Genomic DNA, 57671 nt, shown 5'->3' with positions numbered 1-57671 from the left:
AAAACCTCGCGGCTGATGGGCGAGACCTTCAAGGTGTTCCGCGACGACCCGGAACTGCGGGTCGCCATCGTCAAGACCGCCGGCGACAAGTTCTTCTGCGCCGGTTGGGACCTGAAGGCCGCGGCCAGCGGCGACGCGGTCGACGGCGACTATGGCGTCGGCGGTTTTGCCGGGCTGCAGGAGCTGCGTGACCTCAACAAACCGGTCATTGCCTGCGTCAACGGCATGGCGGTCGGCGGCGGCTTCGAGCTGGCGCTGTCCTGCGACCTCATCTACGCCTCGGACCATTCCTCCTTCGCACTGCCCGAAATCCGTGCCGGCACGCTGGCCGACGCGGCGACGATCAAGCTGCCGAAGCGCATCCCTTATCATGTCGCCATGGACCTTCTGCTCACCGGCCGCTGGATGGATGTCGCCGAGGCGCATCGCTGGGGCCTGGTCAACGAGGTGCTGCCCAAGGAAAAGCTCGAGGACCGCGTTTGGGAGATCGCCCGCCTGCTCGCCAGCGGCCCGCCGCTGGTCTTCGCCGCGATTAAGGAGACGGCGCGGGTGGCCGAGGCGCTGACCTTCCAGGATGCGATGAACAAGGTGACGCGCCGGCAGTTGCCGACCGTCGACGCGCTCTATGGGTCGGAGGACGGTATGGAAGGGTTCCGTGCCTTCGCCGAAAAGCGCGAGCCTGTGTGGAAGGGGAAGTGACACTGGAGATGATGGCGCCAGGCACCCCCCTCTGCCCTGCCGGACCCGTTAGGCCAGAGGGCGGCCCCTGGGCGCATTCGTTGCTGTCCGGTCTCCCTTCATGACCGACTACGCAAAACTCATCGATGCCGAGACCTGGGCCTTTATCGAGCGGACCAATTCCTATTATCCGCCCGACACGATCGACTACACGGTCGCGCGGCAGCGCGCGATCTATGACCGGATGTGCCGCGAGTTCTTTGCCGGCTATCCCGAGGGCGTGACGGCCGAAACCACGGTTATCGCCACGCCCGCGCGAGACGTCCCGATCCGCATCTACCGCAACGCGACGCCGGACGATGCGGCGATGGTGGTCTACATCCATGGCGGCGGCTTCATTCTCGGCGGGCTGGACAGCCATGACGATGTCTGTGCCGAACTTTGCGGCCGCACCGGTCATGAAGTGGTTTCGGTCGATTACCGGCTGGCGCCTGAACATCTGCATCCGGCCGCTTTCGATGATGCGATGAGCGCCTTCGAATGGGCGGCCCGTACCTACGATCGCCCGGTCGTGCTGTGCGGCGACAGCGCCGGCGGCAACCTTTGCGCCGCCGTTGCACACGCGACGCGTGGCCATGTGAAAAAGCCGATCGGCCAGGTGCTGATTTATCCCGGTCTCGGCGGCGATCGCTTGCGCGGCTCCTATGTAAGGCACGCCGAAGCGCCGATGCTGACGGTACGCGATCTCGAATTCTACAAGCACATCCGAACCGGGGGCGTGGATCAAACCGGCGACATCACGCTGTCGCCGCTGGCCGATGCCGATTTCGCCAATTTGCCGCCGACCGTGCTGATCACCGCCGAATGCGACCCCTTGTCATCCGACGGCGAGGCTTATCGCGACCGCATCGTCGCGGCCGGCGGGCGCGCCACCTGGTTCGAGGAGCCCGGCCTGGTGCACGGCTATCTCAGGGCCCGGCACAGCGTCGGCCGCGCCCGCGCGAGCTTCACCCGGATCGTCGATGCGGTGGCGACGCTCGGAAAGGGCGGCTGGACCTGGTAGGGCCGGGGGCCATCCCGCTCAGGAGGCCTTGGCCAGGAAACTCTGATAGTCCGATTTCGCCTGCAGCAGGCGCAGCACGTTCTCGCGCGATCCCCGCACATGGGCGCGCGCCAGGGCGCCGGCCTTAGCGGCATCGCCGGCGCAGATCGCCTCGACGATCCGGGCATGCTCGTCGCGGGCGATCTTCCATTCATCGAGCCACAAGAGTTCGGTCCAGACATAATGCTGGCACTTGTCGAGGATGCCGCACAGCATGCCGTGCAGCATCGCGTTGCCGCTGATTTCGGCGATGACACGGTGCAGGTCGATGCCGACTTCCAGTTCCTGGAATTTCTCGCGCGTGGTGCGATCCGGGATGGCGGCCAGCCGTTCGCATTCGGCCAGCATGGCGCGCAGCCGCGCCTTGTCCTTGTCGGTCGCCGCGGTGGCCGCGAGTTCGGTCGCATGGCCGTCGAGCAGTTCGCGGATGTCGAAGGCCTCGCGGAACATGTTGATGTCGAACTCGGTGACGGCATAGCCCTGGCGCGGCCGGCCGGTGACCAGCCCGTCGCGCTCCAGCCGATTGAAGGCTTCGCGCACCGGCGTGCGGCTGACATTGAGTTTCGCCGCGATGTCGCTTTCGGTGACGCGCGAGCCCGGCGGAATCTGGCCGGTCACGATCATCGCCTTGAGCGCGGAATAGACCGAGTCGCGCAGTGTGTTTTTGGTTTCCTTGGCCAAGTTCCGTTCCCAGTTCTCCAGCCGCTTTAGCCGGACATTGCCTCGTTTGTAGTCGCAGTCGGCGCAATTTGCCACGCCTGCGGCATCGTCCCATCGCGTCGAACTGATCGTGCCTGTCGCAGTTGACAACATCGATCTCTCGGCTACATTCTAAATTGTATACAAAATCGCATGCCAAATCAAAAACAAATGGGAACACCGGTCGGAGAACCGAAATGAACAGGATCAGAAACGTTAGCGTTGTGGCGATCGCGGGCCTCGTGGCGGCGTTCGCAGTGCCCGCCGTCGCCGCCGACACGATCACCGTCGCCTCGTGGGGCGGCACCTATCAGGAGGCGCAGACCAAGGCCTTCTTCAAGCCGACCGCCGATGCGCTCGGCATCACCATCAAGGAAGACACCACCAACGGCCTCGACGACGTGCGGCTGCAGGTGACCGGAAATGCAGTGAAGTGGGACATCACCGAGCTCGGCGCCGACGAATGCGCGCGCGGCTCGAAGGAAGGCCTGTTCGAAAAGCTGGATTACGGCATTATCGACAAGAGCGGCATCAACCCGAAATTGGTGCATGACGACTGGGTCGGCATTTCCTACACCTCCGTCGTGTTGATCTACCGGACCGATGTCTTCGGCGACAAGGGCCCGAAGACCTGGGCCGACTTCTGGAACGTGGAAAAATTCCCGGGACGGCGCGCGTTGAGCAGCAGCCAGGCGACGGAGACGCTGAGCGTTGCCGCACTCGCCTCGGGCCTGCCGATCGACAAGTCTATCCGGTCGATGTCGATAGCGCCTTGAAATCGGTCGACAAGATCCGCGGCCATGTCGATGCCTGGTGGACCTCCGGTGCCCAGGCCATGCAACTGGTGAAGGACGGCGAAGTCGACATGGCGAGCATCTGGAACGGACGCGCCGGCACCCTGAAGAAGGCAGGCGCGCCGGTCAGCTTCTCCTTCGACCAGGGCGTGCTCACCGCCGACTGCATGGTCATCCCCAAGGGCGCCAAGAACAAGGAAGCGGCGATGAAAGCGCTGGCGATGTTCGTCAGCCCGCAATTGCAGGCCAATCTGCCGCTCTATGTCGACAATGGGCCGGTCAACGAGAAGGCCTTCGAGACCGGCAAGATCCCGCCCGAGCGGATCAAGGACATCAATTCGGCGCCCGAAAACGTCAAGAAGCAGGTGCTGCAGGATGCCGAGTTCTGGCGCGACAACCTTGTCGAGGCGACGGAGAAGTTCAACAATCTGATCCAGCAATAGGCCGGAACCCTGACATTGCGGGGCGGCGCGAACGCCGCCCTGCTCCTTCAGCCTTCTGCCCAGGAGAGAAGAACCTTGTCCATTGCACCATCCGCGCTGCCGATCAGCATGCGCCGGATCGAGAAGAGATTTGGCAGCGTGCCGGTGCTGCGCGACCTGAACCTCGATGTCGAGGCCGGCGAGTTCCTGACCCTGCTTGGCCCCTCCGGCTCGGGAAAGACGACGCTGCTGATGATCCTGGCCGGTTTCGTCAGGGCCAATGCCGGGAGCATCAAGGTCGGCGGCGACGAGATCATCACCACGCCGCCGCACAGGCGCAATATCGGCATGGTGTTCCAGAACTATGCGCTGTTTCCGCATATGAACGTCTTCCACAACATCGCCTTCCCGCTGAAACAGCGCGGCGTCGCGGCCGGCGAGACGGCGCAGCGGGTGGAGAAGGCGCTGGAGCTGGTGAAATTGCAGGGACTGGGCGAGCGCCGCGTCGACCAGCTCTCCGGCGGCCAGCGCCAGCGTGTGGCCCTGGCGCGCGCCATCGTCTTCGAGCCGCGCATCGTCTTGATGGACGAACCGCTGTCGGCGCTCGACAAGGGCCTGCGCGAGCACATGCAGATCGAGTTGCGCGCGCTTCATCGCCGTCTTGGCATGACGACGGTCTATGTCACGCACGACCAGCGCGAAGCCATCACCATGTCTGACCGCATCGCCGTGATGAACGGCGGCCGCATTGAACAGCTCGATCGGCCCGAAACGCTTTACGCCGCGCCGAAGACACAGTTCGTGGCCGGCTTCATAGGCGAATCGAACTTCATCCCGGTCGAAAGCCGCAACGGATCGGTCTGGTATGGGGACAGGCGGATCCAGACCGGGGCACCGACACCGCCGGCTGGCCCGCATCTGATGGTGGTGCGACCGGAGAAGCTCAGGCTGGTCACGGCAGCTGACCCGTCGGCCGGCATCAATGTGCTCGAAGCGACGGTCAGCGACATCATTTACCAGGGCGACAGTTTCGTTTGCTACGCCAGCCTGCGCGACGGCCGGCAGCTGACGTTGCGCGACTATTGCCGCAGCGATGTGCTGGCCAGGATGCCGGCGCCCGGCCAGCCGATCATGCTCGGCCTCGACGCGAAGGACACGATCCTGGTGGCGGCCGAGGGATGAGCGCGCAATCCGCCCTGCTGAAGGAGATCGCCGGCCCGGCAGGGCAGGATCTCAACGCGCAGGCGCTGCGCGCCGACGCGCGGCGTGAGTCGCTGCGGCTGCTGGCGCTGCTGGCGCCGAGCCTGTTCCTCGTCTGCGCCATCATCATCGTGCCGATCGGCTGGCTGTTCTGGCTGTCGCTGTTCGACGAGACCGGCGCCTTCAGCGCCGCCAATTATGCGCGTTTCTTCGAACAGGCCTCCTACATCAAGACCTTCATCAGCACCTTCAAGGTCGCCTTCATCGTCACCGGCGCCTGTGTGCTGCTCGGCTATCCCCTGGCCTATATGCTGTCGCAACTGCCGCGCCGGGCCGCGTCGATCTGCCTGATCTTCGTCATCCTGCCGTTCTGGACCTCGGTGCTGGTGCGCACCTATGCCTGGCTGGTGATCCTGCAGCGCAAGGGCCTGATCAACAGCTGGCTGATCGATCTGGGCGTGATCAGCCAACCGCTGTCGCTCGCCAACAATTTCTCCGGCGTGGTCATCGGCATGACGCACATATTGCTGCCATTTCTCGTTTTGCCGCTCTATGCCTCGATGAAGACCATCGACACCGACTGCCTGCGCGCCGGCATGAATCTCGGCGCCGGCCCGGCCGCGACGTTCCGGCAGGTCTTCTTTCCGCTGTCGCTGCCCGGCCTCGCCTCGGGCGTGGTCATCGTCTTCGTGCTGTGCCTCGGCTTCTTCGTCACCCCGGCGCTGATGGGGGGCGGCAAGGTGGTGATGTGGGCGATGCGCATGGAACAGACCACCAGCCTCTATTCCAACTGGGGCGCCGGTGCGGCACTCGGCGTCGTGCTGCTGGTGGTCACGCTGGCGCTGCTCGGCCTGTTCCAGTGGCTGCTCGGCGCGCGCGCCACCGGCGTATGGAGCTCGCGATGAGCGACGGTATCGGCCTGCCGATCTCGCACCGGCAACGCCTGTGGCTCTACGGCTTCGGCGGCCTCGTGCTGTTGTTCCTGATCGCGCCGTCGGTCATCATCGTCATCATGTCGTTTTCGGATTCGACGCTGCTGCAATTCCCGCCGCAGCAATGGTCGCTGCGCTGGTACCAGAGCTATTTCCAGTCGCTGGAATGGCGCGATGCGACCATCGTGTCGGTCAAGGTAGCTATCATGACCGCGCTGGTGGCGACGCCGCTCGGCACCACTGCCGCCTATGCGATCAACCGGGGCACGCTGCGCTTCAACGGCACCATCAACGCGCTGCTCACGGCGTCGCTGATCATCCCGGTGATCCTGGTCGGTATCGGCACCTTCTTCCTCTACGCGCGCATCGGCCTCAACAACACGCTGACCGGCCTCGTTATCGCGCATACGGTGCAGGCGCTGCCGCTGGTGGTGCTGACGGTGCTTTCGGGCCTGCGCTCCTACGACATGAACCAGGAGCGGGTGGCGCGCAGCCTGGGTGCGGGACGCATCGCGGCCTTCTGGCAGGTAACGATGCCGCAGATCCGCTTCTCGATCGTCTCGGGCGCGCTATTTGCCTTCATCACCTCCTTCGACGAAGTTGTCGTCTCGCTGTTCATCTCGGGCGGCGAGACCACCACCCTGACGCGCCGCATGTTCAACGCGCTGCGCGACCAGATCGACCCGACCATCGCTGCCATCTCGACCTGCCTGATCGTGCTGTCGGTGCTGCTTTTGTCGCTGGCACAGATTTTCGGCCGGCGGCATTGATTTCATCGGACCAATTCGCAGAAATGACCTAGGGATATCCAGACAGAATGCGTGATTTCCAGTTTCCCGGCCGCTCGCCGGTTCGTGCCACCGAAGCGATCGCCGCGACATCGCATCCGCTTTCGACGCTTGCGGCCATCGAGATGCTGCGCGTCGGCGGCAATGCGATGGATGCCGCCATCTGCGCCGCCGCCGTGCAGGGCGTGGTCGAGCCGCAATCGACCGGCATCGGCGGCGATTGCTTTGTCCTTTACTGCCCCAGGGGACAGAGCGAGGTGCTGGCCTTCAACGGCTCTGGCCGGGCGCCGGCGGCCGCGACCGTCGACTGGTATCGCGACAAGGGCTTTAGCGAACTTCCCAAACAGGGGCCGCATGCGGTGACCGTGCCGGGCGCCATCGACGCCTGGTGCCGGCTGCTGGAAGACCATGGCAGCAAGAGCCTGGCCGAGGTGCTGGCGCCGGCGATCCACTATGCCGAGAACGGCTATGTCGTACACGACCGCGTCGCCTTCGACTGGGCCGAACCCGAAACCGACCTTTCCGCCGACGAGCATGCCGCCCGCATCTTCCTGCCGGGTGGCGTGGCGCCCAAGGCCGGCGACGTGCACCGGCAGCCGGAGCTTGCCGCCACCCTGCGCATCATCGCCAAACAGGGCCGCGCCGGTTTCTACGAAGGCGCGATGGCCGACGACATGGTGCGCCGGCTCAAGGAACTGGGCGGGCTGCATTCGCATGAGGATTTTGCCGCGACCCGGGGCGACTATGTGGCGCCGGTGAGCATCAGCTATGGCGGCCACGAGATCCACCAGATGCCGCCGAACAACCAGGGCCTGACGGCGCTGTTGATGCTGAACGTGCTGTCGGGCTTCAAGCTTGGCGAGCTCGATCCCAACGGCGCCGAGCGCCTGCATCTGGAGATCGAGGCCGGGCGGCTGGCCTATCGCGACCGAGACCGTTTCGTCGGCGACCAGGACCGTGTCCAGGTGCCGGTGCGAGAGCTCCTGTCGACCGCCTATGCCGAGCGGCTGCGCGCCCAGATCGACCGCGAGCGCGCCATGACCCACCTGCCGGATGTGCAACTGCCCGGCAGCGACACGGTCTATATCTCGATTGTCGACCGCGACCGCAACGCGGTCTCGTTCATCAACTCGACCTATTATTCCTTCGGCAGCGGCGTGGTCGGCCCGAAGAGCGGCGTGGTCCTGCAGAACCGCGGCTCAAGCTTCCGCCTCGATCCGGCGCACCCCAACGCGATCGCGCCCGGCAAGCGGCCGATGCACACGATCATGCCGGGCATGGCGACAAGGAACGGCCGCGTGGTGATGCCGTTCGGCGTGATGGGCGGCGGCTACCAGCCCTTCGGCCATGTCCACCTTCTGACCAACATGATCGATTTCGGCATGGACCCGCAGCAGGCGCTGGACGCGCCGCGCGTGTTCTACAATGACGGCATGGTGGAGGCGGAGCGCAACGTGCCCACCGAGGCGATCGAAGGCCTGCGCCGGCGCGGCCACGCCATCGCCGAGCCGCACCATCCGCTCGGCGGCGGACAGGCGGTGCTGATCGACTGGGAGAAGGGAACGCTGACCGGGGCGTCGGACCCGCGCAAGGACGGGATGGCGCTGGGATATTGAGGTATGGGTACCGGTAGAGCGTACTGATGGGATTCAGTTCAAGGTTGCTCGCTACTTCTCCAGGCGCTGGCGCTGCCCCTCACCTGCCTGCCGGCATCCTCTCCCCGTATAGTGACGGGGGAGAGGGACGCTCCGCTCCCTCGGCGCTTTTCTGCAACGCTGGCAGTTGGCGAAACCATCGGCGAACAGCCCTTTCCCCCGTCGCTATACGGGGAGAAATGCCCGGCAGGGCAATGAGGGGCGGCGCGAACCTCCGCTGGACTTTCACAAGCTTTGAAACATAGTCGGTGATCATGACCCAAACCCACCCAGACCTCTCCCGCCGCCTCGCCGCCGGAGACGACAACGCCCCCGCCATCCTGGCGCCCGACAGGCCCACGCTGACCCATGGCGGTCTGCGCGCGCTGATCGCCGCCACCGCCACTCAGCTGCACGCCCTCGGCATCGGCCAGGGCGACCGGGTGGCGATCGTGCTGCCGAACGGACCGGAGATGGCGACGGCCTTCATCGCGGTGGCGGCCACAGCCTCGACGGCGCCGCTCAATCCGGCCTACCGGGCCGACGAACTCGATTTCTATCTCACCGACATCGGCGCCAAGGCTATCCTCGTCGCGGAGACCGAGACCGGTCCGGCCGTGACGGTGGCCGAGCGTCTCGGCATCGGCGTGCTGCGGCTCATCGTGCAGCCAGATGCTCCGGCCGGCAGCTTCATCATCGAGGGCAAGGCGGTCGGCCCGCAGGCGGCGCCCGCCATGGCGGGGGACGACGACATCGCGCTGTTGCTGCACACCTCCGGCACGACGTCGCGGCCCAAGCTGGTGCCGCTCAGCCATGCCAATGTCGCGGCCTCCGCCCGCCATATCGGCGCGACGCTCGGCCTGACGGCCAGCGATCGCTGCCTCAACATCATGCCGCTGTTCCACATCCATGGGCTGATCGCGGCGGTGCTGTCGTCGCTCGCCGCCGGCGGCAGCATCTACTGCACGCCGGGCTTCAACGCGCTGCGCTTCTTCCAATGGCTGAGTGACGCGAAACCAAGCTGGTACACGGCCGTGCCGACCATGCACCAGGCGATCCTGGCGCGCGCGGCGCGCAATGAAGGCGTGCTGGCAGCAGCTAAGCCGCGCTTCATCCGCTCGTCCTCGGCATCGCTGCCGGCGCAGGTCATGGCCGAACTCGAAGCGACCTTCGGCTGCCCGGTCATCGAATCCTATGGGATGACCGAGGCCGCGCACCAGATGGCCTCGAACCGGCTGCCGCCGGGCTTGCGCAAACCGGGCAGCGTCGGTGCGGCGGGCGGACCCGAAGTGGCGGTCATGGCGCCGGACGGACGGCTGATGCAGGCCGGCGAAACCGGCGAGATCGTCATTCGCGGACCCAATGTCACGTCAGGCTACGAGAAGAACCCGGACGCCAACGCCACGGCCTTTGCGCATGGCTGGTTCCACACCGGCGACCAGGGCGTGCTCGACGGCGACGGCTATCTCAAGGTTACCGGCCGGCTGAAGGAGATCATCAACCGCGGCGGCGAAAAGATCTCGCCGCTCGAGGTCGACGACGTGCTGATGGACCATCCGGCGGTGGCGCAGGTCGTCACCTTCGCCATGCCGCATGACAAGCTTGGCGAGGAGGTGGCGGCGGCCGTGGTGCTGCGCGAAGGCATGAGCGCCACCGAGGGCGATATCCGCGCCCACGCCGCGACCCGGCTCGCCGATTTCAAGGTGCCGCGCAAGGTGCTGATCCTGGACGAGATCCCCAAGGGCGCCACCGGCAAGCTGCAGCGCATCGGGCTCGCCGCCAAGCTCGGGCTCTGACGATGAAGATCACCATCTTCGGCGCCGGCGCCATCGGCGGCTATCTCGCGGCCAAGCTGGCCATCGCCGGCCGCACCGATCTGTCGATCGTCGCCCGCGGCGCGCATCTCGAAGCGATCAAGGCAGATGGCCTGCGCCTGATCGAGGACGGACAGGAAACGACCGCCCCGGTCAGGGCCGCCGCCAAGGCGGAAGAGCTTGGCGCGCAGGATTATGTCGTGCTGGCGCTGAAGGCGCATTCCGTCGCGCCCGCGCTCGACCAGATCGCACCGCTGCTTGGGGACCACACATCCGTCGTCACCATGCAGAACGGCGTGCCGTGGTGGTATTTCTACAAGGCCGGCGGCGCGCTCGAAGGCACCAGGCTGCAGCAGGTCGATCCCGGCGGCACGGTCTGGGAACGGCTCGGCCCGCAGCGTGTCATCGGCTCGGTCGTCTATCCCGCCGTCGAGGTCGACGCGCCCGGCCTCATCCGCCATGTCGAGGGCAGGCGCTTCTCGCTCGGCGAGCCCTCGGGCGAGAAGAGCGAACGGACCATGCTTCTGGCCGGGGAGTTGGTCAAGGCCGGGCTGCAGGCGCCGGTCCGCGACGACATACGCGGCGAAATCTGGATAAAGCTGTGGGGCAACCTCTCCTTCAATCCGATCTCGGCGCTGACCGGCAGCACGCTGGCGGGAATCGTCGCCGACGAGGGCACCCGCACGCTCGCCCGCGCCATGATGCTGGAAGCGCAGGCGATCGGCGAAAGCCTCGGCGTGCGCTTCCCCATAGACGTCGACCGCCGCATCAAGGGCGCCGGCGATGTCGGCGAACACAAGACCTCGATGCTGCAAGACCTGGAACGCGGCCGCCCTATGGAGATCGACGCGCTGGTGGGCGCGGTGCAGGAACTGGGGCGGCTGACGGGGCAGCCGACGCCGGCGATCGACGGGGTGCTGGCGCTGGTGCGGCGGCTGGCGGTGGAGCGCGGGTGTTACGGGTGAGGAGGCGGGCTGAGCCTGCGCTTGCGCGCCATCCCTCTCGACAAGAGCTGAACGCGATCGAAAGCAGGCGTGCTCAGTTGGTGCTGGTTGTTGCGGTAAACCCGCACTGCTTCTGTTCCATCTCGATCTGTTTCGTGATGCGGACGGCGTTCTGTGCGTAGGCCTCCGTCACCGAGCCACTATTCACGGTCTTGTCCTTCAGTGGGCTGACGCCCGCGCAGAGATGGAAAACATGCGGCTCCGTGGACTTCGCGGCTCCGTTTTCGGGCGCGATCCAGTAGACGACATCCTGACCGGCGGGATTTGCCGCGTCCTTCGTCGCCGCAGCCACCGCGGCCGAGTCGGTGGCTATCGCCTGCGCCTGGGCGGCGACGTCGGGCGAACAGGCGGTGGTGGGCTGCCCCGACTTGATCTGGGCTGCGCAGGCGTTCATATCCTGGGTGTATTGTTCGACCGACGGGGGTTTGAAACTGATCCCCATGACAGTCGCGAGCACGGCCAGCGCAGCGCCGAGGCCGCCGGCAACCTTCTTGGTCTGCGGATCCATGTTTTTGTCGGTGAGGATCAGGAAAACCAGCGGGAGGAAGGCTATCAGCGTGATGATTGCGCCGAGCTGGTTTTGGAAGAAGAACCTGGCTGTGTCGGATGCACGGGCCGGATCGTGCCTGTTGGCCGCCTTCCACAGCAAATTGCCGGCGATTGCGAAAATCGCAATGCCGACCAGAAGGCCGATGATCAGCGGCAGGTGTCCCTGGTCGAACCTGTTCTGGCGAAGCAGAATAATCCCGTAGATCTCGCCGCCAATGGCGACGATCCACGACAGTGCGGCGAAAAGGCGAAGACGCGTGGCGGAGGACTTCTGGCCCTGCGTCGCTTGCCAATCCTTGGTAACGTCTGGCTTGTTGTCGGTCATTGACCAGATCCCCTGATATCGACACTTATGCGAGCGGCATTGGACCAGAAGGCCAACCCGCCCTGCGCTGCGTCATTCAACAAACGTCACCTGCCTTAGCGACGCGGCGAAAACGCGAATACCATAGCAGGCTTCATCCCCATCCATATTGCGCATGATTGGATCCGTCCATACCCACGGAGGCGGACGCCTATGCGGCGATGGCTCCGTTCTTCTTCATCTCCGGCTCGAACTTGACGCTGCCTTCTCGCTTGCCTCGCCGATCAAGACGTTCCCACTCTGGGCAAAGCGCCCCTTGCGGCAGCCCGCTCAATCGCGGTTAGTCGATCTGGAGCTGATCAGCCCCTGCCCGGCCGTTTGAGAAGCCGCGCGTAAAGTTCGCCGACGATGCCGCGTCGGAAAATGGGCACGCACACCATGAAGATCAGCCCCGTCGCGATGGTCACCGGGAAGCCTGACGTGGCCAGCGTGTTTTCCAGGCCGACGACGAGGCTGGCGCCGATGATCGGGCCGACCATGGTGCCGATGCCGCCGAGAAGCGTCATCAGGATCACCTCGCCCGACATCTGCCAGGTGACGTCGGTGAGGGTGGCGAACTGGAAGACGATCGCCTTGAGGGAGCCCGGCCAGCGGCGGCCGTCCCTCAGCCCTCGGCGGCGACGAGATGGCCGTCGCCGACGTCGCTCAGCGCCAGTTTCAGCGGCGCCTCGCCGATCCGGCGCGTCGCGCTGGGGATTTCCTGATCGAGGCGGGCGAAACGGTTTCTGCGCCGCGCGGGATCGGGCACCGGCACGGCTTCGATCAGCCTTTTGGTGTAGGGGTGGCGCGGGTTTGAAAAAACCTGGTCGCGCGAGCCCATCTCGACGATCTGGCCGAGATACATGACGGCGACACGGTCGGAGATGTTCTCGACCACGGCCATGTCGTGCGAGATGAAGAGATAGGCGACACCGAATTCGCGCTGCAGTTCCTTCAACAGGTCGAGCACGCGCGCCTGCACCGAGACGTCGAGCGCGGAGACGCTTTCATCGGCGATGATCAGTTTTGGCCTGAGCGCCAGCGCACGCGCGATGCAGACACGCTGGCGCTGGCCGCCGGAAAATTCGTGCGGATAGAGCTCCATCTGATCCGATGACAGGCCGACACGATCGAACAAGGCCGCGACCCGCTCGCGGCGCTCTTCCTTCGAGGCGATGCCGTGGATGACCAGCGGCTCGGCGACGAGGTCGCCGACGCGCATGCGCGGGTCGAGCGAAGCAAACGGATCCTGAAAGATCATCTGCACGTCGCGGCGCACCGCCTTGCGCTCGTCCCGGCCGAGGCCGGACAGGTTGCGGCCGCCGACGACGATGTCGCCGCTATACGGCACCAGCCCGGCCAGCGCCTTGGCGGTGGTCGACTTGCCGCAGCCGGATTCGCCGACCAGCGCCAGCGTCTCGTTGGGCGCGATCGAGAAGCTGACGCCCTCGACGGCATGGACGCGGCGGGTGACCCGACCGAAGACGCCGCCGCGCAGGTCGAAGCGGACGTGGAGGTCTTTGACCATGGCGACGGGGGTTGAGTGCTCGGCGGAAGGCCCCCTCATCCGGCCCTGCGGGCCACCTTCTCCCCGTGGGGGAGAAGAGGAGGTTGACGCCACGGCCAGTTCCTCCTCTTTCCGTTGGGCAAAGGAGACTGGCGCGAACGTCGAAGAACTCCTCTCCCCTGGGGGAGAGGTCAGCCGAGCGGAGCGGAGGCTGGGTGAGGGAGCCGGCGCCGAGTCCGGATCCCGTCGCTTGCCGATACGCGGCACGGCGGCGAGCAGCTCGCGCGTATAATCGGCTTGCGGGTGAGCGAAAATGTCAGATGTCTTGCCTTCCTCGACCATGCTTCCATGCCGCATGATGATGACGCGGTCGGCCATCTCGGCGACCACGCCCATGTCGTGGGTGATCAGGATGACGCTGGTGCCATGCTGCCGTTGCAGGTCCCGCAGCAGCTCCAGCACCTCGCCCTGCACGGTGACGTCGAGCGCCGTCGTCGGCTCGTCGGCGATCAGCACGTCGGGCTCCAGCGCCAGCGCCATGGCGATCATCACCCGCTGGCGCATGCCGCCGGAGAGCTCATGCGGAAACTGTTTTAGCCGGCTTTCGGCTTCCGAAATGCGCACCGCCTTCAGCGCCTCGATGGCACGCTGGCGGGCCTGCGCAGGCGTCAGGCTGGTGTGCGCCTCGATGGATTCGGTGAGCTGGCGACCGATCGACAGCACCGGATTGAGCGATGTCATCGGCTCCTGGAAGATCATGGCGATACGGTCGCCGCGGATACGGCGCATGCGGCGTTCGTCAAGCGTGGTCAGCTCGGTGTCGGCCAAACGGATGGTGCCGGCGGAGATGCGCGCGGCGGGCTGCGGCAGCAGCTGCATGATGGCAAGCGCGGTCATGGACTTGCCGGAGCCGGACTCGCCGGCGATGCAGAGCGTTTCGCCGCGCTCGAGCGTCAGGGAGAGGTTGGAGACGACCTCGCGGGAGCCCTCCTCGCCGCGCACGGAGACGGAGAGGTTGGCGATGGTGAGGATGGGGTTGGTGGTGGTCATTGCAGGCGCAGGCTTCCGAGAGGTTTAGCGCGGCACGCCCCCCTCTGTCCTGCCGGACATCTCCCCCTCGAGGGGGGAGATTGAACGGCACGCAGGGCTTCGCCAATTTCCAACGCTGCAATGGGGGAAGCCGGCATGAATGACAGCCAATCTCCCTCCTTGAGGGGGAGATGCCCGGCAGGGCAGAGGGGGGTGCGGCGCCGACCCCTCATTCAAACACGCAACGCGGAAAATAGAACGACACCACCCAGTTGGGCATGTCGACGATCTCACTGATGCGGAGATCGCCGCAGACCGAGGCCAGCATGTAGGCCTCGACGGGATCTATTTTGTAGCGGCCCGCCAACAAATCGACCATCTGCGCGACCGCTTCCTTCGCGCCCGTCATCAGGTCGGGGCCTATGCCGGTCGTCACCTCATAGCCCTTGGCGTCGAGATGGCGCGTCACCGGGCCAGATGTGGTGAAGCGTGGCGTCTTCAGCCGCGCATCTTTCACCAAATCGAGCTTGAGCACGACGTCCATCGGGCTTTCGATCGCGGTGCCGCAGACCTCGCCGTCGCCTTGCGCGGCATGGGTGTCGCCGACCGAGAACAGCGCGCCCGCCACCTCCACCGGCAGATAGAGCGTGGTCCCGGCGGCAAGGTCGCGAATGTCGAGATTGCCGCCGACGCGACGTGGCGGCACCACCGAGTGGTGGCCCATCTCGGCCAGTGCATTGCCGATGGTGCCGGCAAAGGGCTTCAACGGCACGCGGGCATTTTTGCCGAACAATGCTGGCTCCAGTGAAGCCGCATCGTATTTCCAGATGTTCAGCGCCGGCTCCTTGAAGTCGTCGGCGAGCAGGCCGAAGCCCGGAATGTTCGCCGTCCAGCCGAAGCCGGACGGTTTGAACATCTCGATCGTCACCTTCAGCGCATCGCCGGGCTCGGCACCCTCGACGAAGATCGGTCCGGTAACCGGATTGATCCCCGCGAAGTCGAGCTTGGCAATGTCGGCGGCGGTGCTATCGGGCCTCAGCTGGCCACCGCCGGCATCGAGGCACTGGAACTCGATGGTGGAGCCGGGCGCCACGCGCTGCGCCGGGACAAACGAATTGTCCCAGCCGAAATGGTGATGGCGCCCGTGGATGGTGTAGTCGCAGTTATTGCACATCTTTTACGTACACATTGTCGTAGTTGATCGGGACATGGACCGGGTCCACGTAGAGGTTGTCGGCGCCGCCCATGCGGGCCGATTTCATGGTGAATCGCTGCTCGTTGAAGACCGGCGCCCAGGGCGCGTCCGCCATGATCTTCGCGTAGATGTCGCTCCACATCTTGCTGCGCTCCCCGGCCTTCGCAGGGTCGACAATCGAGTCGGCCTCGGCCGCCTTGGCGTCGAGGTCCTTGTTGCAATACCACGACCAGTTCCAGCCGCCCGGCACGGCACCGGCGCAGCCCAGGATTGGACCGTAGAAGTTCGACGGATCGGGGAAGTCGGCGATCCAGCCCATGCCGCCCGACCAGATCATCGGCGCGCCGGCCTTGTCGCCGCCGGCGGCGATGACGTTGGCCTGCGCCAGCGACTGGATGCTGGCCTTGATGCCGATCGCCGCAAGGTCCTGCTGGATCGCCTGGGCGATGCGTGGGTTGGGGTCGGTGTTCATGGCGAACAATTGCGTCTCGAAACCATCGGGATGGCCGGCCTCGGCAAGCAACGCCTTGGCCTTGGCGACGTCGTAGGGATAACCCTTGTACTCCTTGTCATAGCCCGGCATCGATGGCGGCAGCGGCTGGTTGGCCGGCACGGCGCGGCCGTTGATGATCTGGATGATGCGCGCCTTGTTGAGCGCCATGTTGACGGCCTGGCGCACCTTCACATTGTCGAACGGCGCCATGGTGGTGTTCATGGTGACATAGCCGGTGTGCAGCTGGCCGCCCTCGACGACGCGCGCCTTCTGCTCGGGATCGGCCATCACCTCCTGGAATTTTGCCGGAGGAATGCCGTCGAGCGGCAGGTCGATCTCACCTTTCTGCAGGCGCAGCAAAGCCACGATCGGCTCCTGGCCAACCTCGAAGGTGATCTTGTCGAGATGCGGCAGGCCTTTGTGCCAATAGTCCGGATTGCGCTCGAAGACGATGCGCTGGCCGAGCGTCCACTCGGCGAGTTTGAACGCCCCGGTGCCGACCGGATGCTTGCCGAAATCGGCGCCATATTTTTCGACCTCTTCCTTCGGCACGACATGCGAGAAGTTGATGGCCATGACATGCAGGAAGGTGGCATCGGGGCGGGTCAGCTCGAACTTGACCGTGTAGGGGTCGACGACGGTGACGCCGGAGAGGCCCTCGGCCTTGCCCGCGGCGACATCGTCATAACCCTTGATCGAGCCGAAGAAGCCGGCGCCGGGGCTCTGCGTCTTCGGGTTGGTGACGCGGTCGAGCGAATATTTGACGTCGTCGGCCGTCATCTCGCGGCCATTGTGGAATTTCACGCCGTGGCGCAGCTTGAAGGTGAAGGTCTTGCCGTCGGGTGAAATCTCGTAGCTCTCGGCGAGGTCGGGCTTGAGGTTGGTGGTGCCGGGCTCGTAATCCATAAGTCCGTCGAACAGGCTCTTGATCATCGACCAGTTCTGCCAGTCATAGCCGATCGCCGGATCGAGCGTCGTGACATCGTCCTTGTATGTGGCGATGATTTCGCCGCCCTGCCTGGCGTTGGGGTCGATCGTTTCCTCGGCGCGGGCGCTGGTCATGCCGAGCATCACCGCCAAGGCCGATGCGGCTACGGTCGATGCGAGAAACTTCTTCATTGTCGTGTTCCCTTTCTCTGTTTGTTTTCTGGTTTCATCCGGGCGCTCATCTCAGTTTGATACGGGGGTCGATGAACGGCGCGATGATGTCGGCCAAGAGGTTGCCGAGCACGATGGCGAAGGCCGATACCAGCGTGACGCCCATGATGATCGGGATGTCGACACGCTGGATGGCTTGCCAGGCGAGCTGGCCGATGCCGGGCCAGCCGAACACGCTTTCAACGACGACGATGCCGCCCATGAAGATGCCGATGTCGATGCCGATCATGGCGATGACCGGCAGGATGGCGTTGGGCAGAGCATGGCGGAAAATGATGGCGCCCCGTGCCAGCCCTTTCGCACGCGCGGTGCGCACGTAATCCTGGCGCAGCACGTCGATCATCGACGAGCGCATCATGCGCGCGTACCAGCCGGCGCCGAGAATGCCCATGGTGAGCGAGGGCAGCACGAGATGGCGCCAGGTGCCGTAACCACCGATCGGAAACCAGCTCAGCCTAACCGCAAAAACGTAGAGCAGCAAAAGGCCGACGACGAATTGCGGCGCCGAGACGCCGACGAAGGAGGCGACCATCAAGGTCTGATCGGTGGCGGTGCCGCGCTTGACGGCGGCGATCAGGCCCATCGAGAGGCCGATCAGCAATTCGCACAGGATGGCGCCGACCATCAGAAGCAGGCTGGCCGGCAGCCGCGAGACGATGAGCTCGGTGACTTCGGAGCGCTGGATGTAGGAGCGGCCGAGATCGCCGCCGACGAGCTTCACCAGATAGTGCCAGTACTGGACGACGAAGGGCTGGTCGAGGCCGAGCTGCTGGCGGATGTTCTCCACCGTCTGCGGCGTGGCGCTGCGGCCGGCGATCTGGCGCACCGGATCGGCGGGCAGGAGATAGAGCAGCGCGAAGGTGATCAGCGAGACGCCGAGCAGGATGAGCAGCGACTGGATCAGTCGGCGGCCGAGATAGGCGATCATGACCGGCCTCCCATTATTCCCGGCCCCCCATTATTCCCGGCCCCTTTGCGTCGGGTCGAGGATGTCGCGCAGCGCGTCGCCGATCAGGTTGAAGGCCAGCGCCAGCGCCAGGATCGCGGCGCCGGGAAAAAACACCAGCCAGGGTGCGGCCTGGAAATAGGTCTGGTTCTCGAAGATGATGTTGCCCCACGATGCCGTCGGCGGCTGCACGCCGATACCGAGGAAGGAAAGCGTCGCCTCCAGCAGCACCGTGGTCGAGATGCCGAGCGTGCCCCAGACGATGATGGTGGGCAGGAGATGCGGCAGTATGTGGCGAAACAGGATGCGCGGCGCGCTCGCGCCGATGGTGCGCTCGGCGTCGATGAACTCGCGTTCGGCGAGCGACGAGGTTTCGGTGTAGATGACGCGCGCGGTCTGCACCCAGTTGACCAGGGCGATGACCATGGCGACGATCCAGAGGCTGGGCTGGAACACCGCCGCCAGGCAGATGGCCAGCAGCAGCGCCGGGAAGGCCATCATCAGATCGGTGAAACGCATCAGCGCGCTGCCGACCCAGCCGCGGAAATAGCCCGCGCTGACGCCGACAAGCGTGCCTATGAGCAGCGCCACGCCATTGGCGACGATGCCGATGATCAGCGAGGTGCGCGCGCCGTAGAGGATGCGGGTCAGAAGATCGCGCCCGAGCAGGTCGGTGCCCAGCCAGAATTTCGCGGTCGGCGGCAGCGGCGAGCCCTCGATGGTCAGGCCGTCGAACATCTGCTCGTTGGGATCGTAGCCGGTCAGCCACGGCGCCAGGATCGCGCCGGCGACGACGATGGCCACGATGACCAAGCCGAGCAGCGCCAGGCGGCGCTTGGTCAGCCGGCGCCAGACGCCGGCGCGCGGCTTGGCCGGCATGCGCCCGGCCGTGAGATTAGGCGCGATGGGACTGGTCATCGCCGCCTTCCTCTTCGGTCTTGGCCTCGTCCGTCATCGCCACGATACGGCGCGCGGCGTCCTCGACGCTGATCTGCCAGCTCATCGCCAGCGAGCGCAGCTGCGCATAGGCGCGGTCGTCGTCGCCGCCTTTCGACAAAGCCGAGACAGCCCGCACGATGGTCTGGCGCTCGGCGACACGCTGGCGCAGCGCGGCGATCTCGCCGGCTAAATGCTTTCGAGCCTCGAAACTCTGGCGCGCGATCAGCAGCGCGCTGTAGACGCCGGCATTGCCGACCGGCTTCAGGAGCTGGGCATCGGCCTTGTGCGACAGCGCCCATTCGATGCGGCCGGGCGCTTCGGAACCGATCAGCGCCACCAGCGGCATCGGCGCCTCGCCCGGCTTCCAGGGGAATTGCTCGTCGAAGCCGAGATCGGCGTCGAAGAAGACGAAGTCGGCGGCCAGCGCCTCCGGCGCCAGTTCCGGCCAGCAGTCCACGGTGACAAGCCCGATGGCCGACAATTGCCTGGTGATCGCCTGCACCGTCGGGTGCGGGCGATGCAGGACAAAGGCCCTGGCGCCGCCGAGATTGGGGATGCGCGGGGTTCGGGTCACGACACCACCCTGAGGCGTGGCCGGCCGAATGTCTTTGCGGGGTCGTAGCGCGACAGATACGGGTCCGGCGCGACCTCGTCCTCGCGGCTGACGACTTCGAAGAAGCCATCCGCGATCCGCCCGATGATGACAGGCAGCGTCGCGTGCTGGGAATGGGCGTCGATGGCGATCGGGCCGAGGCGGGTGGAAAAGCGCCGTTCGGCGAAGGCCTTGGAAAATTCCGCCGGGCCGGCGTCGGGATCGCGCGACAGCACGTCGGCCATCACCTGCACAGAGGCATAGGCGGAGGCTTCGAAGGAGGAGGCGAAGGCGGCCGGCCTTGGCGCGAAATAGGGCCCGACCGACAGATGGCCCTTGCCGGTCTCGCCGATCGCCGGCAGCTCACCCTCGGTGAGGTTGCAGGAGATGACCGGGCAGTTTTGCGAACTGAAGGCGGGATCCTCAACGCCCAGGTCACGATAGGCCGCCAGGAAGGCATAGGACGAGGTGCCGATCAGATTGTTGAGGACGAAGTTCGGCCGCGTCGCCCGGATTTCGGCGATCAGCCGCGACACGTCGATCTCGCCGATGCGCAGGTAGCGCTCGCCCAGCACCTTGCCACCGGCGTCCGCGATCAGGTCGCGCGCGACGCGGTTCATCTCCCAGCCCCAGATGTAGTTCGACCCGAGTAGAAAACCGTTGGCGCCGAAGCGCGGCACGACATGAGCCAGCAGCGGCACCAGGTGCTGGTTGGGGCAGGCGTGCATGTAGACGACATGCTCGTTGGCCTCGAAACCCTCATAGGGGCAAGCATACCAGAGCATGCCGCCGGCCTTCTCAAGCACCGGAATCGTCTCCTTGCGGCTCCAGGAGGTGACGCAGCCGACGACATGACGGGCGCTGCTGGTTTTGAAAATATCCTCGCACAGCGTCGCGTAGCGATCGGCATTGCTTTGCGGATCGCGCTCGACCGGCACCAGCTCGATGCCTGAACTCCTGTCGGCGTTGATGTCGGCGATGGCGCGCATGGCGCCCATGCGACACGCGTCGGAAACGAGCTGATAACTGCCCGAGCGGGAATAGAGGATGCCGATTTCGATGCGCCGTTTCAAACAGGACCCCAGAAATGACAATGCCCCGCAGCCAGCGCCGGAAAGGCGAGGCATACGAGGCATGTTTGCCGCCCGGCGATCAGAGCCGGTATTTAGCCTTAGCGTATTCGGTCCGGCGGGTCAGTCAAGCCCTCAACGCCATCCGCGTCAAACAGCGAAGGCCGGCCATCGCTATTTCCCGCGAAATCCGCTGCCGCTATTTGGCGGCCGGCCTGTGTTGGCGGGCATAGGCCACGCAGGCATCCACGGTGCTGACACAAAGCGCGTCGCGCCTGTTTGGCAGATTGTTGTCGCCGGCGTAGGCAACTTCGGCGACGCGGCCGCCGAACATGCGGACCTGCGTGTCGCAATAGCCGCCGGGAGCGACATTGAGGGAGCCACCGAGCGCCGGGACCGGCCCCACCGACAGGGTCGGGACGACGATGCTGAGATTGCCGCGCTGAACGACGCGCTTATAGGTCCAGATCTGGCCGGATCCGCCGGCGTCCGCGGTGGCGGTTGGAAACCCCGCGCACATTCGAACGTCGGCCTCGCTGAGGCCGACCATCTCCTTGCGAGCCGCCGCCGCCGTGGGATCAACCTTGGCGATGCGCGACGTGTCGTCGGGAACGACGCAGGAAGACTGGACGACGACGATGAGACCAGAAAGGGCAAGCTTTCGAATACAGGAAAATGTCATACCGATTGTTGAGATCGCGTGGCGCCCCGGCCGCTCTCTCTACCTAGGCATGCAGGCCGCCGGATCAACCCGCGCACCTTCACGAAAAGGTGGCCATGGCTGCATCATCGGGGAAGAATGCTGGCCTCAGGCACAATCAATCAGCGTAAGGATCAATGCCCTTGCAACTGCCTCCGCCGCCACGCGGCCGGCGCCTCGCCGGTACGCTCGCGGAAGAAGCGGGAGAAATAGGCCGGATCGTCGAAGCCGATTTCGTAGGCGATGTCCTCGACCGTGCGCACGGTGAACAGCAGCAGCCGCTTGGCTTCCAGCAACCGGCGCTCGCCGACCACCCGCTTGACGCCGCTGCCCAGCACCGCATGGGCGGCCTTGTCGAGCAAATGCGGCGTCGTGGCGAGGGCCTCGACGTAGCGGTCGACCGGCCAGTTGTCGCGGAAATGCGCATCGACGAGCCTCCGCAGCCCCCGCGCCAGTGACGTGTCGGAAGAGCCCCGGGCATCCGTCGCCTCAGGAGCGAGCCTCGCTATATGGGAGAGCGCGACAGCGATCAGCGCCGGCAGCACCTTGTCGCTGCCGCCCTGCGCCTCGGCGTATTCGGCGGCGATCATGTCCAGCACCGTTGCCAGCCTTTGCCATGCGGCGTGCTGGGGCAGGGCGTCGGTGAAGACCGGCCGGTCGAGCGGCAGCAGGCTGTGGCCAGCAAGCGTGGCGAGCGCATCGTCGGCGACCGAGACGACGATGGCGTCGGTACCTGGCCCGATCGAAAAACCATGCACGATGGTGCTTGGCACGAAGCTGACGGCCGGCGCCGAAAAGTCCCAGGAGCGATCCTCGATGCGGTAGGTGCCGGAACCGCCGGTCCAGTAGGTGATCTGGCCCATCTGCGGGTGCTTGTGCGCGGCAACCTGGCCAAGGTGAATGTTGCTGCGGGCAAGCACCGTCTCGACATGCAGGAAGCCAACATCGAGCGGCCGCACCGGCTCGCCATAGACGAAGAAATCGGGGATGGAATTCTGGCTCATGGCGCCGGAAAAAGTCCAATCGGTTTTGCCGTTCCGTCCATACCCGATCGCCAGCGGAGGCGCTAGGGTTGCGGTACAAAGTGGAGGAGCATCATGCGGTCGGAAGATTTTCGCGCGGACAAAGCGCGCCCGTTCACCGGGGCGGAATATCTGGAGAGCCTGCGCGACGGGCGCGAGGTCTATATCAATGGCGAGCGCGTCTCCGATGTCACCACCCATCCGGCGATGCGCAATTCGGCGCGGTCGCTGGCGCGGCTCTACGATGCGCTGCATGACGGCAAGCGGCGAGAGACGCTGACCTCTGCGACCGACACCGGGTCGGGTGGCTATACCCACAAATATTTCCGCGTCGCGAAATCCTCCGGCGAACTCGCGGCCCAGCAGACGGCGATCGCCGAGTGGTCGCGCATGTCCTATGGCTGGATGGGACGCACGCCCGACTACAAGGCGGCGCTGATGAACACGCTCGGCGCCAACGCCGACTGGTACGGACCGTTCAAGGACAATGCGCTGTCCTGGCACAAGCGTGCGCAGGAAGCCGTGCTGTTCATGAACCACGCGATCGTCAATCCGCCGATCGACCGCCACAAACCGGCCGAACAGGTGAAGGACGTCTTCGTCCACATCACCAGGGAGACGGATGCCGGCATTTTCGTTTCCGGCGCCAAGGTGGTGGCGACGTCCTCGGCGCTGACGCACTACAATTTCCTGGCGCAGGGCTCGGCGACGGTGACGGAGGATCCGTCGCTGTCGGTGATGTTCATCGTGCCGATGAACGCGCCGGGGATAAAGATGTTCTGCCGCGTCTCCTATGAGCAGACGGCCAACACGGTCGGCGCGCCCTTCGATTATCCGCTTTCGTCGCGCTTCGACGAGAACGACGCCATCCTGGTGCTCGACAATGTCTTCATCCCCTGGGAGGACGTGCTGGTGCTGCGCGATGCGCAGAAGATCCTGTCGTTCCACCCGGCATCCGGCTTCATGCATGGTTACTGCTTCCAGGGCTGCACGCGTTTTGCCGTCAAGCTCGACTTCCTCGCCGGCCTGCTGGCCAAGGCGCTGCGCGCCACCGGCGGCGACGCGTTTCGCGGCAACCAGGCAGCGCTTGGCGAGGTCATTGCGCTCAGGCACATGTTCTGGAGTTTCTCCAATGCCATGGCCCACAACCCGATCCCATGGGCGAACGGCGCGGTGCTGCCCAATCTCGATGCCGCGCTCGCCTACCGCACCTTCATGTCGGAGGCCTATCCGCGTGTCATCGACACGGTGCGCCGTGTGATCGCGTCCGGCCTGATCTATTTGCCGTCGTCGGTGCGCGATTTCAACAATCCCGAGATCGACAAATATCTGGCGCAATATGTGCGCGGCTCCAACGACATGGGCCACATCGAGCGCATCAAGATCATGAAGCTGTTGTGGGACGCGACCGGCACCGAGTTCGGCGGCCGCCACGCGCTCTACGAGCTCAACTACGCCGGCGCGCCGGAAGAGGTGCGACTGCAGGTGCTGAAGGGCGCCGAGCGCGGCGGCCGGCTGAAGGCGATGGAGGAACTCGTCGACACCTGCATGGCCGACTATGACGAGCATGGCTGGACGGGCGACACCTGGTTGCCGCCACTCACTCCAACGGCGGGATGAAGCCTATGGCCGCGCAGATTTCGAAAGCCGATTTCCGCGACGCCATGGCAAGGGTCTGCGCGCCGGTCAACATCATCACCACCGACGGGCCGGCCGGACGCGGCGGCTTCACCGCCACGGCCATGTGCACCGTCTCCGACGAGCCGCCGACGCTGCTTGTGTGCATGAACGGACGGTCGACGCAGGCCGCCATGTTCCTCGCCAACCGGCGCTTCTGCGTCAACGTGCTGACGCATGACCACATGCATCTGGCAGGAAAGTTTGCCGGCGCGACCAGGGACATGGAAGCCCGCTACTCGTCGGCGCGCTGGCAGACGCTGACGTCGGGCACGCCGGCGCTGTCGGACGCGATCGTCAATTTCGACTGCGAGATCGAGACGGTGCACCTCGTCGGCACGCACAATGTCATGATCGGCCGCGTCATCGACGTCAGGCACGGCAGCGGCGGCTCGGCGCTGCTCTATGTCGACCGCAACTACACGCAGCCGACACGGCTGGGGAGCTTTGGCGGGTGAACAGGCCTTGGGAGCGCGGTACAGGCATTGGAGATCGGCCGCCGCCCTCTCAACCTCGTCATCCCTGGGCGGAGCAGCCGCGAAGCGGCGTCGCGGAGACCCTGGGATCCATTCCGTGACATTAGACGACGAGTGCAGCGGTGCAGAATCTGCACCGTGGGGGCGCTCAGGAGTCCCGGCATGGATCCTAGGGTCTGCGCGACGGAGCTTCGCTCCTGCTTCGCCCTAGGATGACGACACGATGGATGTCGCGGCTAATCGCGAAGGCGTGTTGCTGTCCTGGCGCGATCATGCGAGCCGCCGCGACGAACCGAAAAGCCTCAGCTCTCGCCGTCGATCAGGGTCTCCAGGAGATCGAGCAGCTGCTCCAGCCGTTCATGGCCAAAGCGCTTTTCGATGTCGTCATAGATGACGCGGCGCTCGGGCGAGAGCGCATCGATCAGGGCCGAGCCAGCCGGCGCGATGGTCAACACGACGCGGCGGCCGTCGCCTTCCGCCTTGTTGCGGGTGATGAATTTCCGGCCCTCGAGCGCCTTGATGATGCGGGTCAGGCTGGGCGGCAGCACCGAGGCGCGCTCGGCAAGCTCGGTCGCCTCGACCGGGCCGGCCTCGCTCAGCACGCGCAGAACGCGCCATTGCTGCTCGGTCACGTCATGCGCGGCAAGCATGGGGCGAAACCGCGCCATCACGGCTTCGCGGGCGTGAAGCAATGCCATCGGTAAGGAGCGACGAGTGTTTTCCGGCAGCAAGAAGCAGCGCCCCCAATAAATGCGGTGGTCGGCGAGTCTTGACCCCACATGGGCCAACGTCAAACCCCGACCTTTCCATCCCGTATCGTCGCCTCCAGCCCGATGCAAGACTTGACTTTGGGGGTACATCATGTAATTAACGCGTTAACTACAAAATGCAAGAATCCAGGGAACGAAACGCGGTGCCGCACTTCTCCATCGAGTATTCGGCCAATCTCGATGCCAAGGTCGACATGAGTGAATTGTGCGCGCTGGTGTTGCGCACGGTGCTCGACACCGGGCTGTTCGAGACCGGCGCCGTGCGGGTGCGGGCTTTTCGCGCCGACGCCTACGCCATTGCCGATCGCCTGCCGGAAAACGCCTTTCTCGATATGTCGTTTCGCATCGGTAGCGGCCGCAGCGCCGAGGACAAGAAACGCACCGGCGAGGCCGTGTTCACCGCGGTAAGCCAATACCTGGCAACGCTGTTCGAGACCCCGCATTTCGCCTTGTCGCTGGAGATCAGGGAAATCGACCCGGTGTTGAGCTGGAAGAAGAATGCAATCCACCCGCGGCTGCGCGGCAAGTGACGAAAGACCAACATGTCCGATCTCGAAGGCAATCTGAAAAAGGCGCAAGCCTACCTCGCCCGCTTCAAGCGCGACGGCGTGCTGAACCAGATCGGCGGCGAAGCGGTGCCTGCCGCCGACGGCTCGACCTTCGAGACGTTGTCGCCGGTCGATCTCAAGCCGCTGGCCAAGGTCGCGCGCGGCGGCGCCGCCGACATCGACCGCGCGGCGAAGGCGGCGAAGGCGGCATTTCCGGCCTGGGCCGGCATGCCTGGCGAGGCGCGCAAGAAGCTGCTGCACAAAATAGCCGACGCGATCGAGGCGCGCGCCGAGGAGATCGCCTTCGTCGAATGCATGGACACCGGCCAGGCGCTGAAGTTCATGGCCAAGGCCGCACTGCGCGGCGCCGAAAACTTCCGCTTCTTCGCCGACCGCGCGCCGGAAGCGCGCGATGGCGAAACGCTACGGACGCCTGGCCAGGTCAACATGACGACGCGGGTGCCGATCGGGCCGGTCGGCATCATCACGCCGTGGAACACGCCATTCATGCTGTCGACCTGGAAGATCGCGCCGGCACTGGCCGCCGGCTGCACGGTGGTTCATAAGCCGGCTGAGTTCTCGCCGCTGACGGCGCGGCTGCTGGTCGAGATCGCCGAGGAGGCCGGCCTGCCGAAGGGGGTGTGGAACCTGGTCAACGGCCTCGGCGAACATGCCGGCAAGGCGCTGACCGAGCACCCCGACATCAAGGCGATCGGTTTCGTCGGCGAAAGCCGCACCGGCTCGATGATCATGAAGCAAGGCGCCGATACGCTGAAGCGCGTGCATTTCGAACTCGGCGGCAAGAACCCGGTGATCGTCTTCGCCGATGCGGATCTGGAGCGCGCGGCGGATGCGGCGGTATTCATGATCTACTCGCTCAACGGCGAGCGCTGCACCTCCTCGTCGCGGCTGCTGGTGGAGGCCTCGGTCTATGACCGGTTCACCGATCTGGTGGCGGAGAAGGCCAAGCGCATCGAGATAGGCCATCCGCTCGACCCCAACACCGTGGTCGGGCCGCTGATCCATCCGGTGCACGAGGAGAAGGTGCTGTCCTATATCGAGATTGGCAAATCGGAGGGCGCGGTGGTCGCCGCCGGCGGTGGCAAGTTCGCCGGTCCGGGCGGTGGCTGTTATGTCAGCCCGACATTGTTTACCGGCGCGACCAACAGGATGCGCATCGCCCAGGAAGAGATTTTCGGGCCGGTGCTGACCGCGATCGCCTTCAAGGACGAGGCGGAGGCGCTGGCGCTGGCCAACGACACGCAATATGGCCTCACCGGCTATCTCTGGACATCCGACGTGACCCGCGCCTTCCGCTTCACCGATGCGCTCGATGCCGGCATGATCTGGGTCAATTCGGAGAATGTGCGCCATCTGCCGACGCCTTTCGGCGGCGTCAAGAACTCCGGCATCGGCCGCGACGGCGGCGACCATTCCTTCGACTTCTACATGGAGACGAAGAACGTCGCCTTCGCCACTTCGGCGCACGCAATCCAGAAACTCGGCGGCTGACCGGAGGAAACCAGATGCCCTTGCCCAAGCCCAACCTCTACCCCGCCTTCAACATCGTTCGGCTCAGCCATGTCGAGCTCGCGGTGACCGACCTTGCCCGATCCCGCGCCTTCTATGTCGACACGCTCGGCCTGCAGGTCACCGACGAGACATCAGGCGCCATCTACCTCAGGGCCATGGAGGAGCGCGGCCATCACTGCATCGTGCTGCGCAAGGCAACGACGCCGGAAGCCCGCGATCTCGGTTTCAAGGTTTTTTCCGACGAGGACCTCGACAAGGCAGAGCACTTCTTCAGGGGCAAGGGCCTGCCGGTCGAATGGGTCGAGCGTCCCTACCAGTCGCGCACCTTCCGCACGCGCGACCCGCACGGCATTCCGCTGGAATTCTACGCGACGATGGAGCGGTTGCCGCCGATCCACCAGAAATACGCGCTCTATCATGGCGTGAAGCCGCTGCGCATCGACCATTTCAACTGCTTCTCGCCCAATGTCGACGAGTCCGTCGCCTTCTACAACGAGCTCGGCTTTCGCGTGACCGAATATACGGAAGATGCCTCGAGCGGAAAGCTGTGGGCTGCCTGGACGCACCGCAAGGGCGGTGTCCACGACATCGCCTTCACCAACGGTATCGGCCCGCGCCTGCACCACGTCGCCTTCTGGGTGCCGACGCCGCTCAACATCATCGATCTGCTCGACCTGATGGCGACCACCGGCTACCTGCCGAACATCGAGCGCGGCCCCGGCCGCCACGGCATTTCCAACGCGTTCTTCCTCTATGTCCGTGATCCCGACAATCATCGCATCGAGATCTACTGTTCGGACTACCAGACGGTCGATCCCGACCTCGAGCCGATCAAATGGGATTTGAAGGACCCGCAGCGCCAGACGCTGTGGGGCGCGCCGGCGCCGAAAAGCTGGTTCGAGGAGGGCAGTGTCTTTGCCGGCGCGGAGGTGCGCCAGCCGGATTTGACGGCCTCGCCGATTGTGGCACCGTGATGGGCTATTGGGAGATGTTGGCGTTCCTTCGCGCCCCCCTCTGTTCTGCCGGACATCTCCCCCACTTGGGGGGAGATTGGCTGTCATCCCTGCCTTCGCCAATTTTCAACGTTGCTGGTGAGGCGCCGACGGCGCGGCCGGCTGATCTCCTACCTTGTGGGGGAGATGTCCGGCAGGACAGAGGGGGGCGCCGTAGAACTCGGCGATTCCGGTCGGCAAATAGAACCGGAGTTGCAGCATGAGCGCCCGCCTCGCCACCTTCACCGCCGGCGGCAAGACACGCTATGGCGCCATCACCCCCCAGGGTGTCGTCGACCTGTCGGCTCGCCACAGCCAATGGCCGACATTGCGCGAGGTGATCGAGGCCGGCGCCTTGCGGCGCCTGGCTGACGAGGCCGAGGCCTTCGCCGCCGATTTCCCGCTCGACGCCATCGCCTACGACATCCCCATTCCCTCCCCGGAAAAAATCATCTGCGTCGGCGTCAACTATCCCGACCGCAACGAGGAGTACAAGGACGGGCAGGCGGCACCTTCGAACCCGTCGCTGTTCATTCGCTTTGCCAGTTCCTTCGTCGGTCATGGCGCGCCGCTGGTGCGGCCGCCGGAATCATCACAGCTCGACTACGAGGGCGAAATCGTCATCGTCATCGGCAAGCCCGGCCGGCGCATCGCCGAGGCCGACGCGCTGGACCACATCGCCGCCCTGTCGCTGTGCAACGAAGGCACCATCCGCGACTGGGTGCGGCACGCCAAGTTCAACGTCACGCAAGGCAAGAATTTCGAGCGCACCGGCTCGATCGGCCCCTGGCTGGTGCCGTTCACGGACGAGGCGCAGATCGCCGACATCGCGCTGACCACCCGCGTCAATGGCGAGGCGCGCCAGCAGGACCGCACCAGCCGGATGATCTTTTCCTTCCGCAAGATCATCAATTACATCTCGACCTTCACCACGCTGGTGCCTGGCGATATCATCGTCACGGGAACGCCGACCGGCGCCGGCGCCCGCTTCGATCCGCCGATCTGGCTGAAACCGGGCGATGTGATCGAGGTCGAGGCCGACGGCATCGGCATGCTCAGAAACGGCGTCGTCGACGAGGCCGCACAATGACCCCAAGCCAAGTGGAAGAGGCCGCCAACCGGCTGTTCGAAGCCGAGCGTTCGCGCCGCCAGATCCGGCTGCTCAGCCTCGATTTCCCGGAAGCGACGATGGAGGATGCCTATCGCGTCCAGGCGGCGCTGGTGAAGCGCAAGACCGATGCCGGGCTGAAGCCGAAAGGCTGGAAGATCGGCCTGACCTCCAAGGCGATGCAATATGCGCTGGCCATCGACACACCGGATTCGGGCGTGCTCTTCGACGACATGTTCTTCAACGACGGCGCGACCATTGCCGCCGGCCGTTTCATCCAGCCGCGCGTCGAGGCCGAGATCGCCTTCGTCATGAAGGCGCCGCTGAAGGGGCCCGGGATGACCCTCTTCGACGTGCTCAACGCCACCGACTACATCACGCCGGCGTTGGAAATCCTCGATACGCGCATCGAGCGCGTCAATGCCGAGACCAAGAAGGCGCGCACCTTCTTCGACACCATCTCCGACAATGCCGCCAATGCCGGCATCGTCATCGGCGGGCGGCCGCAGCGGCCCGATGAAGCCGACATGCGCTGGATCGGCGCCATCGTCTCGCGCAATGCCGAGGTCGAGGAGACCGGGCTCGGCGCCGGCGTGCTCAACCATCCGGCCATGGGCGTGGCCTGGCTGGCCGACCGGCTCGCCCGCTACGGCCTATCGATCGCGGCCGGCGAAGTGGTGCTGTCGGGTTCCTTCGTGCGGCCCGTGGAGGCACGGCCGGGCGACACGATCGTCGCCGATTTCGGCGGTTCGGGAACGGTCAGCATCCATTTCGCGAAAGGCTGACGGTTCCCCGCCAGCCACACCGCCTCATTTGTCGCGCAAATAGGCCGCTATCACATCGGCGGCGATGTTCGACATGCGCAGGCCGACTTCGCGGGTGATGTCGCCCTCGACGCGGCTTTGCACCCAGCCCAGAAACGCGAAGGCCCGCAGCGCGGCGAACAGCGGCAGCGCAGCGATGTCCTGCGCGGTCAACTCCCGCTGCTGCCGGTAGCCGTCGAGCAGCGAGGCCTCGATCAGCGGATAGAGCGGCTCGTCTCGGTTCTGGTAGAGCGCAACCGCAAGGTCGTACATGTGCCAGCCAAAGCCGCAATCATCGAAGTCGATGATGCGCACCGCACCGTCATGGATCAGCACGTTCTCGCGCACCAGATCGGCGTGGATGATGCCGAAATTGCGGGCGCTGTGTTCGTGTTCCGACAGCGCCTTCACGGCCTTTTCCCGCGCCCGGAAAACCAGCTCGCGGCGCGCGCCGTCGAGGAAGGGTGAGGTCTCGAAGCGTCCCCAATTCGGGGCTGCGCCGAAGAAGCCGTCGAAGTCCCAGGCATGGCGGGTGAAGCCTGAAGGCGGCGTCCACGTGGCGGTGACAGTGTGCATGTGGGCGATGCATCGTCCGATCTCCCTGAAGACCTGCTCCAACTGTTCCGGCGTATAGTCCAGCGGTACGCCGCGCGCGCCGATGGCGCGGCCTTCGAGCCAGCTCTGGCAATCGACCTGGCGTGGTTGCGTCGAAGCCGCGGTCCCGACGAGCACGAACGGGTCGCCGGTCTGCGTTGCGATGGGCGACGGCGTGGCGACGCCGGCGGCTTGCAGAAAGCCCATCCATTGCAGTTCCCCGCGCAGTGCGGCATCCGTGTGGTAGCCAAGCCGATGCACGCGCATCACGGCCGGCCGGCCATCGGAAAGGTGGATCCGGAAGACCGCATTCTCGCGGTATTTCAAGAGCACCGGCTCGCCGCCGCGAACGCCCCAATGGTCCAGCGCACGTCTGGCAAGGTCGGTGACATCAGCTGCCGTTTCCGGCCCGGCATGCGTCGAGACGGCGTTCACCCCGGCACTCCGCCGACTTCGCCGACTTCGCCGAGCACCTCATCGAGCGTTTCGATCAGGACATCGGCGTTTTCGCGGGAAAACGGCATGGGCGGGCGGATCTTCAGCACATTGCCGTGAATGCCGGTCTTGCCCATCAGCACGCCACGGTCGCGCATCGCATTGATGACGCGGCCGGCTATGTCGGGCGCCGGCTCGCGTGTCTTGCGGTCCCGGACCAGTTCGGCGCCGAAGAAAAGGCCGGCGCCCCTGACCTCGCCGATCGATTCATGACGATCGGCCAGTGGGCGCAGCAGGCCGAGCGCATAGGCGCCGACATCGCGCGCGTTGGCGATGAGGTTTTCATCCTCCAGAACATCCAGCACCGCATTGGCCACGGCGCAGGAGACCGGATTACCGCCAAAAGTGTTGAAGTAGCGGAAGGCGTCGCGGAAGGTCGCCAATATTTCGCGGGTGGTGACGACAGCGGCGACCGGGTGGCCGTTGCCCATCGGCTTGCCCATGGTGACGATGTCGGGAACGAACCCGGCGCGCTGATGGCCCCAAAAATGGCTGCCGGTGCGGCCGAAACCGGGCTGTACCTCGTCGGCGATCATCAGACCGCCGGCTTCGCGCACCGCCGATATGGCGTCATCGAAAAAGCCGTTCGGGAGTGCCGGAAAGCCCTCATTGGCGAGCAGGGGGCAGAGGATCATGCCGGAAAGGCCGATGCCGTCTCTGGCCAGCGAGGCGATCGCCTCGCGCACGGCATCGCCGAAGGCCTTGCCATTGGCCATCGCATCTGGATGGCGATAGCTGTCCGGGGCCGGCACCAGCCTGACATGGTGGGCGCGGCCGCCGACCGGTGGCATGCGGGTTGCGAGCTGCGAAACGGCTGTGGTGTTGCCGTGATAGGTGGCGTCGGTGGCGATGATTCCAATCTGGCCGGAGGCCGCCTGCGCCATGCGCAGCGCGATGTCGTTGGCCTCGCTGCCGGTGCAGGTCAGGATGGCGGTGGAGAGGCTGGCATCGAAGGTGGCGGTCAGCCGCTCTACATAATCGAGGATCGCGGTGTGGAGATAGCGCGTGTGGGTGTTGAGCAGGCTCGCCTGCCGGCACAGCGCCTCGACCACATGCGGGTGGCAATGGCCGACATGGGCGACATTGTTATAGGCGTCGAGATATTTGCGGCCATCGGCGTCGTATAGCCAGACACCCTCGCCGCGCACCAGATGCACGGGCTCGTCGTAGAACAGTTGCGATTTCGCGCCGAGCAGCCGGCCACGCCGGCTAACCAGTGTTTCCCCAGCCAGTTCTTGCCGCGATTGGGCCATCGGTGTACCAAACCTCCGTTGCATGCGTCAGACCTTCGACAGGCCTGCGTCGATCGCCTCACCGATCTTCGCGACATCGGCGGCGCTGATGATGAGCGGCGGCGACAGGATGATGTTGTTGCCGGAGACGCGCAGCATGACGCCGGCCTCGTAGGCCGCCTCCGAAACGACAGCCATGGTCTTCTTGTCGGCGGGTTTCTTCGTCGCGCGGTCGGCAACCAGTTCCACCGCCGCCATCAGGCCCTTGTACCTGACATCGCCAACGATCGCGTGCTTGGCCTTCAAACCTTCGAGGACCGCCGCCAGTTCTGCGCCGCGCGCGGCCGCGTTTTCGTCGAGGCGAAGCCGTTTGGTCTCGGCCAAGGCCGCCAACCCGGCCGCGCAGCCGACCGGATGGCCGGAATAGGTGTAGCCGTGGCCGATCGCGCCGAAGCTGGTCTTGTCGGCCTCGAATACGTCAGCAACCTTGGCGCCGATCAAGGTGGCACCGAGCGGGAAATAACCCGAGGTGATCGCCTTGGCGATGGTCATGAAATCCGGCTTCACGCCGGACAGCCGCGACCCGGACCACGCGCCGGTGCGGCCGAAGCCCGTGACCACCTCGTCGGCGATCAGCAGGATTTCGTGGCGGTCGCAGATTTCCCGCACCAGCGGCATGAAGCTTTCATGTGGAACGATGACGCCGCCCGCGCCAAGCACAGGCTCCATGATGAAGGCTGCGATGGTGTCGCCGCCCTGGAAGGCGATCTCGTCCTCCAGCGCCTTGGCGCACAGCTTCGCCAGCCGCGCCGGATCGGTCTCGTCGAACGGGTTGCGGAAGGTCCAGGGTGCGGGAATGTGGAAGACGCCGGGCAGCAGCGGTTCGTAATTGCGGCGGAAATTGGCGTTGCCATTGACCGACGCACCGCCGAAATGCGTGCCGTGATAGCCCTTCTTCAAGGCGAGGAACTTGGTGCGGTCGCCCTGGCCGCGGATCTTCCAATATTGCCTCGCCAGCCGCAGCGCGGTTTCGACCGAATCCGAGCCGCCCGAAGTGAAGAAGGTGCGCACCATGCCTTCCGGCGCGAACCATTCCGCAAGTTCGTAGGCGAGTTCGATCGACGGTCCGGTCGAGGTGCCGCGAAAGCCGGAGTAGTAAGGCAGTGCGCCGAGCTGGTCGGCGATGGCTTTCTTGATCGGATCGCTGCTGTAGCCGAGATTGACGTTCCACAGGCCGCCGACGGCGTCGAGCACGGTGTTGCCGGCGATGTCGGTGACCATGACGCCCTCGCCCTTCATGATCACCTTGGGCGGATTGGCTCGCATCTCGGCCGGATGCGCCATCGGGTGCCAGATCGGCCTGGCGTTGGTCTCGGTGAGGAAGTTGATGTCGCGCATCACAAGGCTCCGCAAAAGGTCTCAGGCAACTGGAACGAGGCCGAAATGGCCGAGGGCCTCGGCATAGGAATGGGCCGGCCGGGCAACGTCGAAATGAACCGTGCGCATGCCGGCGGCACGGCCGCCATCGACATTGCGCTGCTGGTCGTCGACGAAGACACAGGCTCCGGCGGGCAGGCCAAGCGCTTCGGTGACAAAGGTGTAGGCACGCGGGTCGGGTTTGAGGATGCCGGTATAGGTAGCGTCGACGATCACGTCGAACAGGCCAAGCAGCGGCAACCGGCGGCGAAAGTCGGCGCCGTAGAACAGGTCGAGTTCATTGGACAGGATCGCCAGGCGAAATCCCGCCGCGTGGACGGCGCGGATAGCGCTGATGGCTTCCGGCCGCACCACCTTTTCGGGCTCGGCGCCACGCGCGCGCTGGACGAAGGTTTCCATCGCCTGCCAGTCCTCGCCGACAACGCGACCGACCTCCCGGGTCCGGGTGCGCCAATAGTCGCGCTCGCTGATCTCGTCGGCCTGCATGGCACGCCACAGCGGATCGCTGTCTGGACCGAACGGGCCGCGCCACTGCAGCGTTCCGGGCTTCAGGCCCAGCGCCTGTTCGGTCAAGGCGTGCGTCTCGAACAGCGTGCGGGTGACGACACCGCCGAAATCGAGCACCAGGGCCTGGGCGGGAACGGCGCTCACGCCGCGACCTCCTTGGCCGGGGCACCGCGCGGGATGATGCCTTCCTCGACCCAGCGGTCGAAGATTTCCAGCGCCTTGCCGACAAAGTCGTCGCTGTTGATATGGGCGTCGATCTCGTGGAACTCGACCCCGGCGGGAATGCCCTTGCGCATTTCATCGACAAAGGCGGCAAGCGCTTCGGGTTCATAAAGCGGCTCGCCCTGCGTGTCCCATTCCTGGATACCCCGGGAAGGCAGGATGAAGGCAGAGCGCCCTTTCGAGGCGGCGAGCTTCCCGGCGATGGTCCGGGCGACCTCGCGGCGGTCATCCGCATCGACGGTAACCGAGGCAATCAGCCTGTTGTGGGCGTGGAACGGGCGTTCGGAAAATTTAGCCGGCAAATCCTGCCAGGTCGGCAGGTCGACCATGTCGATCGCGCCGGGTGCCGCGATCTGCGGGATGCCGCGGGCGCCGGCATTCTCAAGCCGGTCGGCGCCGGAGCTGACGACGGAGCCGGCCAGATGGTTGGTGATCTCCTGCAGGCTGAAATCGAACACCGCGCAGAAATGATCCTGACCGGCGATCGATTCGAAGGCACGACCGCCCATGCCGGTGGTGTGGAAGACGGCGACGTCATAGCCGCGCCGTTCCAGCGCCGGCTTCAGCGTCTTCATGTAGCGCAGGCAGGAGCTGCCGAGCGAAGTCATGCCGATGGTCGGGCCTTTCGCCGGCGCGCAGGCACGGGTTTCAAGCATCATCTTCGTCGCACCGACGACCGCGCCGCAGGCCTGCGACAGGACGAGCTTGCAAATGGTGTTGAGGCCGTACAGCCCACCCGCCCAGAGGATCATCATCAGGTCTGGCGCGACCCGCTCGGGCGGGATCAGGTGCGAATAGGCGATGGTCGAGACGACGAATTTCGGCACGCCGAGCGGCAGGCAAAGCGCGACATCGAGCGCCAGATCGGTTCCCATCGAGCCGCCTATAGCGATGAAGGCGTCGATCTCGCCGTCTTGCTGGAGCTTGCGCACCAGTTGCACGGCACCGCCCGCCATCAGCGTCATGGCGGTGTTCTCATCGCCGCTGGAGATGATCTCGGCGATGGTGACATCCACGGCGCGGGCGACCGCGTGCTTGTCGTGATCGGGGCTGTAGGGCGGGTCGCCCAGCACGCTGACATCCAGCATAACGGCGCTGCCGCCCGATGCCTCGATGCATGCTTTCATGAACAGCAGTTCTTCGGCCTTGGTATCGCCGGTGCCGATGACCAGGATGCGGGGTTCGGACATCAGGCCTGCCTCCTCAGCGCTTGCAGATTGTCGCCATTGAGCCGCATCGAAATCTCGCGCGCGGCGGCCACCGCCGCAAGTCCCCGCTCGGCGATGTCGACCGCCGTCGTCCTGGCCTTCGGAGCCGCCACAGCGATGGTGCCGAGCGCGAACCCATCCGCCGCCAGGATTGCCGCCGCGACGCTGATGACGCCTTCTTCCAGGCCCTGGTCGCAGATCGAATAGCCGCGCTCGCGCGCCTCGCCCATGGAGCGCGCGAGCGCGGCCGGTTCGGTCAGCGTATGCGCGGTGAAGGCCTCCAGGGGAGTGGCCAAACATGCCTTGACGGCCTCGTCCCTGGCGAAGGCCAGATAGATGATGCCGGAGGCGGTCGAATGCAGGGGCAGGAGTTGACCGATATCGACATTGACCCGGTTTGCCCGCGCCGGATGCTCGACATGGACGGTGACCAGCCGGTCGATGCCATACTCCGACAGATGCACGGTCTCGGCCGTGGCACTTGCCAGATCCCGCACCAGCGGCACCGCGGTCTGCAGGAAGGGAAAGCGGGCCTCGCGGATGCGCGCCAGCCGCGACAGACCGGCGCCGAGCCGGTAGTGCCGCGTGGCGGCATCCTGCTCGACGAGACCATGGCCGGTCAGCGCCACCAGCAGGCGCCGCGTCGTCGCCTTGTCGAACCCCGACCGGCGCGCCAGGTCCGACAGTCCGAGCTCGGGCTCGGCCACGGTGAACAGCTCCAGGAGTGAAATCGCCTTGCCGACCGTACTCAACGCATTCCTCCCAGCATTGTGCGCCCCATAAGCGGCAATCAATTAACGTGTGAATTAACTTGACAGCAAGCCGCTTTGTTTGCAAGTCTATATTCAAAATAACGGTTCAAATAATGAACCACATCCAGAGCGTATGGGACAGGCCATTCGGCCGGCAAGCCAACCGGTTTGCAAACAGGAGGGACCAATGTCAGCAGTTTCGGAAGCGGCGCCGGCCAACAGGCTGCGCAAGAACAGTCTCGGCGTCGGCGCCATCACCTTGATGGTGATCTCGGCCGCCGCCCCGCTCACGGCGGTCGCCGGCGGCACGCCGCTCGGCATGCTGATGGGCAACGGCGCCGGCTTTGCCGGCACCTATCTGATCGTCACGGTGCTGCTGCTTCTGTTCGCGGTCGGCTATGTCGCCATGTCGCGCCATGTCGGCAACGCCGGCGCCTTCTATGCCTACGCCGCGCGCGGCCTGGGCGGCCTTGCCGGCGGCGCCACGGCGCTGATCGCCATCCTGTCCTACAATGCCATGCAGATCGGCGTCATGGGCCTGCTCGGTGCGGCAACCTCCGGGCTGTTCGCCAGCTGGGGCATCAACCTGCCCTGGTGGGTGTGGAGCTTCATCGCCATCGCCATTGTCGCCGTGCTCGGTTACCGCCAGGTCGACCTGTCGGCCAAGATCCTGACGGTGCTGGTGCTGTGCGAATACGCCGTGGTGCTGATCCTCGACCTGGTGATCCTCAAGACCGGCGGCGACAGCGGCCTCTCGGCGACCCCGTTCAGTTGGAGCCAAATCACCTCTGGCGCGCCGGCGATCGCCATCCTGTTCTGTTTCGCCGCCTTCATCGGCTTCGAGGCGACGACGATCTACGCCGAGGAAGCCCGTGATCCCAAGGTCACCATTCCGCGCGCCACCTACTTCTCGGTGCTGCTGATCGGCGTCTTCTACATGGTCACCGCCTGGCTGATGGCGGTGGGCGCCGGCGTCGACAAATTGCTGCCGGCGCTGCAGGGCCTGCAGGATCCGACCACCTTCCTGTTCGGCCTCTCCGACCGCTATGCCGGAACGCTGCTCACGCACGCGATGAGCATCCTGTTCGTGTCGAGCCTGTTTGCCGGCGTGCTGGCGTTCCACAATGCGGTTGCCCGCTACATCTATGTCTCCGGCCGCGAGAAGCTGTTGCCGCAGTCGATCGGCGTGACGCATTCGTCGCACCAGAGCCCGCATGTCGCTTCGGTGATCCAGAGCGTGCTAGCGGCTGTCGTCGTCGGGCTGTTCGCCCTACTCGGGCTCGATCCGGTGCTGGCGCTGTTCTCGTGGCTGACCAATGTCGCGACGCTCGGCGTCATCGTCATGATGGCGGTCGCCTCGCTCGCCGTGGTGATGTACTTCCGCGCCAACCCGTCGGCCCAGGAGAACGCGCTCAAGACCACGATCCTGCCCGGGCTGACCTTCATCGCCTTCGTCGTCATCATCTACCTGATCGTCATCAATTTCGGCAGCCTGTCGGGGGCCGGCGGCTTCCTCGGTGCGTTCCTGCCGGGACTGGTGCTGATCGCCGGCGTGGTGGGCCTGCTGCTGGCAGGCGCGTTGAAGAGCCGCGATCCGGTGGCCTTCGACAATCTCGGCGTACCGCTCAAGGATTGAGCGAGATATCAGGGCGGCGTATCACGCCGCCCCGCAGACCCTCCTGAAGCGAGAATATAATGATCAGTCAAAGTGCCATCGACACACTGCGCAAGGCGGAGATCGGCGCGCGCGGCCTGTTCATCGATGGCGCCCAAGCGGAGGCGGCAAGCGGCGCGAGCCTGCTGGTGATTTCGCCGATCGACGGCCGGCCTTTCGCCAGCATTGCCGACGGCAATCCAGCCGACATCGACCGCGCCGTGCGCTCGGCACGCAAGGCGTTCGAGAAGGGTTCATGGTCGCGCGCTGCCCCCGCTTTCCGCAAGAAGGTGCTGACCAGGCTCGCCGAACTGATCGAAAGACATGTCGACGAGCTGGCCGTGCTCGGCGTGCGCGACAATGGCACCGAGATCGGCATGGCCTACAAGGCCGAGCCGCTGTCGGCGGCCGGCACCATCCGCTACTACGCTGAGGCGATCGACAAGGTCTATGGCGAGATCGCGCCGACCGCCGACAACGTGCTTGGGCTGATCCACAAGGAGCCGCTCGGCGTCGTCGGCGTCATCGTTCCCTGGAACTTCCCGTTGATGATCGGCGCCTGGAAGATCGCGCCGGCGCTGGCCGCCGGCAATTGCGTGGTGGTCAAGCCGCCGGAGATCGCCTCGCTGACGCTGCTGCGGCTGGCCGAACTGGCTGCCGAAGCCGGGCTGCCCGCCGGCGTGCTCAATGTCGTGACCGGCAGGGGCGCGGTCACCGGCGAGGCGCTCGGCCTGCATGGGGATGTCGACGCCATCGCCTTCACCGGCTCGGGACCGGTCGGCCGCCGCCTGCTCGAATACTCCGCCCGTTCCAATCTGAAGCGCGTCTCGGCGGCAAGTCACCCAACATCGTCTTTGCCGACGCGCCGGACCTGAAACAGGCGGCTGTCGTCTCGGCCAACGGCATCTTCCGCAATTCCGGCCAGGTCTGCGTCGCCGGCTCGCGGCTGCTTGTCCAGGCCTCCGTCTATGACCGTTTCATGGACGAACTGCTCTCGGCGACCACAAGGCTGAAGGTCGGCGATCCGCTCGATCTCGCAAGCGATGTCGGCGCGGTGTCGAGCGCGGAGCAGCTGGACAAGAATCTTGGTTTCGTCGCCAAGGCCACTGAAGAAGGCGCGAGGCTGATCACCGGCGGCGAACGGATCCTGGCCGAGACCGGCGGCAGCTATATGGCGCCGACGATCTTCGAGAACGTGACGCAGGACATGCAGCTTGCCCGCGAAGAGGTGTTCGGGCCGGTGCTCGGCGTGATGCGCTTCGAGACCGAGGAGGAAGCGGTGCGGCTTGCCAACTCGACGGTCTACGGGCTCGCCTCGGCGGTGTGGACATCAAATCTTGCCACCGCGCATCGCATGGTGCGCGCCATCAACGCCGGCGTCGTCCACGTCAACACCTATGGCGGCGCCGACGTCACCGTGCCGCTCGGCGGCGTCAAGCAATCCGGCTTCGGCCGCGACAAGTCGCTGCACGCGCTGGAGAAGTATCTCGAACTGAAGACGACATGGATTGCCCTTTGAGGAGCCGCCGGGTTCGCTGAGGACCTCACCGCTTCTCGACGCCCGCCGGATCGACCGCAACCGTTGCGGGCGATCCTGGGCGTCTTTTACTCCCTTCTTCAAAATTTTTGAGAGAATATTCCCGGCTTCAGGGAGAATGGCGAAAGGCGTTCTTTGATAAAATCGATAGAATTTCTGACGATGTGAACAAGCCTAGGCAATCCGCCTTGCTGCCATGACTTCACAACCGCAGAGATCAATCATGTCCGACCTCAACAACACTGTGTCCTCTTCCCCAAGGTCAACCCTGAACCGCCGCAGCGGTCTTGCTCTGCTGTTCGCATCGGCCGTCGCGATCGGCGGCCTGATGGCGCCGCATGCCTCGTTCGCCGAGGACAAGAAGGCGATCAAGGTCGGCATCATCAGCGGCGAGGACGAGGATGTCTGGCGCGTCGTGGTCGCTCAAGCCGCCGAGAAGGGCCTGAGCATCGAGACGGTGGTGTTCAACGACTATACCCAGCCGAATGAGGCGCTGGAGCGCGGCGAGATCGACGCCAACGCCTTCCAGCACCAGCCCTATCTCGACAACCAGATCAAGACGCAGGGCTACCATATCGTGCGCGTCGGCTATACCGGCGTGTGGCCGATCGGCCTGTATTCCAAGAAGTACAAAGAGGTCGCCGGCCTGCCCGAGGGCGCGGTGATCGGAGTGCCCAACGATCCGTCCAATGAAGGCCGGGCGCTGCGCGTGCTGCAGAATGAGGGCGTGATCAAGCTGAAGGACGGTACCGGCATCCTGGCCACCACCGCCGACATCGCCGAAAACCCCAAGAAGGTCGAGATCAAGGAACTCGACGCCGGCATCGTCGGCCGCTCGGTCGAAGACCTCGACGCCGCGGTCGTCAACACCGACTGGGCGCTGAAAAGCGGCCTGACACCGGAAAACCGTATCGCGCAGGAGCCGATCGCAGACAATCCGTACCGCAACTTCATCGCGGTCAAGGTCGGCAACGAGAACGAGGCCTGGGTGAAGACGCTGGTGGCGTCCTACCAGAACGAGGCGGTCAAGGCCGAGTTCGACAAGGTCTACAAGGGCACCGGCCTCAGCGCCTATTGAGCAATCCGGGCACGAAAGTGTCTGCTTTGACAAGAAAAGCGGTCCGCGCAACGCGCGGGCCGCAATCCTGTTTCGGGATCCGCGTATGAACCAGCATGTGACCGCAGCCATCGAGAACACGAACGACGCCGATGCACCGGCGCAGGACGTGGTGCGTCTTGTCGAGCTGAAGCGCCGCTTCGGCGCGACGGCGGCGCTCGACGGCATTTCCCTGACGGTGCGCAAGGGAGAGATCCTCGGCATCATCGGCCGCAGCGGCGCCGGCAAATCGACGCTGATCCGCTGCCTCAACGGGTTGGAGCGGCCCGATTCCGGCGAGGTGTTCATCGAGGGCCGCGAAATCAGCCGGCTCGGCGAGCGCGACCTGCAGCCGCTGCGGCGGCGCATCGGCATGATCTTCCAGCATTTCAACCTGCTGTCGGCCAAGACGGTCGAGGATAATGTGGCGCTGCCGCTGAAGATCGAGGGCCGGCCAAAGGCCGAACGGCTGAAGCGGGCGGCGGAACTGCTCGATCTGGTCGGCCTGTCGGAAAAGGCGAAAGCCTATCCGGCGTCACTGTCGGGCGGCCAGAAGCAGCGCGTCGGCATCGCCCGGGCGCTGGCCGCGCGGCCGGCGCTGCTTCTGTCGGACGAAGCGACGTCAGCGCTCGACCCAGAGACGACGCGGTCCATCCTCGCCTTGCTCAAGGACATCAACCGGCAGCTTGGCCTGACCATCCTGCTGATCACCCACGAGATGGAGGTGATCCGCTCGATCGCCGACCGGGTGGCGGTGATCGACGCCGGACGCATCGTCGAGGAAGGGCCAGTCTGGTCTGTGTTCGCCGATCCACGGTCCGAGATCACAAGACGCCTGCTCGGCGCGATCCGGCCGCAACTGCCGCCGGAGCTGGCGGCGCGGCTGCTGCCCGCGGGTGGTACCGAAACGATCTTGCGCGTCGACGTTGCGGGGGAGCCTGCGCGCGGGCCGCTGCTGTCCGACCTTGCGAGAACCGTGCCCGGTGCCTTCCGGCTCGTCCATGGCGGCATCGACCATATTCAGCGAGAGCCGGTGGGGACGCTGTTCCTCTCTATCCCTGGCGGCGATGCGGGTCATCTCGCCGAGGTGATCGCTTTTCTGGAATCCCGCCAGGCGCGGGTGGAGGTGCTTGGCCATGTCGCCGATCCTGTTTGAGCTTCTGCTGCGGTCGATCTGGGAGACGGTGCTGATGACGGCCGCCTCCGGCCTGATCTCGCTGGTGTTCGGCCTGCCGCTCGGCCTGGCGCTGATCGCCACCGAACGCGGCGGCATTGCCGAAAGCCCGTGGGTGAATCGCGTGCTCGGCGCCGTCATCAACGGCTTCCGCTCGGTGCCGTTCATCATCCTTCTGGTGGCGCTGATCCCTGTGACGCGGCTGATCGTCGGCACTTCGATCGGCACCTGGGCGGCCATCGTGCCGCTGTCGATCGCCGCCACGCCCTACTATGCGCGGATCGCCGAAGTGTCGCTGCGCGATGTCGACCACGGCCTGATCGAGGCCGCCCGCGCCATGGGCGGCAATCGTTGGACGATCATCCGCGAGGTGCTGGTGCCCGAGGCCCTGCCCGGCATCGTCGCCGGCTTCACGGTGACGCTGGTGACGCTGGTCGGCGCCTCGGCGATGGCCGGCGCCATCGGCGCCGGCGGCCTCGGCGACCTCGCCATCCGCTATGGCTATCAACGGTTTGAGACGTCGGTGATGATCGCCGTGGTGATCGTACTGATCATCCTGGTCTGCGGCATCCAGTGGGTGGGCGATCGGGTGGTGGCGCGGCTCGACCGGCGAGGGTGACGTACAAGCCGACGAATGTGACGCCTGCTTCGCAGCGTTCAGGCGAAGACGTTCAGTAATTGTCGACGTCCTTATCGGGATGGCGCCCGGGATTATTCTCATCGAGACCCGTCGCCGCGCCGTAGGCGTTCCAGGTCGCATAGGCGTATGCCTCTGTTATTCTGTACAGGAAGCGACCCAGACGGAACTTCGGCCACTTCAACAGCCTCTTTGTGAGAGTCCTGCCTGCCTTTCCCAAGACCTGCGCAACAATGGACATTGGAGTTTTCCTCTCGGATGTTGTTAGTTGCGAGAGGCAACATCGAATGCGGGGCGTGAGATGCCTGTGAAAAGCTCGTGAATATCGCGAAAAAAGCGGAAATTCAGAGTACATCGCGATGAGCCCGGCGCGGCTAGATCTCTTGGGTGGTTTTCACCTGACGTCGCCGCAGGGCAAACCCTTTGAGGTGGCCGCCAAGAAGAACAGAGCACTTCTGGGCATTCTCTCCGTGGCGCCGAATCAGGAGGCGACGCGTCACAAGCTGGCCGCTCTTCTGTGGAGCGATCGAGGTGAGGAGCAGGCGAGAAACAGCCTGCGGCAGGCCTTGGCCGCTATCCGCAAAGACTTTGCTGGGTTGGGAGAGGATGCCTTGGTCCTGGTCGGGGACCGTATCGCGCTCAATCCCAAATTCTTCACCATCGACGTGACTGAATTCGTCGCTGCATCCGCCAGCCGTGACTCGGCTGAGCTGCGGCGGGCTGCCACCCTCTATGCCGGCCCTTTTCTTGATGGGTTGAGCACATTTGACAACGCGTTCGAGGATTGGCTTCGCGAAGTCCGTGCCGACCTGTCCTTGCGGGCAATCGATGTGTTCCAGCTTCTGGCAGAATCGGAGAGCGGCATCGAGCGCGTTGCAATTTGCGAACGGCTGGTTGCTCTTGATCCGCTGCGGGAACCGTCGCATGTCGCATTGATGCGGGCGCACATCGCCTCAGGTCAGGCTGCGCTCGCCATCAAGCAGTATGAGGCGTGCAAGCTGTTGCTGAGGCGGGAGCTGAATCTGGAGCCAGGTGACGAGCTTCGGCTATTGCGCAGGAGCATGGACGAGCCGTCCAAACCACAGACCGGCGGCGCATCAAGCCGCGGGCCAGTCGTTGCAGTTCTTGCATTCGAGAATATGAGCAGCGACCCCAGCCAGGAATATTTCAGCGACGGGGTCACCGAGGACATCATCACCGAACTGGGGCGCTTCGGCGAACTTCATCTCATAGCCCGCAATTCCTCATTTGTGTTCAAGGGAAAGATTGTCGACGCCGTCACCATCGCGAAGCAGTTGTCCGTCGACTACCTGCTTCGGGGCAGCATTCGCCGTGCCGGCGATAGGGTCAGGATCTCATCGCAACTCATAGAGGCCAAATCCGGCAATCAAATCTGGGCTGATCGATTCGATCGGGAGCTGACAGATATTTTTGAACTCCAGGAAGAGATCGCCAGAAGTGTCGCTATCACCGTCATCGGCACAATCCGCACTTCGGGTGTGGAGAAGATACGGCGCCTTCCGATCACCCAGCTCGATGCCTACGATCTGTATCTTCAGGCTCGCGTTCTGATGGTTCGCTATGACACGACTCTGGAAGCAGAGCCCTACCTTGCCAGGGCGATCGAGCTCGACCCGAATGTCGCTACCATCCATGCAATGATGGCGACTGTGCTCACAAGCAAATGGCTGCTTGAGGGGGACGGGAACACGCTCAAGATCGCTCTTGCCCACGGTCGCCGTGCTCTAAAACTTGAGCCGAAACAGGCATGGAGCCATACAGCGGTGGGTCACACGCTCATCTTCATGGGACAGTTAGAGGAGGCGTTGCTGCATCTCGAGCAGGGTGTGAACCTTAATCCCAACGAAACCCGGGCGAGAGCAATACGGGGCTTGTGCTGGAGCTATCTCGGCCGGCATGAGGAAGCGCTGTCCGATCTGGACGTCTGTATCGCCCGTGATCCCCTAAATTACGACTGGTTCTGGGATCTACGCGGACAGGTTCTCCTGGTTCTCGGACGGTATCCTGAGGCGATAGCCTCCTACCGGAATCTCTATTCTTATGCATTTTGGGCATATGCGTTTCTGGCGGTCTGTCATTGGAGAATGGGCGACGGGCAACTCGCCGCTCACGCAGCCAGACAGTGTCTGGCGGCAAGGCCCGATGCGACCGTGAGCACCATCTTGATCGATCCGTATCGTGACCCAAAGATTCTTGAGGATCTTCGGAGAGACCTGCTTGCCGTCGGCATACCCGATGGATGAGTGTCGATCTTCCGATAGGCCGCTCTAGCCTCTCAACCTAACCCCTTCCGGGTCGAAGAAGGGGATCGGCGCCACGACCGCGCGGGTAGGATTGCCGCGTATATCGATGCTGAGCTCCGTTCCAACAGCCGTGAACGGCAACCGCAGGTGCGCGGTCGCCAACACCTTGCCAAGGGAATAGCCGTGGTCGCTATAGGTGACCACGCCCACATCCCTGCCGTCGGCCATCACCCTGGCATCCGTCGCGACCGGCTTGTCGCCGTCGAGGATCAGGCCGGTCCAGCGCTCGTCGAGGCCCTTGTCGCGGATCTTGAGCAGCGCTTCGCGGCCGACGAAATCGCCCTTGTCGAACTTGATCCAGCGGTCGAGGCCGACATGGAACGGCGTGCGGCTCTCGTCCATGTCGATGCCATGCGCCGGATAGGCCTTTTCCAGGCCGAGCGTGAACATAGCCAGCACGCCATAGGGTTTCAGGCCGAAGGCTTGGCCAGTCCGCATCAGCGCCTCCCAGACCGAGGTCGCCTCGTCCGCAGGCACGAACAGTTCGAAGCCGAGTTCGCCGGTGACGCCTGTGCGCGAAATCATGACCTTGGTTTCGCCGACGCGACCCGAGGTGAACGCCCAGCGCTTCAACCCATCGAGATCGGCATCCGCGACCAAAGCCTTGAGGAGTTCGCGCGAACGCGGACCCTGGATGGTCGGGAAGGCGACCGCCGCCGTGATGTCGGTGACATAGGCCTTGCGCCCCTCAGCATGATGCTGGAGCCAGGGCAGCATCTTCAGCCGGTTGACCGAGCCGGTCACCAGCATGAAATGCTCGGGCGCCAGCCGGAACACGGTGAGGTCGTCCATGATGCCGCCGTCCTCGCGGCAGACGGTGGAGTACCGCACATTGCCCGGTTTCATCGCCGCGGCGTCGTTGACGATGACATGGTTGACCAGCGCCTCGGCGTCCGGACCCTTGATGTCCATCTTGCCCATGGTGCTGAGGTCCTGCACGCCGACATTGGCGCGTGTGTTCAGGTGCTCGTCGGCAATGCCGGAATAGTATCTGGCCGAGATGAAATCGCCGCCGACCCGGCCCATGGTCGCGCCCAGCCCGACGATGCTGCTGTAGAAAGGGGAACGCCGCTCAGCCAAGATAGTCAAGCAGCGCCGGTGGCGATGGTGAGGGCGACGGAAGCGGCAAGCACGAAACGACCGAAAAGACGCATGTTCGGGATCTCCGTTGACCGGATAAATCTACGGGCTTTCATGCTCCCGGCGGAGACGGAAACGACACGTCATGCGGCGATCACGGCGCGGGGCGGCTCATCCGAGTTTGGTCAGCTTCCTTGTGCCTCGATCCCGAACAGATGCTTGGCTTGCTCAGCTGTATAATAGCCAAGCTGGACATCCTGAGCGACCAGTTTCGGGTCGCGCTCACGCGGATCGCCATAGCCGCCGCCGCCCGGCGTGCCGACGCGCACGCGGTCGCCGGCCTTCAGCGGGATGTCCTGCTCCTTGGAGAGGTGCGGCGGTATGTGTTCTACGCCATCGCGGAAGACGGTCACGCTGTTGGGCTCGCCATCCCCACCGCCGAGCGCGCCCTGCGGGCCGAAACGGCCATGGTCCATGACGAAGGAGGCCCGCGCCTCGCCGCGCAGGATCTCGACCTCGTAGGCGAGGCCGAAACCGCCGCGATGCTTGCCGGCGCCACCCGAGCCTTCGCGCAAGGCATAGTGCCGGTAGAGCACGGGAAAAGCCTGCTCCATGATCTCGACCGGCGGCGATTTCGAAATGCCGATGGTCGAGCAGCCATTGGTCAGGCCGTCATGGCCCGAATTGCCGCCATAGCCGCCGCCGGAGATCTGGTACATGACATAGTCGCGGCCGCGCGCGGGGTCGCTGCCGCCCAAGGCGAAGTTGCCGCTGGAGCCGGCGGGAGCCGCCGTCACCTTGTCGGGCAATGCCTGCACCATCGCCGCGAACACCGCCTCGGCGATACGCTGCGAGACCTCCGCCGCACAGCCCGACACGGGGCGCGGATATTTGGCATCAAGGAAGGTGCCTTCCGGCCGCTTGACGATCAACGGCTCGAAGGCGCCGGCACTGATCGGCACATCCGGAAAAATGTGGCGCATGGCGAGATAGACCGAGGACAGGGTCGTCGCCAGCACGCTGTTCATCGGCCCGGCGCAAGGCCTGGACGAGCCGGCGAAATCGAAGGTCAGCGTGTCGCTCTGTTTCTCCACCGCAAGCGCGATGGTCAGCGGCTCGTTGACCACGCCGTCGGAATCGACAAAGGCCTTGGAGCGATAGGTGCCGTCGGGAATGGCCGCGATGTTGGCGCGCATCTGCTCGGCGGCGCGGCGGCGCAGTTCGGCGATCGCTTCGACAACAGTTTCGTCACCGTAACGATCCAGGATTCCATTGAGCCGATCCTGGCCGATCAGCAGCGCCGCCGCCTGCGCCCTGATGTCGCCGATGCGCTGGTCCGCGACGCGGATGTTGGAGCAGATGATGGCGTAGATCTCGGGGTCGAGCACGCCCTTCTTGAACAGTTTCACCGGCGGCAGCCGCAGGCCTTCCTGCTCGACGGCGGTGGCGGAAGCGGAGAAGCCGCCTGGCACCGAGCCGCCAATGTCGGGCCAGTGGCCGGTGTTGGACAGCCAGCAGAAGATCTTGCCGTCCCGGTAGACCGGCATGGCGAAGCGCACATCCATCAGATGCGTGCCGCCGAGATAGGGGTCGTTGACGATGTAGATGTCGCCCGGCTCCGGCAGCAGGCAGCGGCCGTCGGCGATCATTTCGATCACCGTCCTGGTCGAATATTGCATGACGCCGACGAACACCGGCAGGCCCTGGCTGCCTTGCGCGATCAGCGAGCCGTCTACCGCGGAATAGATGCCGTCGGAACGGTCATTGGCCTCGGCGATGACGGGCGAGAAGGCGGCGCGGGAAAAGGTCAGGTCCATCTCGTCGCAGACCTGCTGCAAGGCGGCCTGGAGAACCGAAAGCGTGATGGCCTCGAGACCGGTCATTGCTCAGTAATCCTCATGGCAGGGGCCGGACATGGAAGGCCTGAGACGTCGCGCCGCCCCTCATTGTCCTGCCGGACATTTCTCCCCGTATGGTGACGGGGAGAAAGACGCCGTCGCCGATGATTTCGCTCACCTTCAACGTCGCATGAAAAGCGCCGAGGCCGCAGCTGCATCCTTCTCCCCGTCACTATACGGGGAGAAGTGCCCGGCAGGGCGATGAGGGGCAGCGCGAGGCCGACTGTAAAAGGACAGAAACTAACAGACGAATTTCCCATCATTCCTTGCCCACATCGATGATGATGTTGCCGTCGGCGTCGCAGCGCGCGCGGTCGCCGGGTTCGAGCACGGTGGTGGCGTCCATCTGTTCGAGGATCGCCGGCCCTTCGATGACCGCATCGAGCGGCAGCTTTTCCCTGATGTACACCGGCGTGTCGTGCCAGCGTCCGCCATACCAGACCGGCCGGATTTCGCGCCGCGCCTCTTCCAGCGTTTTTGCCCGCCCGGCCGGGTCGATCAGGCGTGACAAGTCGATCGCCGGGCGCATCCCGGTGACCGAGGTGTTGAGGTTGACGAGGTTGGCGCGGATTTCGGGCAGCTCGACCTTGAAGCGAGCGAAATAGGCTTTCTCGAACAGGCCCTGCAATGCAGCTCGCGTTACCGAGGAGGACGGCAACGGCACGTTGATGATGTGGGTCTGGCCGACGAACTGCATGTCCGCGGAGTGGGTGACGCGGATCGTTGCCGGCTTCACCGCTTCCTTGGCGATCAGTTCCTCGCCTTCGTTCCGGTGCCGTTCCAATACTTGGTGGAGCCGGCTTTCATCAAGCAGGGCCACTGGCTGGTTGATGGTGTTGACGAAGTCGTGGCGCAGATCGGCGACGACGCAGCCGAGCGCATTGGTGATGCCGGGACGCGCCGGCACCAGCACTTTGGGCAGGCCGAGTTCGCGGGCGAGCGCCGTCGCATGCAGCGGCCCGGCGCCGCCGAAGGCGAACAGCGCGAAATCGCGGGGATCGTGGCCGCGCGATACGGATACCATGCGGATGGCGCCGGCCATCTTCATGTTGCCGAGCCTGAGCACCGCGCCAGCCGCTTCGACGCCGGACAGGCCGGTCGACTTGCCGATCCGGTCCTCGAAAATGCCGGTGACGCGCTCCGCTGTGACCGGATTGTCGACGGCCAGCAATTTCTTCGGCGCCAGCCGGCCGAGCACCAGGTTGGCGTCGGTGATGGTTGGCTCGGTCCCGCCGCGCCCATAGCAAATCGGGCCGGGATTGGCGCCCGCGCTTTCCGGACCGATCTGGATCAGTCCGGCCGCATCGACGCGGGCGATCGAACCACCGCCGGCGCCAACCGTATGCACCGCCACCATCGGGACATGGATCGGCATGGCGTATTCAATCTCGATCTCGTTCGAGACCGCCGGCTCGGCGTTGCGGATCAGCGCCACGTCGGTCGACGTGCCGCCCATGTCGTAGGTGACGAGGTTTTCGAAGCCGGCGCGCTTGCCCGTATAGGCGGCGGCGATGACGCCGGAGGCGGGCCCCGACATCACGGTCTTTGCCGATTCACGTGTGACGAAGCGGGCCGATATCATGCCGCCATTGCCGTTCATGATGAGGAAGTCTCTGATATAGCCCCTCGCGGCCAATTCCTTGCGCAGCCGCTCGACATAGCGCTCGAGTATCGGCTGCACCGAGGCATTGACCGAGGCGGTTACCCCGCGCTCGAATTCGCGTGCCTCCGACAGCAGCGCGTGGCCGGTGGTGATGTAGCCGTTCGGCCAGAACTCGGCGGCGATTTCGGCCGCCCGCCGTTCATGCGAAGGGTTGGCGTAGGAATGCAGGAAGTGGATAACGAGGGATTCGCAACCGGCGGCGATCAGCGCCTGTACGGCCTCACGCATTTCGACCTCGTCGAGCGGCGTGCGGATAGCACCTGATGCCTCGACGCGTTCGGACACCTCCAGCCGCAAATTGCGCGGGATGACCGGAACGAAGGTGCCCGTCATGCCATAGGGCTGCGGCCGCGTGCGCCGGCCAAGCTCGATCACATCGCGAAAACCGCGCGTGGTGATCATGCCGGTTTTCGCCAGGCGGCGCTCCAGCACCGCATTCGTGGTGGTGGTCGTGCCATGCACGATGAGATCGATGCCGTCGACCGGAAAGCCGGTGGCGCCAAGCGCCGAAACCACGCCAAAGGCCTGGTTGTCGACCGTGGTCGGGGTCTTGGCCAGATACACCTTGCCGCCGTCCTTGCCGTCGATCAGCAGCAGGTCGGTGAAGGTTCCGCCGACATCGATGCCGGCGACGACGCTGCCCAGGGAATCCGGCGGCTGCACCGAAAAATTCTCTTTCATTGTCGAAACCCGAAATGCTGGGACTACGGATATGCCGCAGTTTGGAAAGGTGTTTTACGGCGGCATCTTGACGCAAATATCGTTTGTATACTAATAAATTCTCGACACAAGAGCTTACCGCCTCGCAGTGTGTGCAAGGCACGCCGGAACCTGAATGGTTCGGGCGCGCACGGGAAAGTTTGGCGCCCGCGTCTGTAATTGGGCGAGAAGGTTGGAATTGATGAACACCACGCCCGCGTTCAATACCGCTGAAGCCCGCCCGCTGCAGTTTCCGATTCCGGCCAATGTCTATGCCGAAACCGTCGTCTCGGTGAAGCACTATACCGACCGGCTGTTCTCGTTCCGGATCACCCGTCCGCAGTCGCTGCGCTTCCGCTCGGGCGAGTTCGTGATGATCGGCCTGCCCAATGCCGAGAAGCCGGTGTACCGCGCCTACTCCGTCGCCAGCCCGGCCTGGGACGAAGAGCTGGAATTCTTCTCGATCAAGGTGCCGGACGGCCCGCTGACCTCGGAACTGCAGAAGATCCAGGTCGGCGACACCGTGATCATGCGCCAGAAGTCGACCGGCACGCTGGTCGTCGACGCGCTGACCCCGGCCAAGCGGCTGTTCATGATCTCGACCGGCACCGGCATCGCGCCCTTCGCCAGCCTGCTGCGCGACCCCGACACCTACGAGAAATTCGATCAGCTGATCCTGACCCATACCTGCCGCGACAATGCCGAGCTGATCTATGGCCAGGAACTGGTGGCGGCACTGGAAAGCGACCCGCTGATCGGCGAGCTGACCGCCGGCCGCGTCACGCTCTACAATTCGACGACACGCGAAGAGTCGGCGCGCATGGGCCGCATCACCGCGCTGATCGGCTCCGGCAAGTTCTACAGCGATCTCGGCATCGAGAAGCTCAATCCGGAAACCGACCGCATCATGATCTGCGGCTCGATGCACATGCTGAAGGACGTCAAGGAGCTGGCCGAAAGCCTCGGCTTCCAGGAAGGGTCGCTCAGCCACCCCTCGAGCTTCGTCGTCGAACGCGCCTTCGTCGGCTGAGGCCCGCGGGTCTCCCAGAAACCTTGTTTTGACCTTCCGGTCAAAAATCAGCTGCTTTCGCGGCCTTTTTCGGCTATCCCTCGCTTGAGGACTCGTGAAGCACGGCTTCGCGGGCTATCTTCGTGCGTGTCGCCCAAAAGTGTCGAACGGCTTTGGGAGGACGATGCGCCATCAGGCGCACGCCGCTGAATGAAAGGGCAGGAGATGAGCAGCACAATCCGCGAAGCCGATCTTGGCACCAAGGTGACGCCGCTGCCGGCACGCGCCGCCGCCAACACGCCGGTGCCGCTGGATCATCACATCGCGCGCAATCCCGGCCTGAAACTCGATCTCGGTTTTCTGGAATCGGTGCGCAGCGTCAACCGCTCGGCGCTGGAGCGCCGCGTCGCCAGCCTGACCAAGCGGCGCTCGATCAAGGCCGACAACCAGGCCGCCTGGCTGCTGCGGGCGATCGCCTGCATGGACCTGACGACACTGAACTCCAACGACACCGAGGAACGCGTGCGCCGGCTCTGCGCCAAGGCGATCAACCCGCTGCGCCGCGACATCATGGAAGGCCTCGGCATTGCGGGCGAAACCATCCGGCCGGCCGCCGTCTGCGTCTATCATCCCTTCGTTGCCACGGCCGTTGACGCCGTGCGCGGCACCGGCATCCATGTCGCCGCCGTCTCCACCGCCTTCCCGCATGGCCTGGCGCCGCTATCGACCCGCCTGCAGGAAATCGAGGCCTCGGTGAAGGACGGCGCCGACGAGATCGACGTCGTCATTCCGCGCGGCCTGGTGTTCGGCGCCAAGTGGCGGGAGCTCTACAACGAAATCGTCTCGATGCGTGCCGCCTGCGGGGACGCGCATCTGAAGGTCATTTTGGGCACCGGCGACCTCGCCACGCTGCGCAATGTCATGCTGGCCTCAATGGTGGCGATGATGGCGGGCGCCGATTTCATCAAGACCTCGACCGGCAAGGAAAGCGTCAACGCCACGCTGCCCGTCGGGCTTGCCATGGTGCGCGCCATCAGGGCCTATTTCGAGGAAACCGGCTATCTCATCGGTTTCAAGCCGGCCGGCGGCATTTCCACCGCGAAAGTGTCGCTCGACTGGCTGGTGCTGATGAAGGAAGAGCTCGGCCGGCCCTGGCTGGAGCCGGAGCTGTTCCGCTTCGGCGCGTCGAGCCTGCTCACCGACATCGAGCGCCAGCTCGAGCATCATCTGACCGGGCATTATTCGGCCAATCACCGCTACGCGATGGCGTAAGGCGAGCGAGGCCTTGAACGTGGAGCCCTACGGCGCCCCCCTGACAATTATCTGGAGCCCCGCCTGATGAACATTCTCGAACGCTATCACGCCATGGAATACGGCCCGGCGCCGGAGGCGCGCAACGAAGCTGATGCCTGGCTCGCGGCGCGCGATTTCGGCAAGGCGCTGTTCATCGGCGGCGATTGGAAGGCGGCGAGCGGCGGCAAGACTTTCGAGACCAGCGAACCGTCCTCCGGCAAGTTGTTGGCCAAGATTTCGGACGCCAACGCCGCCGACATCGACGCGGCCGTCGCGGCGGCCACGAAAGCGCTGCCGAAGTGGAGCGCCAGTTCAGGCTATCAGCGCGCGAAAGTGCTCTACGCCATCGGCCGCGCCATGCAGCGCCACCAGCGCCTGTTCGCGGTGCTTGAGACAATCGACAATGGCAAGCCGATCCGCGAGAGCCGCGATATCGACGTGCCGCTGGCCATCCGCCATTTCATCCATCACGCCGGCTGGGCACAGGCGCTGGACAGGGATTTCCCTGGCCACAAGGGTGTCGGCGTCGTCGGCCAGATCATCCCGTGGAATTTCCCGCTGCTGATGCTGGCCTGGAAGATCGCGCCCGCACTCGCGGCGGGCTGCACGGTGGTGCTGAAGCCGGCCGAATTCACGCCGCTCACATCAATCCTGTTCGCCGAGATCTGCGAACGCGCCGGTGTGCCGAAGGGCGTCGTCAACATCGTCCAGGGCGGCCCGGAAGCAGGAGCGGCGATCGTCAACCATCCCGGCATCCAGAAGATCGCCTTCACCGGCTCGTCCGAGGTCGGCAAGATCATCCGCAAGGCCACCGCCGGCTCGGGCAAGAAACTGTCGCTGGAACTTGGCGGCAAATCGGCCTTCATCGTTTTCGAGGACGCCGATCTCGACAGCGCCGTCGAAGGCCTCGTCGACGGCATCTGGTTCAACCAGGGCCAGGTCTGCTGCGCCGGTTCGCGCCTCTTGGTACAGGAAGGCATCGCCGACGCCTTGATCGCCAAGGTCAAGACGCGGATGAGCCGGTTGCGAGTCGGCAGCCCGCTCGACAAGAACACCGATATCGGCCCGCTGGTCGACCTGACCCAGCTCGACCGCGTCAAGGGACTGATCGCCGAGGGTGCCCGGCAGGGCGCCGTCTGCTGGCAGCCGGATGCAGCGCTGCCGTCTTCCGGCTACTATCATCTGCCGACGCTGGCAACGAGTGTTTCGCCGGCTAATATCCTTGCCCAGGAGGAGGTGTTCGGGCCTGTGCTTGCCACCATGACCTTCCGCAACACCGAGGAAGCGATCGAGCTTGCCAACAACACACGCTACGGGCTCGCCGCCTCGGTGTGGAGCGAGAACGTCAATCTCGCGCTCCATGTGGCGCCTCAGCTGAAGGCCGGCGTGGTGTGGGTTAACGGCACCAACATGTTCGACGCCGCCTGCGGCTTCGGCGGCTACCGCGAGAGCGGCTTCGGCCGCGAGGGCGGGCGCGAGGGCATGTTCGAATATCTATCGGCAAAATTGCCGCTCGGTTCGGTCATCAAGCCGGCGACGTCGTCCGCTCAGCCCGTCGAACAGGCGGATGGCTCAGCCATCGATCGCACGGCCAAGCTGTTCATCGGCGGCAAGCAGGTGCGGGCGGACGGCAATTATTCGATTGCCGTCGCCACCGCCAAGGGCAAGCTTGCCGGCGAAGTCGGGCTCGGCAACCGCAAGGATATCCGTGACGCCGTTTCAGCCGCGCGCGCCTGCAAGGCCTGGCCGGAGGCAACCGCCTATAACAGGTCCCAGGTGCTCTATTACCTGGCCGAGAACCTTTCCGGCCGTGCCAGCGAGTTTGCCGCCCGCCTCACCGAACTGACCGGGGCCAACGCCAAGGCGGCGCGGGACGAGGTCGAACAGTCGATTGAGCGGCTGTTCCTCTACGCCGGCCTCGCCGACAAGTTCGAGGGCCGGGTGCACCAGCCGCCGGCGCGTGCCGTGACGCTGGCGTTGCATGAGCCGGTCGGCGTCGTCGGCATCGTCGCGCCCGACAATCAGCCCTTGCTCGGCTTCATCTCGCTGGTCGCGCCGGCGCTGGCCATGGGCAACACGGTGGTGGCCGTGCCGTCGGAACGCCACCCGCTGCTGGCCACCGATCTCTATCAGGTCATCGAATATTCCGACGTGCCCGCCGGCGCCATCAACATCGTTACCGGCCGCACGGCGGAGCTTGCAGGCGTGCTGGCCAAGCATGACGACGTCGACGGGCTCTGGCTGTTTGCCGACGCCGACACCTGCGCCAAGGCGGAAGCCGACTCCGTCGGCAACCTCAAGCGCGTCTGGAGCGGCAATGGCCGCAGCCTCGACTGGGCCTCGGAAGAAGCCGCCGGTGACGCCTTGCTGCGCCGCGCCATCGAGGTGAAGAATGTCTGGGTGCCTTACGGCGACTGATGTTCGCACTTGGTGATCGCGTTCGGGCTTGACGCCCGGACGCATGTTCTTTAACGAGAAAAAACATCTTTATCAGTGAACTGGCACAGGCCGCACGATCGCGCCTGACTGGCACATGACGCCTTCGCCGGCCGCCGATAAAGGCAGTTGACCCAAGCAGGCGAGGAAAAGATATGGCGGATCTGGCAGGCAAGGTCGTTGTCATCACGGCGGCGGCGCAAGGCATCGGCAAGGCAAGCGCGCTGGCCTTCGCCAAGGCTGGCGCCACCGTCCATGCCACCGACATCAACGAGACGCTGCTGGCGGAACTCGCCAAGACCTCCGGCATCAAGACGCGCAAGGTCGACGTCCTCAATGACGAGGCGGTCAACTCGGCCTTCGCCGAGATCGGCCGTGTCGATGTGCTGTTCAACTGCGCCGGTTTCGTCCATTCCGGCTCGATCCTCGAGATGAAGGATGGCGACCTCGATTTCGCGCTCAACCTCAACGTTCGCGCCATGGTCCGCACCATCCGCGCCGTGTTGCCGGGCATGCTGGAGCGCGGCGACGGATCGATCATCAACATGGCCTCGCTGGCGAGCTCGACCAAGGGTGTACCGAACCGCTTCGTCTATGGCCTGAGCAAAGCCGCGGTCATCGGCCTGACCAAGGCGGTCGCGGCCGACTATGTCGGCAAGGGCATACGCTGCAACGCCATCTGCCCCGGCACGGTCGAGAGCCCTTCGCTGGAGGACCGAATGCACGCGCAGGGCGACTACGAAGCCGCGCGTGCCGCCTTCATCGCCCGCCAGCCGATGGGCCGGCTCGGCACGCCGGAAGAGATTGCCGATCTCGCCGTCTACCTGGGCGGCGCCACCTACACATCGGGGCAGGCCTACAATATCGACGGCGGCTGGTCGATCTGAGCGCTGCCCGGAGACAATCGCGGGCACCGGGCGATCGGGTTTGGCGAAGGATCGGGAAGTCTGAAAATCCCGCTCGCCGGCTGTCAAAACAGGCTGCCTGCGCTTGTCGTGAAGCAGGCCGGTGGCTAGGGTCCGCCCGGTTCCGAAAGGGCTGATGCCTCGGCGGAGAGTTTGTAGAACGGCCGCGAGGCCGCAATCAGGAGAAGATGCATGAAACTGCTGCGCTATGGCGAGGTGGGAAGCGAACGTCCCGGCCTGCTCGATGCGGATGGAACGATCCGCGATCTCTCCGCCCATGTCGCCGATATCGCCGGCACCACGCTTCATCCGGCCTCGCTCGACATGCTGTCGAAGCTCGATGCAAAGTCGCTGCCGGCGGTTTCCGGCAAGCCTCGGCTCGGCGCCTGCGTGGCCGGCACCGGCAAGTTCATCTGCATCGGCCTCAACTATTCCGACCACGCCGCCGAAACCGGCGCTACCGTGCCGCCGGAGCCGATCATCTTCATGAAGGCAAGCTCGGCCATTGTCGGCCCCGACGATGACGTGCTGATCCCGCGCGGCTCGGAGAAGACCGACTGGGAAGTCGAGCTCGGCGTGGTCATCGGCAAGACCGCGAAGTATGTCAGCGAAGCCGATGCGCTCGACTACGTCGCCGGTTACTGCGTCTCCCATGACGTGTCCGAACGCGCTTTCCAGGCCGAGCGCCAGGGCCAGTGGACCAAGGGCAAGAGCTGCGACACGTTCGGTCCGACCGGCCCGTGGCTGGTGACCAAGGACGAAGTATCCGACCCGCAGAACCTCAAAATGTGGCTGACCGTCAACGGCAAGACGATGCAGAACGGTTCGACCAAGACCATGGTCTACGGCGTCGCCTATCTCGTCTCCTACCTCAGCCAGTTCATGTCGCTGCACCCCGGCGACATTATTTCGACGGGCACCCCGCCCGGCGTCGGCCTGGGCATGAAGCCGCCGGTGTTTCTCAAGGCTGGCGATGTGGTGGAGCTGGGCATCGAAGGCTTGGGGCAGCAGAAGCAGACGTTTAGGGCTGACGTTTAAGCGCGGCTTCTTACCTTCTCCCCTTGTGGGAGAAGGTGGCCTCGCGAAGCGAGGTAGGATGAGGGGTGCGCGAAGGATCTCTGCTTTGCAGAAGCAAGCGGTCGAAATCTCTTGACCTTTTCACGCCTCACTCCGCTGGAACACCCCTTGTGTGTTTGGAATCGTGCATTGTTGAGGGTGCCACGGACCAGGTGCTTGCCTGATCCGTGGCGGCGGTCGAGAGCCCGTCACCCCTCAGGTGGCTTAAACCGTGGATGAGCTGGG

49 protein-coding genes and 2 pseudogenes (1 of these 51 running past the window's edge) are annotated in these 57671 nt (G+C 64.8%); 28 read left to right on the top strand and 23 right to left on the bottom strand.

Features of this window, described 5'->3' with window-relative positions; genetic code table 11:
* Positions 1-699: the 3' portion of a carnitinyl-CoA dehydratase gene (locus EN808_RS29365; RefSeq protein WP_127277786.1), read on the top strand. Its footprint begins 84 nt before the window's first position; the window shows 699 of its 783 coding nt (coding positions 85-783); its start codon lies beyond the left edge, outside the window; its stop codon occupies positions 697-699.
* 100 nt (positions 700-799) lie between these two features.
* Positions 800-1741 (top strand): alpha/beta hydrolase, encoded by a 942-nt coding sequence (locus EN808_RS29360; RefSeq protein ID WP_127277785.1) that lies wholly within the window; start codon positions 800-802, stop codon positions 1739-1741.
* A gap of 18 nt (positions 1742-1759) precedes the next feature.
* Here the strand turns inward: EN808_RS29360 and EN808_RS29355 are convergent, their stop codons facing one another.
* Positions 1760-2461 carry a GntR family transcriptional regulator gene (locus tag EN808_RS29355; protein ID WP_189343558.1) on the bottom strand — a complete coding sequence of 234 codons (702 nt, stop codon included), beginning with the start codon at positions 2459-2461 and terminating at the stop codon, positions 1760-1762.
* A gap of 215 nt (positions 2462-2676) precedes the next feature.
* Between EN808_RS29355 and EN808_RS37695 the strand changes: the two genes are divergently transcribed.
* The 8 genes from EN808_RS37695 to EN808_RS29315 all read left to right on the top strand — a co-directional run bounded on the left by EN808_RS37695 (position 2677) and on the right by EN808_RS29315 (position 11028).
* The gene (locus EN808_RS37695) at positions 2677-3255 is read left to right on the top strand and encodes an extracellular solute-binding protein (RefSeq protein ID WP_281041840.1); all 579 of its coding nucleotides are present in this window, start codon (positions 2677-2679) and stop codon (positions 3253-3255) included.
* Positions 3252-3716 carry an extracellular solute-binding protein gene (locus EN808_RS37690; protein ID WP_281041839.1) on the top strand — a complete coding sequence of 155 codons (465 nt, stop codon included), beginning with the start codon at positions 3252-3254 and terminating at the stop codon, positions 3714-3716. The genes EN808_RS37695 and EN808_RS37690 overlap by 4 nt, the downstream gene beginning before the upstream one ends.
* A 75-nt stretch (positions 3717-3791) precedes the next feature.
* Positions 3792-4877, top strand: a complete 1086-nt coding sequence (locus tag EN808_RS29345; RefSeq protein ID WP_127277783.1) for an ABC transporter ATP-binding protein — start codon at positions 3792-3794, stop codon at positions 4875-4877.
* Entirely contained in the window at positions 4874-5800 is a 927-nt protein-coding gene (locus EN808_RS29340; protein WP_127277782.1) for an ABC transporter permease, read from the top strand. The genes EN808_RS29345 and EN808_RS29340 overlap by 4 nt, the downstream gene beginning before the upstream one ends.
* The gene (locus EN808_RS29335) at positions 5797-6597 is read left to right on the top strand and encodes an ABC transporter permease (RefSeq protein WP_127277781.1); all 801 of its coding nucleotides are present in this window, start codon (positions 5797-5799) and stop codon (positions 6595-6597) included. The genes EN808_RS29340 and EN808_RS29335 overlap by 4 nt, the downstream gene beginning before the upstream one ends.
* Positions 6598-6644: 47 nt before the next feature.
* Positions 6645-8231 (top strand): gamma-glutamyltransferase, encoded by a 1587-nt coding sequence (gene ggt, locus EN808_RS29330; protein ID WP_135862769.1) that lies wholly within the window; start codon positions 6645-6647, stop codon positions 8229-8231.
* A gap of 293 nt (positions 8232-8524) precedes the next feature.
* On the top strand, positions 8525-10045 hold the full coding sequence (locus EN808_RS29320) for an acyl--CoA ligase (protein ID WP_189343559.1): 1521 nt from the start codon (positions 8525-8527) through the stop codon (positions 10043-10045).
* Between the two features lie 2 nt (positions 10046-10047).
* The gene (locus EN808_RS29315; RefSeq protein WP_127278044.1) at positions 10048-11028 is read left to right on the top strand and encodes a 2-dehydropantoate 2-reductase; all 981 of its coding nucleotides are present in this window, start codon (positions 10048-10050) and stop codon (positions 11026-11028) included.
* A gap of 73 nt (positions 11029-11101) precedes the next feature.
* Here EN808_RS29315 and EN808_RS29310 read toward each other — a convergent pair whose 3' ends face one another.
* From EN808_RS29310 to EN808_RS29250, 11 genes and pseudogenes are all read right to left on the bottom strand, one after another.
* Positions 11102-11941 (bottom strand): hypothetical protein, encoded by an 840-nt coding sequence (locus EN808_RS29310; protein WP_127278045.1) that lies wholly within the window; start codon positions 11939-11941, stop codon positions 11102-11104.
* Positions 11942-12279: 338 nt separating this feature from the next.
* Positions 12280-12558 (bottom strand): annotated as a pseudogene (locus EN808_RS29305) (branched-chain amino acid ABC transporter permease); the annotation flags it as partial.
* Between the two features lie 26 nt (positions 12559-12584).
* Positions 12585-14516, bottom strand: a complete 1932-nt coding sequence (locus EN808_RS37235; RefSeq protein WP_189522207.1) for an ABC transporter ATP-binding protein — start codon at positions 14514-14516, stop codon at positions 12585-12587.
* A 208-nt stretch (positions 14517-14724) separates the two neighbouring features.
* Positions 14725-15669 carry an acetamidase/formamidase family protein gene (locus tag EN808_RS29285; RefSeq protein ID WP_127278046.1) on the bottom strand — a complete coding sequence of 315 codons (945 nt, stop codon included), beginning with the start codon at positions 15667-15669 and terminating at the stop codon, positions 14725-14727.
* Entirely contained in the window at positions 15659-17302 is a 1644-nt protein-coding gene (locus EN808_RS29280; RefSeq protein ID WP_135917575.1) for an ABC transporter substrate-binding protein, read from the bottom strand. The genes EN808_RS29285 and EN808_RS29280 overlap by 11 nt, the downstream gene beginning before the upstream one ends.
* Positions 17303-17348: 46 nt before the next feature.
* Entirely contained in the window at positions 17349-18269 is a 921-nt protein-coding gene (locus EN808_RS29275; RefSeq protein WP_127278048.1) for an ABC transporter permease, read from the bottom strand.
* A 30-nt stretch (positions 18270-18299) separates the two neighbouring features.
* Complete coding sequence (locus EN808_RS29270; protein WP_127278049.1) at positions 18300-19205, bottom strand: ABC transporter permease; 906 nt, start codon at positions 19203-19205, stop codon at positions 18300-18302.
* Entirely contained in the window at positions 19183-19800 is a 618-nt protein-coding gene (locus tag EN808_RS29265) for an ANTAR domain-containing protein (protein WP_127278050.1), read from the bottom strand. The genes EN808_RS29270 and EN808_RS29265 overlap by 23 nt, the downstream gene beginning before the upstream one ends.
* Entirely contained in the window at positions 19797-20891 is a 1095-nt protein-coding gene (locus tag EN808_RS29260; protein WP_135917573.1) for a transporter substrate-binding protein, read from the bottom strand. Before EN808_RS29260 ends, EN808_RS29265 begins: the two co-directional genes overlap by 4 nt.
* A 196-nt stretch (positions 20892-21087) precedes the next feature.
* Positions 21088-21570 (bottom strand): hypothetical protein, encoded by a 483-nt coding sequence (locus EN808_RS29255; protein ID WP_135917571.1) that lies wholly within the window; start codon positions 21568-21570, stop codon positions 21088-21090.
* 152 nt (positions 21571-21722) lie between these two features.
* Positions 21723-22592, bottom strand: a complete 870-nt coding sequence (locus tag EN808_RS29250) for a helix-turn-helix domain-containing protein (RefSeq protein ID WP_135917559.1) — start codon at positions 22590-22592, stop codon at positions 21723-21725.
* 93 nt (positions 22593-22685) lie between these two features.
* Between EN808_RS29250 and EN808_RS29245 the strand changes: the two genes are divergently transcribed.
* Together EN808_RS29245 and EN808_RS29240 are read left to right on the top strand one after the other, a co-directional pair.
* On the top strand, positions 22686-24230 hold the full coding sequence (locus tag EN808_RS29245) for a 4-hydroxyphenylacetate 3-hydroxylase N-terminal domain-containing protein (RefSeq protein ID WP_135917556.1): 1545 nt from the start codon (positions 22686-22688) through the stop codon (positions 24228-24230).
* A 5-nt stretch (positions 24231-24235) separates the two neighbouring features.
* Positions 24236-24745, top strand: a complete 510-nt coding sequence (locus EN808_RS29240; protein WP_135917554.1) for a flavin reductase — start codon at positions 24236-24238, stop codon at positions 24743-24745.
* 320 nt (positions 24746-25065) lie between these two features.
* Here the strand turns inward: EN808_RS29240 and hpaR are convergent, their stop codons facing one another.
* On the bottom strand, positions 25066-25461 hold the full coding sequence (hpaR, locus tag EN808_RS29235) for a homoprotocatechuate degradation operon regulator HpaR (protein ID WP_245511762.1): 396 nt from the start codon (positions 25459-25461) through the stop codon (positions 25066-25068).
* Between the two features lie 215 nt (positions 25462-25676).
* Here hpaR and EN808_RS29230 point away from each other — a divergent pair, with 215 nt between their 5' ends.
* The 5 genes from EN808_RS29230 (at position 25677) to hpaH (ending at position 30499) form a co-directional block, all read left to right on the top strand.
* Positions 25677-26063, top strand: coding sequence for a 5-carboxymethyl-2-hydroxymuconate Delta-isomerase (locus EN808_RS29230; protein WP_135917552.1), 387 nt, complete (start codon positions 25677-25679; stop codon positions 26061-26063).
* A 12-nt stretch (positions 26064-26075) separates the two neighbouring features.
* Positions 26076-27593, top strand: a complete 1518-nt coding sequence (gene hpaE, locus EN808_RS29225) for a 5-carboxymethyl-2-hydroxymuconate semialdehyde dehydrogenase (protein WP_135917550.1) — start codon at positions 26076-26078, stop codon at positions 27591-27593.
* Between the two features lie 14 nt (positions 27594-27607).
* A complete protein-coding gene (hpaD, locus tag EN808_RS29220) occupies positions 27608-28588 on the top strand; it encodes a 3,4-dihydroxyphenylacetate 2,3-dioxygenase (protein ID WP_135917548.1) in 981 nt (326 codons plus the stop codon).
* Positions 28589-28826: 238 nt separating this feature from the next.
* The gene (locus tag EN808_RS29210; protein WP_135917546.1) at positions 28827-29696 is read left to right on the top strand and encodes a fumarylacetoacetate hydrolase family protein; all 870 of its coding nucleotides are present in this window, start codon (positions 28827-28829) and stop codon (positions 29694-29696) included.
* On the top strand, positions 29693-30499 hold the full coding sequence (gene hpaH / locus EN808_RS29205) for a 2-oxo-hept-4-ene-1,7-dioate hydratase (RefSeq protein ID WP_135917544.1): 807 nt from the start codon (positions 29693-29695) through the stop codon (positions 30497-30499). Before EN808_RS29210 ends, hpaH begins: the two co-directional genes overlap by 4 nt.
* 24 nt (positions 30500-30523) lie before the next feature.
* Here the strand turns inward: hpaH and EN808_RS29200 are convergent, their stop codons facing one another.
* The 6 genes from EN808_RS29200 to EN808_RS29175 are packed head-to-tail and all read right to left on the bottom strand — an operon-like array spanning position 30524 to position 36964.
* A complete protein-coding gene (locus tag EN808_RS29200; protein WP_135917542.1) occupies positions 30524-31546 on the bottom strand; it encodes a phosphotransferase in 1023 nt (340 codons plus the stop codon).
* A complete protein-coding gene (locus EN808_RS29195; protein WP_189524193.1) occupies positions 31543-32838 on the bottom strand; it encodes an aminotransferase class III-fold pyridoxal phosphate-dependent enzyme in 1296 nt (431 codons plus the stop codon). The genes EN808_RS29200 and EN808_RS29195 overlap by 4 nt, the downstream gene beginning before the upstream one ends.
* Before the next feature lie 48 nt (positions 32839-32886).
* Positions 32887-34236: an aminotransferase class III-fold pyridoxal phosphate-dependent enzyme gene (locus EN808_RS29190; RefSeq protein WP_135917538.1), complete on the bottom strand. Its 1350-nt coding sequence runs from the start codon at positions 34234-34236 to the stop codon at positions 32887-32889.
* Between the two features lie 21 nt (positions 34237-34257).
* Positions 34258-34926 (bottom strand): HAD-IA family hydrolase, encoded by a 669-nt coding sequence (locus EN808_RS29185; protein WP_135917536.1) that lies wholly within the window; start codon positions 34924-34926, stop codon positions 34258-34260.
* The gene (locus tag EN808_RS29180) at positions 34923-36194 is read right to left on the bottom strand and encodes a Tm-1-like ATP-binding domain-containing protein (protein ID WP_189524186.1); all 1272 of its coding nucleotides are present in this window, start codon (positions 36192-36194) and stop codon (positions 34923-34925) included. Before EN808_RS29180 ends, EN808_RS29185 begins: the two co-directional genes overlap by 4 nt.
* The gene (locus EN808_RS29175; RefSeq protein WP_135917534.1) at positions 36194-36964 is read right to left on the bottom strand and encodes an IclR family transcriptional regulator; all 771 of its coding nucleotides are present in this window, start codon (positions 36962-36964) and stop codon (positions 36194-36196) included. Before EN808_RS29175 ends, EN808_RS29180 begins: the two co-directional genes overlap by 1 nt.
* Before the next feature lie 187 nt (positions 36965-37151).
* On the opposite strand from EN808_RS29175, the gene EN808_RS29170 reads away from it, so the two are divergent.
* The 5 genes and pseudogenes from EN808_RS29170 (at position 37152) to EN808_RS29150 (ending at position 43044) form a co-directional block, all read left to right on the top strand.
* Entirely contained in the window at positions 37152-38600 is a 1449-nt protein-coding gene (locus EN808_RS29170; RefSeq protein ID WP_135917532.1) for an APC family permease, read from the top strand.
* A gap of 59 nt (positions 38601-38659) precedes the next feature.
* A pseudogene (locus EN808_RS29165) lies at positions 38660-40137 on the top strand (aldehyde dehydrogenase family protein).
* Positions 40138-40378: 241 nt separating this feature from the next.
* Positions 40379-41233: a MetQ/NlpA family lipoprotein gene (locus EN808_RS29160; protein ID WP_135917530.1), complete on the top strand. Its 855-nt coding sequence runs from the start codon at positions 40379-40381 to the stop codon at positions 41231-41233.
* Between the two features lie 85 nt (positions 41234-41318).
* The gene (locus EN808_RS29155; RefSeq protein WP_135883921.1) at positions 41319-42407 is read left to right on the top strand and encodes a methionine ABC transporter ATP-binding protein; all 1089 of its coding nucleotides are present in this window, start codon (positions 41319-41321) and stop codon (positions 42405-42407) included.
* Entirely contained in the window at positions 42388-43044 is a 657-nt protein-coding gene (locus tag EN808_RS29150; protein WP_135917528.1) for a methionine ABC transporter permease, read from the top strand. Before EN808_RS29155 ends, EN808_RS29150 begins: the two co-directional genes overlap by 20 nt.
* Before the next feature lie 52 nt (positions 43045-43096).
* On the opposite strand, the gene EN808_RS29145 is transcribed toward EN808_RS29150, so the two are convergent.
* Positions 43097-43303 (bottom strand): hypothetical protein, encoded by a 207-nt coding sequence (locus EN808_RS29145; RefSeq protein ID WP_135917526.1) that lies wholly within the window; start codon positions 43301-43303, stop codon positions 43097-43099.
* 118 nt (positions 43304-43421) lie between these two features.
* Between EN808_RS29145 and EN808_RS29140 the strand changes: the two genes are divergently transcribed.
* On the top strand, positions 43422-45326 hold the full coding sequence (locus EN808_RS29140; protein WP_135917524.1) for a BTAD domain-containing putative transcriptional regulator: 1905 nt from the start codon (positions 43422-43424) through the stop codon (positions 45324-45326).
* Positions 45327-45350: 24 nt separating this feature from the next.
* On the opposite strand, the gene EN808_RS29135 is transcribed toward EN808_RS29140, so the two are convergent.
* The 3 genes from EN808_RS29135 to EN808_RS29120 all read right to left on the bottom strand — a co-directional run bounded on the left by EN808_RS29135 (position 45351) and on the right by EN808_RS29120 (position 50708).
* Positions 45351-46466: an aminomethyltransferase family protein gene (locus EN808_RS29135; RefSeq protein ID WP_135917522.1), complete on the bottom strand. Its 1116-nt coding sequence runs from the start codon at positions 46464-46466 to the stop codon at positions 45351-45353.
* A gap of 185 nt (positions 46467-46651) precedes the next feature.
* Positions 46652-48349, bottom strand: a complete 1698-nt coding sequence (locus tag EN808_RS29130) for a hydantoinase B/oxoprolinase family protein (RefSeq protein ID WP_135917520.1) — start codon at positions 48347-48349, stop codon at positions 46652-46654.
* Between the two features lie 274 nt (positions 48350-48623).
* Positions 48624-50708 (bottom strand): hydantoinase/oxoprolinase family protein, encoded by a 2085-nt coding sequence (locus EN808_RS29120; protein WP_135917518.1) that lies wholly within the window; start codon positions 50706-50708, stop codon positions 48624-48626.
* 220 nt (positions 50709-50928) lie between these two features.
* On the opposite strand from EN808_RS29120, the gene EN808_RS29115 reads away from it, so the two are divergent.
* The 5 genes from EN808_RS29115 to EN808_RS29095 all read left to right on the top strand — a co-directional run bounded on the left by EN808_RS29115 (position 50929) and on the right by EN808_RS29095 (position 57407).
* On the top strand, positions 50929-51756 hold the full coding sequence (locus tag EN808_RS29115; protein WP_127275363.1) for a ferredoxin--NADP reductase: 828 nt from the start codon (positions 50929-50931) through the stop codon (positions 51754-51756).
* A gap of 204 nt (positions 51757-51960) precedes the next feature.
* Positions 51961-53007 carry a deoxyribose-phosphate aldolase gene (gene deoC, locus EN808_RS29110; protein ID WP_135917516.1) on the top strand — a complete coding sequence of 349 codons (1047 nt, stop codon included), beginning with the start codon at positions 51961-51963 and terminating at the stop codon, positions 53005-53007.
* 66 nt (positions 53008-53073) lie between these two features.
* On the top strand, positions 53074-55446 hold the full coding sequence (locus EN808_RS29105) for an aldehyde dehydrogenase family protein (RefSeq protein WP_127871139.1): 2373 nt from the start codon (positions 53074-53076) through the stop codon (positions 55444-55446).
* Positions 55447-55619: 173 nt separating this feature from the next.
* Positions 55620-56351 carry an SDR family oxidoreductase gene (locus EN808_RS29100; protein WP_127871138.1) on the top strand — a complete coding sequence of 244 codons (732 nt, stop codon included), beginning with the start codon at positions 55620-55622 and terminating at the stop codon, positions 56349-56351.
* A gap of 210 nt (positions 56352-56561) precedes the next feature.
* Positions 56562-57407 (top strand): fumarylacetoacetate hydrolase family protein, encoded by an 846-nt coding sequence (locus EN808_RS29095; RefSeq protein ID WP_127275359.1) that lies wholly within the window; start codon positions 56562-56564, stop codon positions 57405-57407.
* The last annotated feature ends 264 nt before the right edge of the window (positions 57408-57671 follow it).

Source organism: Mesorhizobium sp. M8A.F.Ca.ET.165.01.1.1 (assembly GCF_004792065.1).
In the GTDB taxonomy this organism is placed as follows: Bacteria; Pseudomonadota; Alphaproteobacteria; order Rhizobiales; family Rhizobiaceae; genus Mesorhizobium.
This window is presented reverse-complemented; position numbering and strand designations above follow the sequence as displayed.

What these genes read in the sequence shown, in the direction of transcription:
- EN808_RS29360 (WP_127277785.1), top strand. Translation starts at nt 800, where the DNA reads ATGACCGACTACGCAAAACTCATCGATGCCGAGACCTGGGCCTTTATC.
- EN808_RS37695 (WP_281041840.1), top strand. Translation starts at nt 2,677, where the DNA reads ATGAACAGGATCAGAAACGTTAGCGTTGTGGCGATCGCGGGCCTCGTG.
- EN808_RS29340 (WP_127277782.1), top strand. Translation starts at nt 4,874, where the DNA reads ATGAGCGCGCAATCCGCCCTGCTGAAGGAGATCGCCGGCCCGGCAGGG.
- EN808_RS29335 (WP_127277781.1), top strand. Translation starts at nt 5,797, where the DNA reads ATGAGCGACGGTATCGGCCTGCCGATCTCGCACCGGCAACGCCTGTGG.
- ggt (WP_135862769.1), top strand. Translation starts at nt 6,645, where the DNA reads ATGCGTGATTTCCAGTTTCCCGGCCGCTCGCCGGTTCGTGCCACCGAA.
- EN808_RS29320 (WP_189343559.1), top strand. Translation starts at nt 8,525, where the DNA reads ATGACCCAAACCCACCCAGACCTCTCCCGCCGCCTCGCCGCCGGAGAC.
- EN808_RS29315 (WP_127278044.1), top strand. Translation starts at nt 10,048, where the DNA reads ATGAAGATCACCATCTTCGGCGCCGGCGCCATCGGCGGCTATCTCGCG.
- EN808_RS29310 (WP_127278045.1), bottom strand. Translation starts at nt 11,941, where the DNA reads ATGACCGACAACAAGCCAGACGTTACCAAGGATTGGCAAGCGACGCAG.
- EN808_RS37235 (WP_189522207.1), bottom strand. Translation starts at nt 14,516, where the DNA reads ATGACCACCACCAACCCCATCCTCACCATCGCCAACCTCTCCGTCTCC.
- EN808_RS29285 (WP_127278046.1), bottom strand. Translation starts at nt 15,669, where the DNA reads ATGTGCAATAACTGCGACTACACCATCCACGGGCGCCATCACCATTTC.
- EN808_RS29280 (WP_135917575.1), bottom strand. Translation starts at nt 17,302, where the DNA reads ATGAAGAAGTTTCTCGCATCGACCGTAGCCGCATCGGCCTTGGCGGTG.
- EN808_RS29275 (WP_127278048.1), bottom strand. Translation starts at nt 18,269, where the DNA reads ATGATCGCCTATCTCGGCCGCCGACTGATCCAGTCGCTGCTCATCCTG.
- EN808_RS29270 (WP_127278049.1), bottom strand. Translation starts at nt 19,205, where the DNA reads ATGACCAGTCCCATCGCGCCTAATCTCACGGCCGGGCGCATGCCGGCC.
- EN808_RS29255 (WP_135917571.1), bottom strand. Translation starts at nt 21,570, where the DNA reads ATGACATTTTCCTGTATTCGAAAGCTTGCCCTTTCTGGTCTCATCGTC.
- EN808_RS29250 (WP_135917559.1), bottom strand. Translation starts at nt 22,592, where the DNA reads ATGAGCCAGAATTCCATCCCCGATTTCTTCGTCTATGGCGAGCCGGTG.
- EN808_RS29245 (WP_135917556.1), top strand. Translation starts at nt 22,686, where the DNA reads ATGCGGTCGGAAGATTTTCGCGCGGACAAAGCGCGCCCGTTCACCGGG.
- EN808_RS29240 (WP_135917554.1), top strand. Translation starts at nt 24,236, where the DNA reads ATGGCCGCGCAGATTTCGAAAGCCGATTTCCGCGACGCCATGGCAAGG.
- hpaR (WP_245511762.1), bottom strand. Translation starts at nt 25,461, where the DNA reads ATGGCATTGCTTCACGCCCGCGAAGCCGTGATGGCGCGGTTTCGCCCC.
- hpaE (WP_135917550.1), top strand. Translation starts at nt 26,076, where the DNA reads ATGTCCGATCTCGAAGGCAATCTGAAAAAGGCGCAAGCCTACCTCGCC.
- hpaD (WP_135917548.1), top strand. Translation starts at nt 27,608, where the DNA reads ATGCCCTTGCCCAAGCCCAACCTCTACCCCGCCTTCAACATCGTTCGG.
- EN808_RS29210 (WP_135917546.1), top strand. Translation starts at nt 28,827, where the DNA reads ATGAGCGCCCGCCTCGCCACCTTCACCGCCGGCGGCAAGACACGCTAT.
- hpaH (WP_135917544.1), top strand. Translation starts at nt 29,693, where the DNA reads ATGACCCCAAGCCAAGTGGAAGAGGCCGCCAACCGGCTGTTCGAAGCC.
- EN808_RS29190 (WP_135917538.1), bottom strand. Translation starts at nt 34,236, where the DNA reads ATGCGCGACATCAACTTCCTCACCGAGACCAACGCCAGGCCGATCTGG.
- EN808_RS29180 (WP_189524186.1), bottom strand. Translation starts at nt 36,194, where the DNA reads ATGTCCGAACCCCGCATCCTGGTCATCGGCACCGGCGATACCAAGGCC.
- EN808_RS29170 (WP_135917532.1), top strand. Translation starts at nt 37,152, where the DNA reads ATGTCAGCAGTTTCGGAAGCGGCGCCGGCCAACAGGCTGCGCAAGAAC.
- EN808_RS29160 (WP_135917530.1), top strand. Translation starts at nt 40,379, where the DNA reads ATGTCCGACCTCAACAACACTGTGTCCTCTTCCCCAAGGTCAACCCTG.
- EN808_RS29155 (WP_135883921.1), top strand. Translation starts at nt 41,319, where the DNA reads ATGAACCAGCATGTGACCGCAGCCATCGAGAACACGAACGACGCCGAT.
- EN808_RS29150 (WP_135917528.1), top strand. Translation starts at nt 42,388, where the DNA reads ATGTCGCCGATCCTGTTTGAGCTTCTGCTGCGGTCGATCTGGGAGACG.
- EN808_RS29145 (WP_135917526.1), bottom strand. Translation starts at nt 43,303, where the DNA reads ATGTCCATTGTTGCGCAGGTCTTGGGAAAGGCAGGCAGGACTCTCACA.
- EN808_RS29140 (WP_135917524.1), top strand. Translation starts at nt 43,422, where the DNA reads ATGAGCCCGGCGCGGCTAGATCTCTTGGGTGGTTTTCACCTGACGTCG.
- EN808_RS29130 (WP_135917520.1), bottom strand. Translation starts at nt 48,349, where the DNA reads ATGACCGGTCTCGAGGCCATCACGCTTTCGGTTCTCCAGGCCGCCTTG.
- EN808_RS29120 (WP_135917518.1), bottom strand. Translation starts at nt 50,708, where the DNA reads ATGAAAGAGAATTTTTCGGTGCAGCCGCCGGATTCCCTGGGCAGCGTC.
- EN808_RS29115 (WP_127275363.1), top strand. Translation starts at nt 50,929, where the DNA reads ATGAACACCACGCCCGCGTTCAATACCGCTGAAGCCCGCCCGCTGCAG.
- deoC (WP_135917516.1), top strand. Translation starts at nt 51,961, where the DNA reads ATGAGCAGCACAATCCGCGAAGCCGATCTTGGCACCAAGGTGACGCCG.
- EN808_RS29105 (WP_127871139.1), top strand. Translation starts at nt 53,074, where the DNA reads ATGAACATTCTCGAACGCTATCACGCCATGGAATACGGCCCGGCGCCG.
- EN808_RS29100 (WP_127871138.1), top strand. Translation starts at nt 55,620, where the DNA reads ATGGCGGATCTGGCAGGCAAGGTCGTTGTCATCACGGCGGCGGCGCAA.
- EN808_RS29095 (WP_127275359.1), top strand. Translation starts at nt 56,562, where the DNA reads ATGAAACTGCTGCGCTATGGCGAGGTGGGAAGCGAACGTCCCGGCCTG.